This window comes from Kineosporia sp. NBRC 101677 (genome assembly GCF_030269265.1).
Taxonomy (GTDB): domain Bacteria; phylum Actinomycetota; class Actinomycetes; order Actinomycetales; family Kineosporiaceae; genus Kineosporia; species Kineosporia rhizophila.
On sequence record NZ_BSTA01000001.1, the window covers coordinates 519045 to 576036 of the forward strand.

Here is a 56992-nt window from a genome sequence, read left to right on the forward strand (position 1 = left end):
GCTTCCCTCGAGCGGGCCGGTGCGCACGAACTGCAGAGCTGCGAGGGCGGCGGCGAGGGCAATGAACTCCGCGAGGTGGATGGCGAACCTGCTCCACGAAGGCTGCTGCGTCATGCCCATGAGCCTATGAGCGCGACCGGCACCAAACACCCGTCGCCGGGATGATCGTGGGCGATGCGACTTAAGTCGGACAGCAGCGGATTACGCGGCGGGGCACGGGCGGTCAGGCGTGTTCTCGGCGGACTCCTGCGCAAGGATGCCTCTATGCAAGCCGTCCCTGCCACCGCGGCCGACCGTCCGGCCTGGCTGCGGCTCGCGGCCGAGGTCGAGTACCTCTTCGGCCCGTTGGTCGGGGATCCGGGATTCGAGGCTGCACTGTCCCGCAACATCGATCGGGGTTCAGCGTTGTGCGTGCGAACGTCGGAGGGACTGGCCGGCGGGCTGCTGCTGTCCGCCCACCATCCGCTGTACCGGATCGGCTGGCTGGCCGTGAGTCAGCAGCACCGCAAGCAGGGTGTGGGCGCGTTGCTGGTCAGGACCGCAATAGGCACCCTGACCCGGGCGCCGGGGGCGGTCGAGGTGACGACCTTCGGGCCGGAACATCAAGGTAAGGACGCTAGCGGCTTCTATGAGCGTCTGGGTTTCCAGGCGACGGGCTGGGTTTCGGACGACGGTATGCGCGAGTCGTACGGATTGCGGCTGACGTGAAGCAGCCGGCACTGCGGTGACCTATCGAAGTGCTCCCTGCGGGAGAAACGTCCGGGGCACCTAGAGATCAGGCGCCCCGGACGTCCTCTGTTGGTTGATCTGTCGTTATGGCGTGCGAAGGTTTTCCGGCCCGGAACTGCTCCGGATCGCCGGGCCGACCGCCATGGTGGCGATCAGCGCACCCAGCACTGCGGCCAGGGCCGCAGAGCCCAAAGCGACGGGAAGCGTGGCGACGATCCAGACAATGTTCTGCCCCTCGTTCCTCAGCAGCAGTACGTATGCCGCCCAGCCCAACACCGCACCGATCATCGTGGGCGGGACTGCGGCGAGCATCAGCTGACGGCGGACAATTTTCGAGACCATGTTCGGTGAGGCCGCCAGGGCAACGAAGACCGCTGTTGCTCGGGCATTTTCCAGTACCTGTTCAGTCGCTCCCACAACGAGGGACGAGGTGGCTACCACGGCTGCCAGAAGAGCAGCAATTGCTGCGCCACCGCTTCCGTACAGGTAGAAGCCGTAGTCCTCGCGGTTCACCTGGGTGATGACATTCGCCACCAGAACCGGCAGGACACCGAACGTGACACCGACCGCCAGCATCACGCCCACACCCCGCCCCGGTGTGCGCACGTCGGCCAGGAGGCGCCGCGCGGCCAATGAGGTGAGTAGCCCTTGCCTTCGCGAGGCAATACGCGCAGTCAGCAGGATGAGCCAAGGTCCGCCGGTGACCGAAAGCGTCATGACAGCGGCAAAGACGATCATCAGCATGTAGTCCTGGTATCCCAGCGGCCCGATGAAGCACGCCACGATGACAATCAGAGAGACGACCGGCACGAGGGCGTCGAAGCGGGCGAGGGGGCGTGGCCGCCGACGAGTCAGACCCAGCGGCGAGACAGTGGCCGGGCGTGCTGTCAGCTGGGCGATCAGCCCACCGGCCGAGCCCAGCACGAGTACGAGACCGAGCCAGCCCAATATCACGGGCAATCCTGGTTGAGGAAGCAGTTTCGCGTTGTTGGGCATCGCGGGCCCGAGCAGCAGCCAGAGCAGGATGTACCCCGGTCCGGCAGCCAGCGCCCCTACGACGGCGGCCCGTGTCCCCTCCATCAGGGCCAGCCGCCGTAGGTCGCCTCTGGTGGCCCCGGCCAGACTCAGTGCAGCGAGTCTGCGTTCGCGGGCCGCCGTGCCGGTGCGCAACGCCTGCAGTGCAAGGAGGATGAACGGGACGACCAGCAGCAGAGCGCCGAACGTGGTGCCGGCTCGTAAGTCGGGCTGAGTCACGTAGTCTGCAAGGCCCGGCTGATATGGAGTTTCCGAGGGGGCCTGAGGGACGCAGTTGGTGGGGTCGCACGACATCGCCGCGTTGGGGTTGCCGTCGATGCTGAGCAGAGCCAGTGCGGCGAGCAGAAACACTCCGCTGCCGGCAACGCCCGCAGACATCCGGAAGGCACGCCGGCGGTCGGCGGCAGCCTTCGGACGCGACAACTGCCAGAAGACCTGGTGCGGACGGGTCGCTGTGCCGACACTCATGCGAGCACCGCCTCGGAGACGATTCTGCCGTCGAGAAGGTGGATCTCGCGATCGGCCCGGGCCGCGATCGAGTTGTCGTGGGTGACCATGACCAGGGCGGCGCCGCCGTTCCGGGCCTCTCCCAGCATCAGGTCGAGCAGTTCCCGGCCCCCGGCCGAGTCCAGGCTTCCGGTCGGTTCGTCGGCCAGGATCAGCTGCGGGCCGGTGATCAGAGCCCGGGCAACGGCGACGCGCTGCGCCTGCCCGCCGGACATCTCGGGCGGCGCCACGTCGCCGAGCGCTTCGGCACCGCACCGCTCCAGCCAGCTCGCGGCCATTTTGCGCGCTTCCCGAGGGTCGTGCCCCTCCAGCAGCAGCGGTAGCGCCACATTGTCCAGACCTCTGAGTTCCGGTACCAGCTGGCCGAACTGCAGCACCAGGGAGAGCCGACTGCGGCGCAGGCGGGCCCGGTCGTCGTCGGTGGTCTCGGCCAGCGAGCGGCCCATCAGGTACGCCGTGCCCGCCTGAGGCCGGATCAGCCCCGCCGCAACATGCAGCAGGGTCGATTTGCCGCACCCGCTCGGGCCGGTGACGGCCACGAACTCACCCGCCTGCACGCTGAGGCTGATGCCCTGCACAGCCACCGTACGGTGGTAGGCGTGCTGGATGTTCTCCAGCACGAGAACCGGTTGCTCGGACATGTTCATGCTCCTTCGCCGGACTGCGCATCGTTCACGAAATTGCCTGAGCCGTCGGCCGGATCGGGGAGGACCGGTCCGAGCAGAGCATCGACCGGCGGCGCGGGAAAGCGCCGGATGCGTTCGCCCGTGACCTCGAGCCATCGCAGATCGGCATCCAGGTGCTGACGCCGGTGATCGCTGGTGACCGCCCGGCCGAGGCTTTCGACCTCACCTCCGGTCCCAGGCTCCAGGGCTCGCATGGCCCGCAGGTGCACCGCTCGCTGCCGGGCGACCAGACCGGCCGGATCGGTGTGGAGACGATAGGCCGCCAGCGTCTTCCGGATCAGCTCGTCGGCCGGTGCACCGCCCGGCACGTCCGGGTCGACCGGTTCGCTCAGCCATTCCTGAGCACGCGTGCGGCCGACCGACGTGAGTTCGTAGACGGTGCGTTCCGGCCCCTCGGCCGTCTCGGTCTGGGCGACCTGGATGAGATCGTCCCGCTGGAGCCGGGACAAAGTCGAGTAGACCTGCCCGAAGGCCATCGGCCGCAGACCTGAGAACCAGTCGTCATAGGCTCGTTTCAGGTCGTAGCCGTGCCGCGGGCCAAGAATAAGGAGCGCGAGAAGCGCATCACCGGTGGCCATGGAACGACTATACACTCGATACATACACCGCGTGAATACTGCCGCGTTCGTCCCGGTGATCCGATTCTGTCGGTGGCTTCCGCTACAACTTCTTCCACCCGGAGGGGCCGGGCCGCGGAAGGCAGGGGTTGTGAAGAAGCTCGTAACCGATCCGGCGCGGGTCAGCGTGGCGCCTCAGGTGCCACCGGTACATCCGCGCAAGCTGGCCAAGGTGCCGTTCCTCGAACTGTCCGACGGGCGTCTGCAGGGGGTCGTGTCCAGCGGGTCCGACATCGAGCGGGTCTACGTCTCGTCGATCTCGGCCGGTAAGCACGGGCTCGACTGCTCCACCAACAACAACCGGCCGTGCGGCGGTCTGGGCAGCAGTCCCTGCAAGCACATCCAGGCGCTGCTGGCCGAGGCGGAGAAGCAGTTCGGCACCGAACGCGTGGCCCGCTACCTCAGCATCGAGGTGGCCCAGGGTCAGGAGCTGGCGGCCGGCCTGCGCCCCACTCGAGTGAAAGGCCAGGCCGCCGAGGTGTTCAGCAGCTTCCTGCGGCACCTGGCCTACCTGGAGGTGCCGGTCACCACCGAGCCGCTGCCTGAGCTGCAGTGGTTCCCGGCCGGGCAGGCGCAGCCGTGATCCTCGCCGAAGCCCTGAGCAGCCCGACGGCCGGCCTGGCCGAGGCATTGGCCCTGGTCGACGGGTTCGACGAGGTGCTCGTGCACGGTCTCGGCCGTCCCGACGAGAGCCATCTGCAGTCGCTCGCCGATCTGGCCGCGGTGTTCGCCGACTCACCGCTGGCCACGCCGGTGGCCGAGGCCGTGGCCAAGATCGAGGCCGGCTCGATCACCGACGAGCACCTGGTGGCCCTGGCCGGGGCGCGGACGGCGCTCCTGGGTGCGGCCCACGATGCTCTGCTGGCCGGGCTCGACCAGGCGCTGAGCCGCCCTCGGGCAGACCTGCCCGAAACCGCGCCCGGCTCCGAGGTGCCGGCCGGGATCCGTTCCTGGCTGCGCGAACTGGCCATCACCGGGTGGCGCGGCGTGGATCACGAGGTCGCGGCCGCCGGCGCCCGTCTGGTACCCGGCCTGCTCGAAGATCCGCGCCACCGTCGCCCGGCCGTGCTGATCGACGGGCTGGCCGCTGAGCTGAGGGCCGCGGCGCCAGTGGCCACGCAGCCGCAGGTCCCGGCCCGGCGCTGGGCCGATCTGTGGGGCCGGGCGCTACTGATGTCGCAGTCGCAGGCATCGGCCCGGGAGGTCAGCGGCCGTTTCCTGATCCTGGGAGCCGACCTGCGGGAACACCCCACCGCGTTCCAGGTCCAGGTGTACGGGCTGCTCGAAGAGGGAGAAGAGATCCGACTGGTGCGCACCTCGGTCACTGCGGCCAAGGTCGACACCATCACCGGCGCTTCCGCCTGGCACCTGCTCGAGGGCTTCCCGGTGCTGCTCGACGCCCTGGCCAAGCATCGCTCGGTCGAACTCGCGGGCGTCCCGCTGACCGCCTTCGGAGACCTGATCTGGGACGAGTCGCGCGCCTCGGCCGGTGAGGTCACCGATCCGTTCGCAACGGCCCGGGTCCGGTTGGCCGGGGCCCTGGCCGCGCCGGTCGCCCCGCTCGAACGCCATCCGGCAGCCATTCTGGAACCGGTTCTGCTGGAGGGCTACACCGTCTCCGACGGTGAGATCGATCTGGGCGGTCTTTCCCTGCCGATCGATCCACTCCCTGCGGCCGGTCCCCTCACCGCGGCCATGGTCGGGGCATCCACCACCTGCATAGCTCTGCTCCGGCACGATGCCGGGCGGTGGTCGGTGCGGCCTCTTGCGGTGCAGGCAACGGTGCGCAAGAAGGCGGTCGAGGCGCACACCGGCGACTGGGCGCTCGGCCCCACCGAGCCGAAGGCGGCCAAGGCCGAGGCGGTGGCCGGAGCAGCGGTCGAGGTCCTGCGGGAGCGGGCGGGAAGGTTGCTACGCAAATGAGCGAACAAGCGTCCGTTCCGGCGAACGCCCTCTCCGACAGCGCGGCCGAGAACCGTCGTCAGGTGCTCTACTGGCGGCTCCTGGCCCGGCTCTTCGATCCGGACGAGCAGCCTGCGCTCGAGAGCGCGAGCGTGGCCGTGGTCGAAGACCTCGACCTTCCCTCTGTGCTGCTCGACCCGGGCACCTCGGTGGACAACCTGGTCCAGCGCTTTCCCCACCTGCAGGCCGAGTTCGACGGCCTGATGGCTGAGGGCACCGTGGCCGAGGGCGAGAAGGCCGACGAGGTCCGGCGGGCCGCCCTGGTCTCGAAGCTCCTGCTCAACGTGTTCGCCACCGGTCAGGGCAACGTCACCGCCGGTCAGCTCGCCCGCTGGCAGGCCGACGCCGGCTGGTTCGAACGGGCCTGCGGTTTCGGCCCGGGCGAGATGCGGAGCCAGGGGCAGGGCAGCGGTCTGGGGCCGATGCTGGCCGGTATCGAGGGCGATCTGGTCAACCGCATGCAGCTGCGCGAGGTGCTGGCCGACAACCACCTGGCCGGCCGGCTCACCCCCAGCATGTCGCTGATCGAGCAGCTGCTGAGAGACAAGAGCAATCTCGACGGGGTGGCCCTGGCCAACGCCAAGGCGCTGATCCGCCGGTTCGTCGAAGAGGTCACCGAGGTGCTGAAGACCCAGGTGGCGCAGGCGAGCGCCGGCACGGTCGACCGCACGGTGCCGCCCAAGCGGGTCTACCGCAACCTCGATCTCGACCGCACGATCTGGAAGAACCTGCCGAACTGGAGCCCGGAAGACGAAAAGCTCTACGTCGATCGGCTGTTCTACCGGCAGACCGCCAAGCGCGTCACCCCGGCCCGGCTGATCGTGGTGGTCGACCAGTCCGGTTCCATGGTCGACTCGATGGTCAACTGCACCATCCTGGCCTCGATCTTCGCCGGGTTGCCCAAGGTGGACGTGCACCTGATCGCCTACGACACCCGGGCGATCGACCTCACCCCCTGGGTGCACGACCCGTTCGAGGTGCTGCTGCGCACCAGTCTCGGGGGCGGCAACGACGGGCCGGTGGCCATGGCCATGGCCCGCCCGAAGATCGCCGACCCGCGCAACACGGTGATGGTCTGGATCTCGGACTTCTACGAGTTCGACCGTTCGCAGCCGCTGTTCGAGGGGATCGAGGCGGTGCACCGGTCCGGGGTGCGCTTCATCCCGGTCGGCTCGGTCAACAGCTCAGGTTCACAGAGCGTCAACCCCTGGTTCCGTCAGCGCCTGAAGGACCTGGGCACACCGGTGATCTCCGGTCGCATCGGCAAGCTCGTCACCGAGCTCAAGAACTTCATCGCCTGAAACCGCTGAGGAGAGAATCTTTCATGAGTGACCTGCTGCGCGCCCCGGCCGAGGCCAAGTACGCCGAGGAGCTGGACTGGCTGGAGTCCGTCGACACCGGCACCAGGCCGTTCTCCTGGCGGCTCAGCCCGAAGATGGTGCGCACCTTCGTCCTCGGTTCCGAGCGGGCCGACGGGCTGGAGCGCGAGATCTCCCAGAAGTGGTTCGGCGACCGCAGCATCGTCGAGCGGGCCATCGTCACCCTGGCCTCCGACCGCGGTCTGCTGCTGATCGGCGACCCGGGCACCGGCAAGAGCTGGCTGGCCGAACTGCTGGCGGCGGCGATCAGCCGCAACTCCACCCTGGTGGTGCAGGGCACCGCGGGCACCACCGAGGACCACATCAAGTACTCGTGGAACGTCTCGATGGTGATCGCCAAGGGGCAGTCGCGCGAGTCGATGATCCCCTCGCCGATCATGACCGCGATGGAGGGCGGGGTGATCGGCCGCTTCGAGGAGCTCACCCGTTCCACCAGCGACGTGCAGGACGCCCTGATCTCCATCCTGTCCGAGAAGTACGTCTCGATCCCGGAACTGGACGACGACAACATCGTCTTCGCCAAGCCCGGGTTCTCGGTGATCGCCACCGCCAACAGCCGCGACCGGGGGGTCAACGACCTGTCCTCGGCGCTGAAGCGGCGGTTCAACTTCGTCCGGATCCCGGTGGTGACCAACAAAAAGAGCGAGACCGAGATCGTCCGGTTCCGCACCGAAGAACTGCTGCGCCGCCACGCGATCGACCTCGAGGTGCCGCCCACCCTGTTCGACGTCCTGCTGCAGAGCTTCGCCGACCTGCGGGCGGCCGCGGCGGCGGCCAAGAGCGACGACGAGAAGCTGGAGTCCGCGCTCTCCACCGCCGAGCAGATCGGTGTGCTGGAAGACGCGGTGCTGCACAGCACGTTCTTCGGCGAGAAGCAGCTCACCGCGCAGACCCTGGCCGGGTCGCTGGTGGGCTCGCTGGCCCGCCGCAGCCCCGAGGACCTGGCCATCCTGAACACCTATCTGCACGGTGTGGTCGAGCCGCGCAGCAAGGCCGAGGGTGACGAGGGCGGGCAGTGGCAGGGCTTCCTCGAGGGTGGTCGCCAGGCGATCAGCGCACTGTCATGAGCAGTGTCCGGAGCCAGGTGCCTGGTCACACCTTCGAGGCCCTGCGGGGGCAACTGCTCGACGCCGCGGCCACCTTCGCAGAGGGTCCGGCCGCCCTGCCGGAGATCCTCCAGGGCCTGGTCGACGACGTCTATCACTCCCTGGCCGAGCCGCTGGAGATCTTCCCGGTCTGCCACCACTCGCCCGCCTCGGCGCTGGCGATGGGCCGGCGGCTGCGTCAGAAGCAGCCGAAGGTGATCTACCTCGAGCTCTGCGAAGACCTACAGCCGTTGCTGACCGAGCTGCGCAACTGCCGGCTGCCGGTGGCCCTGCAGGCGTTCGCCTCCGACCTGCAGGGCTTTCCGGCCGCCTGGGGTCCGCTCAACGTGATCGCGCCGATCACCGAGGCCTCGGCGGAGTACCAGGCGATCGCCTATGCCCTCGAGACGCCCGGCGTGGAACTGGTTCTCGTCGACCGGTCGGCCGACCACGTGTTCCAGTGGCTCCCTCAGGAATCGGCCGACCAGCCCGACCAGCCCGACCAGGCGGAAGAGAACCTGCACGGCGATGCGGTCGGCGTCGAGATCGGCGACCTGCGGCCCCGGTTCGCCGAGCTCGAGCAGTACCTGCTGCACCACGGCAAGGTGCGGCACTGGTCGGAGTGGTGGGACCAGTACGTCGAGCAGCCGCTGGCCGACGCCGACCACGACACCTACCGCCAGGTGATGACGCTGATCGGCAGCCTCTTCCGGCGGCTCACCCCGGAAGACAGCGAGCGGCTGGCCTCCGACGAGGAGCGCGAGCGGTACATGTGGACGAGGATCCGCGCCCACCTCGCCTCCTCGGGCCTGGACCGGTCCGAGGCCCTGTACGTGTGTGGGGCCTTTCACGCCGTCAGCCGGGTCGAGGAGGCCGGGTCGACCCCGGGCACACCCGATCTGCAGATCAGCCCGCGCAGCGGCACCGAGTGGCTGTACGGCCTGATCCCGTCGAGCCACTCGTCGATCGAGGCGCAGTTCGGGCTCGCCCCCGGATCGGTCTCGATCGCCTCGGCCACCTGGGAGAAGTCGCTCAGGCGTTCGGGTCTTGCCCCGTTCCGCCTGGAGGGGCAGAAGGGCACGCGCCGGCGCTCCACCAAGGCGCTGCCCGCACCCGCCCCGGCCACTCCGGTCACCGACAAGCTCAGCGAGTACCTGGCCACCGCTCCTCCCGGAGGTGGCCTGGACGAAGACGAACTGCGCGGCTGGTGCGTCGACATCGTCCGGCTCGCCCGACGCAACGGCTACCTGGCCAGCACGGCCGATGCCATCGCGGTCTACCAGACGTCGGTGCTCCTGGCCGGGATGCGAGGACGGCTGCGGCCCACCCCCTACGACTTCCAGGATGCGGCGATCACCTGCATCGAGAAGGACGTGGTGCCGGGCCGGCGCGACGTCCGGCACCTGTGCGAGATCCTGCTCGGCGGCGACAAGGTGGGTCAGGTCGGCTACGACGCACTGCCACCGCTGGCGAAAGACGTCCACGACCGGCTCGCCCCGCTCGGCATCGACCTACAGTCCCGCACGATCCGGCGGGCCCTGATCGACCTGGTCGCCCAGCCCGAGCTGGCCGGCTGCTCCCGCCTGCTCTGGCGCCTGCAGTACCTGCTGCCCGGCCGGGCCGTCCGCACCGTGATGGGCTCACGGCGACTGGGGGAGAAGTCTCGGCAAGAGAGCTGGGACCTCGACCTGGGCCGCCAGCAACGCACCCTGATCGAGCTCGGCTACGAGGGCGTCACCGTCGAGCAGGTTCTGGAGCAGCGTCTACGGCGCTCGGTGCACGATCCGAAAGCCACCGCGGCCGACGCCCTGGGCGCCGTGGAAGACTCGCTGCGCCTCCTAGAAAGCCCGCGCCTCACCGACGAACTGGGCCTGCGTGCGGTCGAGCTGCTGGCCGCCGAGCGCACGGTCGACGATGCCCCACTCGTCCTCAACCGCATCCGCCGGCTGATCGCCTACTTCGAGAGCCCCGCCCATCCCGGCGGCCGGCTACCCACCTGGTGCCAGCAGTTCGTCACCGCCGGCTACGCCCACTACTGCACCCTGCTGCCCACCTCGTTCGCCGACGAGGAGACCGGCGTGCGGCAGGTGGCAGCCATGCTGGGCTTCCTGTTCAGCATGGAGGGCCTGGCCCTGAGCCGCGGCTGCGAGCGCACTCAGCTGGAGCTCGCGGTGCAGCAGTCCGCACCCCAGACCCCGGCCAAGACTGCACTGTTCTGGGCCGCACGCCACCAACTGGGCCACCTGAGCATCGGCGACCTGCGCGAGAAGTGCGACGAGCTCCTGGCCAACCCCCTCGTCGTCCCCAGTTTCCCGCAGTACGTGAGCGGTTTCGTACACGCCATGGAACCCGTCCCCCGCCTGTCCCCCTTCGTCGTCGAGACCCTCTCGAAGGCCTTCGCCCGCCTGCCCGACCCGGTGCTCCTCCCCTGGCTGCCCAACCTGATCACCACCCTGAAACAGGAAGCTGCCGAACTCGTCCCGATCCTCACCCGCGAGGCAGGACGCACGTTCCCGGGCCAACTACCCACCCTGGACTCCTGGACTGCCCCGTGGAACCGAACACAGGCACCAGTCCGCACAGGCCCCCAGGCACCGGCCGCCCAGAATCACCACCCGCTGGCCAGAAAGCTTTTGGACGCCCACCCCACCACAGCACTTGGAGTCGCCGGCCTGTTGGGGCAAGAAGGCGCCTGGACAGAGTTCACCGTCGGTAAAACGGGAGCTTCGGGCAGCATTTCGGCTGATGCCCCGGCGGGAAAGCTTTTCCGGGAGTTCCCAGCGTCCATGAGAGCGGTGGCCGACCTGCTCAGGGGATGAGTGGAGTAGGAGGATCCGGCCGGCCGCCGGGCTCAGGGCCCCGACCTTGGCACCGCTCTCGGTCTGCGGCTCGGGCTTGGGCTCCGGCCTTGGCTCGGGTCTCGGCTCCGAGCTCCGGGCTCCGAGCTCCGGGCTCCGGGCTCCGGGCTCCGGGCTCCGGGCTCCGGGCTCCGGGGTCCGGGGTCCGGAGCAGGGCACGTGCAGCCGGCGTCCTCCGCACCCGGCCGATTACGACCCGAACGGGAACCGTCCTTGCTCGGCGAGGCACCACCCCTTGGTCTTCGCATTTCGCTAGAAAGACCCCGGAGGGGCAACCACACAGCCAAGGAGGGGCGGGCAAGTGGCAGACAGGAACGAGCACAGCGAACGCGGAACGGCTCAGTCGAAATCAGTAGCTGTAAGCGCGAACAAGCTCGGAGAAGAAAGACCAAGCACGCCGACGCTCGGCTCACCGCAGTTGCAACAGCCCACCAACTCTCCCCAGCCCACCCACTTCCTGCAGACCCCCGGACTGCCGCAGTCCACACACTCCTCGCAGCCCGCCGAGCTGCCGCAGTCCACACACTCCTCGCAACACACCAAGCTGCCGCAGCCCATCCACTCCCCGCAGCCCGCCGACCTGCCGCAGCCCACCCACTCCCCGCAGCACAGCGAGTTCCGTCAGAGCAATGAGTTTCCGCAGGGCGACTGGGCGGACCTCCCTGAGGTTGCCTTCCTCGAACTGGCCGACGGGAGGCTGCAGGGCGTGATCCCGAGTGAGACAACACCGTCACGGGTCTACGCCTCCTCCATCACCGCCGGGGACCACGGACTGAGCTGCCGGTCGAACGACGATCTGGCCTGCGGCGGGCTGGGCGAGCGCACCTCCTGTCGGCACATCGAGGCACTCTTGGCGCAGGCGGTGAAGGAGTTCGGTGCTCACCGGGTGGCCAGCTACCTCGGCATTGAGCCCGCGGCGGGGCAGGATCTGGGCAATGGGCTGCATCCGACGCCGGCCCCCAGTCATGCATCAGAGGTGTTCAGCAGCTTTCTGCAGCACATGGAATACCTGAAAGTGCCGGTGAGACAGGCGCCTCCCTCGTAGCGGCCGGTCGCCGCGGAGCAGCCGGGCTCATAAGAGGGTGCACAGGCGCCGTCAACTCGTAGATTGGGGGCCATGCACAGGAGCCGATTCTCCACGCTGCTCATCGACGTCCCCCGCGACGAGGTACCCGCCGCCGCGACCTTCTGGTCTTCGGCGCTCGGCGTCCCCGCCACCCCCGTGCCTGGCGAAGAGCAGTTCACCAGTCTCAAGGGGGCATTTCCGGGGCTGGTGACGGCAATTCAGGCGGTGGACGACGCCCCGCGCTTCCACATCGACATCGAGACGGACGACCTTGACGCAGAGACGGACCGGCTGCTGGGGCTGGGGGCGGTGGAGGTGGGACGGTGGCTGGACTGCCGCACGCTGCGGGCACCGGGTGGCCATCTGCTGTGCGTGATTCCGGTGCACAGCGATCCAGAAGAGTTCCGGCAGTCGGCCACCGTCTGGCAATAGGCACCGGGCCCAGGGGCCGAGCCCACTACCGGGTGGCTTGCCAACAGGTCAGCCAGCCGGGGTCAGAGGACGGCCAGCGAGAGGGCCAGTGGCTCAGACAGCAGGGTCGGCGATGGGTCGGCGGCGGGTCGGCCCGAGGACGGCCAGCGGCTCAGACAGCAGTTCGGCCATCTGCTGTGTGATCCGGTGTACAGCGATCCAGAAGAGTTCCGGCAGTCGGCCACCGTCTGGCAATAGGCAGCGGGGCATCGGGCCGAGCCCGCCGCCGGTGCAGCCAGCCCAAGTCGAGGGACGGCTGGCGAGTCAGCCAGTGGGACGGCCAACGGCTCAGCCATCGGTTGGCCAGCAGTTCAACCGGCAGCCAGCCGGGAAACGACAGCCGCTCGGCCAGCGCGACGGCTAGCGGCTCAGTTGGCGAGACGGCCAGCCGCTCGGCCAGCAGGACGGCTAGCGGCTCAGTTGGCGAGACGGCCAGCGGTTCAGGGGGTCCAGACGCCCGCTGCCTCTCCCCCGCCCGGCGCCCACACCACCGCGCCCTTTCCCACAGGCTCGAACTCCAGCCGCGCGCTCGGCCCACCCACGTCTCCAATAGCCCAGGCGCCCCGCCAGGCTAGGGAGGGCCAACTGCCCTCGACCATTGCGTGCTGGGTGCCGTCGGCCGCGGCCCAGAGGAAGTCGTCGCCTCTGAGCTCGTAGTGGCCGGTGGCCGTGAGCACGACCCGGGCCTGAGCGGTCTCGCCGGCCCGGCCTACGTCGGACACGGTGACCTGGGCCAGCGGGCTGCGGCCCTGGTAGACGGCCACCGTGTCTTCTTGCTGCAGGTACCAGACCCGGTCGGTCTTCACCTCGGTGGGCGAGGTGCCCGCCCCGACGCTCCACACCGCCGCGGGCTGGCCCACCCCCGGCAGGATCCAGGCCAGCTCACCGTCGGACACCTCGCTGTAGGTAAGCCGCAGTTCCTTGGCCCCCTCCACCGTGACCTGAGGCCCGGCGTCGGTGGGTGCCACGTCTTCGCCCTCTCCGGCCCAGAAGAACCCTGCGGGGCTGAGGGTGAACGGGCCGTTTGAATCGACCGTCACCTCGACCGTGCCGGAGCCCTCTCGGCCCACGGTGACCGCCTCCAGCCTGACCCGGGCGAGCGGATCGCCGTCGCGGTAGACCATCACCGAATCGCCGTGCTGCTCGTAGACCAGCTCGGCGGGGTCCGGGGCGGTGACCAGCTCCGGCTCTTCGTCGGTCCAGCCCGTCCAGCCCGTCCAGATCGAGCCGGTGACCAGCCCGGCCAGCACCAGCCCGGCGCCGGCCGCGGCAGCGGTGCCGGCGTTGCGCCGCCGAACCCGGCGCTCGCCGCCGCGCACGGCGGCGTCGAGGTCGAACTCGGGCATCGCGGGCCCGGCCTCGTCCAGCTGTCGGAGGCGCTCCGGGAGGCGCTCGTCCGGCTCACTCATCGGGCGCCACCTCCAGCCTCTTCCAGGGACAACCCCTCATCGGCGAAATCGTCGCCCAGGATGAGCCGCAGCCGGGCCACCCCGTCGGAACACTGCCGCTTCACCGTACCCGGCGTGGTGCCCATGATCCGGGCGACCTCGGCGACCGGCCGGTCCTCCACGTAGCGCAGCACCACCGCGGCTCGCTGGCGGGTGGTGAGCCCGGCGAGCGCCCGGGTCAGGTCCATCCCCAGGTCGGCACCCGGCGTGGAGTCGTAGCCACGCTCGGGCAGCAGCGCGACGCAGTGCTCACGCCGCCACGAGCGGCGCCCCTCGTTGAGCACGTGCCGCAGCAGAACGGCCCGCAAATAGGCTCCCGGATGGTCGATCTCGTGCACCCGGGGCCAGGCCACGTACATCCTCTCCAGCGTGCCCTGCACGTAGTCGTCGGCCCGGTGCACATCGCCGCAGACGTGCAGCGCGAAGCGCCGCAGCCGGGGCAGCTCTCTGAGCGCCATCAGCTGGAAGCGGTCTTTCAGGTCCTGCCTCATCGTCCCCCACACCTCGACGGCGGCCCCACCCCCGGTCCGGGCCGCCGGGCAGACAGCATTCCCTCTGCCCGGCGACCCGCGAAACGCGGCAGGTCAGCCGATGCCCCAGGCCCCCGCCACCAGGTGGGCGCGTGGCGACCAGACCAGCCCGCCGGCGGCCACGTCGTCGTACTTCACCGTGATGCTGCGGGTGGTCTTCGGCTCCAGCGAGACCTTCTTGCCGGCCACCGGCTTGTGCCGGTCACCGTCCTGGTCGCTCCAGACGAAGGCCGAGGGCCGCAGCGAGAACTTCTGCACCGCCTCGACATCGAGCCGCACGCTGCCCTTGCCCTTGGCGTGCACCGCGGACTGGGCGGTGACCCGGGCCACCACCTTGCCCGCCTTGTACACCGACACCACCGAGTCACGCTGGACGTAGCTCGGCGACAGCAGCTGGGCCGCCCCCTTCGCCGTGCTCCCCTCGACCTGCCAGACCCCGACCGTGTTCTCCCGCCGCGGGGCCCAGACCACGTTGCCGTCGCGCACCCCGTCGAACCGGATGCTCACCGTGCCGGTGCTGCCGCCGGGCACCCGGACCTTGCGCACCGGGTTGAACGCCTCGTGGTCGCCCTTGGCGTCGGCCCAGAGGAACTGACCGGCCCGGAAGGCGAAGGTCTTGTGCGCCTTCACCTTCAGCACCAGCTTGGCCTGGCCGCCGGGGTGGGCCGCCGACTGGGCCTCGACCTCGGCCAGCACCTGACCCCCGCGGTACACCGTGACCACCTGGCCCCGCTGCACGTAGGCCAGCTGCTCAGAAGTTTGAGGCAGACCCGCCGCCTCATAGGGCGCAGCAGCAGCCACTGCCGAAGCCCCCGGCGCCACCAGCACCGCCCCACCGGCCAGTGCCGCGCACATGGCCAGAGCCGACGCCCCCACCGTGGTGACCTTCTTCATCGGTTCATCTCCCCTCGACCCGACAGCGAATCCGCTGTCGCCCGAAAGAACACGCCCAAGGCCCCTCCCGGTTGAGGCGGAGGGCCAAAAACTTTCAAACCCTCGCCAACCGCCCATGACCGACGAGATCATGAATCCCATGCGTCTCAGCAGCACCGCCCAGTGGCACGAGTTCCTGCGCGGCTTCTGCTCCCGGACGCGCTACGCCCCCAGCCAGGCCAACGGCGACAGCGCGCCTCTGCCCCTCGGCCAGGGCCCGGCCTGGCACGGCCGCCGGCCCGCCACCCCGGCCGAGGTCCAGGCCGCCGAGCAACGGCTGGGCCGGCCCCTGCCGCCCAGCCTCAGAAGCTTCCTGACCTGCAGCAACGGCTGGAGCAACGCAGACTCGCTGCAGGGCCTGCTCTCCACCACGCAACTGCGCTGGGCCCGCTCGCCCGAGCACGACCTGGTCGACGCCTGGAGCAGCTTCGAGGAGATCATCGAGGTGATCGCCGACTGCCTGGTGGTGCTGGACGACAGCCGCGGGCAGTACGGCCTGATCGACGCGGCGCGGATCAGCCCCGACGGTGAGTGGACGGCCTACGCCTGGGCGGCCGGCAGCGACGACCGCCCCCGCCCGTTCCCCAGCTTCTCCGCCCTGGTCACGTCCCTGGCCGGCACCAAGGACCGGGCCACCGCCTGAAGGCGACCGGCCCGACCAAGGTGCCCAAGGACGTCTTCAAAATTCACCACCCGGCCGGCAGCGGACGGCCTTCCTCGTAACCGGCCGGCGACTGCATCCCGATCACGACCTTCTCGGCGAACTCCGGCACCGTGCGCGCCCCCACGTAGGTGAAGGCCGAACGCACGCCCGAGGTGATCTCGTCGAGCAGGTCCTCCACCCCGGGCCGGGCCGGGTCCAGATACATCCGCGAGCTCGAGATGCCCTCTTCGAACAGCCCCTTACGGGCCCGCTGGAACGGTGAGTCAGCCTTGGTCCGGGCGGCCACCGCCCGCGCCGAGGCCATCCCGAAGCTCTCCTTGTACTGCTTGCCCGACGGATCGGTGACCAGGTCGCCCGGGCTCTCGTGGGTGCCCGCGAACCACGAGCCGACCATGACCTGGCTGGCCCCGGCGGCCAGGGCGAGGGCCACGTCGCGCGGGTGCCGCACTCCCCCGTCGGCCCACACGTGCCCACCCAGTTCCCGGGCGGCAGCGGAGCATTCGAGCACGGCGGAGAACTGGGGCCGGCCCACCCCCGTCATCATCCGGGTGGTGCACATCGCGCCCGGGCCCACGCCGACCTTCACGATGTTCGCGCCCGCGGCGATCAGGTCGCGCGTGCCCTCGGCGGTGACCACGTTGCCCGCCACCACCGGTACCTGCGGGTCGACCGAGCGCACCGCGGCCAGCGCCTCGAGCATCTTCTCCTGATGGCCGTGGGCGGTGTCCACCACGAGCGTGTCCACCCCCGCATCGAGCAGCGACTTCGTCACCGCGGCGACGTCCCCGTTGATCCCCACCGCAGCGGCCACCCGCAGACGCCCGGAGGCATCCAGCGCCGGGGTGTAGACGGTCGAGCGCAGCGCCCCGGTGCGGGTCAGCGCCCCGACCAGGACCGAGTCGCGCACCACCGGGACGAACCGACGCCGGGTCTCGTGCAGCACCCCGTAGGCGCCCTCGAGGTCGGCCTCGGCCTCGCCCGCCTCGACCGTGACCACCCCCGGCGTCATCACGGCGCCGACCTGGGTGAACCGGTCGACGCCGGCGCAGTCGGCGGCCGTGACCACACCGAGCACGTGGCGCTGCTCGTCGAGCACCACGGCCGCCCCGTGCGAGCGCTTGGGCAGCAGGTTCAGCACGTCGGCCACGGTGTCGTGGGCGTGCACCTCGACCGGTGTCTCGAAGATCGGGTGCCGCTGCTTGACCCACTCGACCACCTCGGCGACCACGTCGAGCGGCAGGTCCTGCGGCAGCACCGCCAGGCCCCCGCGCCGGGCCACCGTCTCGGCCATCCGCCGCCCGGAGATCGCCGTCATGTTGGCCACCACCACCGGGATCGTGGTGCCGGTGCCGTCGGTGCTGGCCAGGTCGACGTCGAAGCGCGAGGCCACCCCGGAGCGGCCGGGGGCGATGAAGACGTCGTTGTAGGTCAGGTCACGTTGCGGCAGGTGGCCGTCGAGAAAACGCACGGAGGGCTCCAAGTGTTCGGACAACAATTCACAGTAACGAACGAGCACCGCCAACTGATCCGCACGCGTCCGTATGCCCCGCTCCGAACCGCCCACCGAGCGTGAGTCATCATGGCGGTGATGCCCGAGAACCAGGAACCTTCCTGCTGCGCGCCCGCCCGCGAACCACTCGCGCCGACGCCGCGGCCCCTGATCCCGCAGGCCCCGGAGCGCACCGGCACCCACACGATCGAGCAGTGCCTGGTTCCCCGGCAGACCTTCGCCATGGGCGACGCCCTCGGCGACGGCCGGCGGGCCGACGGCGAGACCCCGGTCCACCCGGTCACCGTCTCGGCCTTCAGCATCGACGCGACCACCGTGACCAACGCCGACTGGGCGGTCTTCACCGAGACCACCGGCTACCGGACGGAGGCCGAGGTGTTCGGCTTCTCGGCCGTCTTCCATCTGGCCTTCGCCGGCGACGAGGCCGACATCGTCGGCCAGCCCCCGGCGACGCCCTGGTGGCTGGGGGTCAAGGGGGCCGACTGGCGCCACCCGCACGGCCGTCACTCCGGGATCGACGACCTGCCCGACCACCCGGTCACCCACATCAGCTGGAACGATGCGTCGGCCTACTGCACCTGGGCGGGGCGCCGTCTGCCCACCGAGGCCGAGTGGGAGTGCGCCTCCCGGGGCGGTACGACCGGCCTGCGCTACCCCTGGGGCGACGAGGAACTCGTCGACGGCCGCTGGGCCTGCAACGTCTGGCAGGGCACCTTCCCGGGCGAGAACACGCTTGAGGACGGGTGGCTCACCACTGCTCCGGTCCGCACCTACCAGCCCAACGCCTACGGTCTCTGGCAGACGGTGGGGAACGTGTGGGAGTGGTGCTCGGACTGGGCGCACCCGGCGTACTACGCCTTCTGTGTCACCGGGGGTACCGCGACCGACCCCGGGGGACCTGAGGGCGGCGGTCAGAAATCCATGCGCGGCGGTTCGTTCCTGTGCCATCCCTCGTACTGCAACCGCTACCGCAACGCCGCCCGCTCGGCCAACACCCCCGACTCCTCAATGGCCAACACCGGTTTCCGGACGGTCGCTCTGAGCCAGCACCCGAACACCTAAGTCAAGGTCGACATGGCTTTACCCGGTGCTTGACCTCTCATTGAGATCGGCCCGGCCAGGATTTCGAGGAAAGCAGTGGACCCCCTGCCGATGTCCTGACCTTCGGCAGGGAGTCCTCCGAACTCCTCGGAGGCCCTGAAACCCGATGAAGAAGTCCCTGACCCGTAAGTCGCTGAAGAACGCTCGTCGTCGCCGCGTGTATCTCGTCACCGCCTCGCTCACGGCTCTGGTCCTGGCCGCCGGGGGCACCGCCATGGCCGTACAGGGAGGCAGCCGCGGCGAAACCACCACTGCGGCAGCCACACAAGACGAGGTAAGCACCGTCGCCTACGGCAAGCGCAGCGCCTACCCGGCGTCGGACGGGCCCCGTAAGCACTGGAAGAAGAAGTACAAGAAGAAGCGGCCCACGGCGACCAGCACGCCCTCGGAGACGGCCACCACCGAACCGACCGCGCCGGAAACCACGCAGCCGAGCGACAACCCGACCACGGCGCCCTCTGCGACCACCTCGCCCTCGTCCACCAGCACCGCCCCCTCGGGCGCCACGCCGGTCTTCGCGGGCAAGAAGAACACCGAAGACTGGGCGAGCAACGTCTCCTCGCTCTACCAGAAGTACGCGCGGGGTGGCAGTTCGGTCACCGGCGGGGTCGGCGACGCCGCAGCGAAAGACGGCAAGGCCCTCAACCTCACCATCCCGGCCGGCGCCGGCGCCTCCCCGGGCAACGCCGCCGAGGTGGCCTCCAAGGAGCAGTTCCTCTACGGCAGCTTCAGCAGCCGGGTGAAGACGGCCGACTGCTCGGCGCAGCCGAAGACCGGTGCGGTCACCGGCATCTTCACCTACGGCAACGACGGCACCGACCAGGACGGCGACGGTCTCACCGACAACAGCGAGATCGACGTCGAGGTGCTCTGCGCCCGGCCCGACGTGGTCAACCTGACCATCTACACCGACTACGAGGACAGCACCGCCAAGTCGCAGCGGGTCTCCCGGATCATCGACCTGGCCGCCGGCAAGGTCATCTCCACCTGCTACTACACCGACTTCTCGGGCAACTGCGTCGAGACGCTGAGCGGTGACGAGGCCAGCCCGGCCACCGTCCCGGCGATCAAGGGCTTCGACTCCTCGAAGAACTACTACGACTACAAGATCGACTGGACGAAGGACAACGTCCGGTTCACGATCACCGACGAGGCCGGCCAGGAGACCACGCTCTGGGACTACCAGGGCCCGGCCGAGCGCATCCCGAACCGGCCGGCCAGCTACCTGGTCAACTTCTGGCACACCAGCGACTGGGCCGCCCACGAGCGTCCCGGCACCACCCAGTCGCCGACCTCCCCGCTGACCGTGTCGGTCGACTCCAGCACGTCCACCGCGCTGAGCTGAACCGTCCGGCAACGTTCTGAGCAGAGCGCCGCGCAGGTCCCATCCACCCGCGCGGCGCTCTGCCGTTCTTGGGGTGGATCAGAACAGGGCGTAGGCGCGGTCGCACGACGCCTCGACGGCGTACAGCTCATTCAGGGCGCTGTCGAAGGAGTCGTTCAGGAAGTAGCTGAACGCCGCCTGCACCCCGCCCAGGCACGACTTCAGGTCGTCGATCTGGTCGTTCTGCAGGTTGAGCCGGTCGTTGGCGTCTTCCAGACTGCCCTGCGTCTCATCGAGTTTCGCGGTCTCGTCGGCCAGGTCGCCCTTGGTACTGACCAGCTTGGCCTGGTTCGCGGCCAGGTCAGCCCGCACCCCGGTGAGCTGCTCCTGGGCCGAGGCCAGGGTGCGCTCGGTGCGGTGCAGATCGGCGCGGGTCTGCAGGTGCACGGTGACGGCCACACCGATCAGGACCACGGCGAGCAGGCCGCCCAGAGCCTTCAGCGCGGTGCCGGTGTCGGCCGAGAGGTGCGGCGCGTTCGGCAGTCGGTCGGCCAGACCGTCGCGTAGTCGTTCGAGCAGACCAGAGGACGTTTGTGGCGAGCGGGCGGGTGGCACCGGTTCGGCGCGCATCACCGGAAGATTTTGGACGACGGGCGCGGCCGTCTGCAGGGGGATCGGCGTCGTGAGCCGGTTGGGGCGGCTGACCCGGAAGTCGGTGCCGCAGCTCTCGCAGAACAGCCAGGTCGTGGCCACCGGTCCGGCGCAGGTGGGGCAGGACCAGACGGTGTGTCCGTCCGAGAGCGCTGCATTCGGCTGGGTTTCGGGCATGAGGTATCGATCCTAGGTCGAGGCTCGTTCTGGGGAAGGCTGATTCAGCAGACGCTCAGCACGCTGCACAACGTGGCAGCGGGAATGGCGATGCCCAGCCCTTCTGCGCCGTCGGCCACGTACTTGGCCACGGAGACACCGATCACCTGACCATTCAGGTTGATCACCGGGCCGCCGCTGTTCCCCGGGCTGATGGGCGCGGAGAACTGCATCTCCTTGGTGCCGTCGGCGGTGCGGAAGGCCGAGACGATGCCGGAGGTCACGGTGCCGCCCAGCCCCAGCGGGGAACCGAGCACCAGCACCGGATCGCCCACGGCGGGCTTCTTCTCGGCGATCGGCAGGGCCGGCAGCTTCTCCCCGACCGAGAGCACGGCCAGGTCGGCCGCCTGCTCGACCTGTTCGATCGTGCCGGTGTACTCGGCGTCGTCGCGGATCACGGTGACCGTGCGCCCGCCGGCCCGCCAGGTCTCCTTGACCACGTGGTAGTTCGTGATCAGCTCGGACCCGGCCTCGTCCGAGGAGACCACCCAGGCCGAGCCGGTTCCGGTCCCGGTGTCCACGGTGAACACCGACGGCTGGGCCCCGGCGGCCACCTTGGCCGGGTCGGGCTGGCCGTCGACCTTGCTCTGCAGCGAGGCGATCTGGTTGGTCAGAGTGGCCGTGCTGCCGCTGAGCGAGTCCAGCTTGCGCTGCAGTTCGGCGTTCGAGGCGGCGCTGAGGCGAAGCGCTTCCTCGGTGCTGTTCTGGTCGCCCAGGTTCTTCACCCCGAGACCGACGCCGGTGGCGAGCAGGACGGCGGCAATCACGACCGCTGTGACGCGAAGTCCGCGGTGCCCCCGTCCATTGTTTTCGGCCACCACCACCGGAGCCGAAACCCCGACCGCAACCGGAGCAACTGGAACAGCCGGGGCCACTCGACCGCAGCCGTTACACACCGGGCCGCTCCGCGGCTGCCCGCAGCCCGTACAGAACCCCGCCTGCTGGCGGGGAACGATGAGAGCGTCGGGCTGCATGTGTCGTCTCCAGAGGTCGGCGGCACACCCGGCAACTCTCCAGGCGCGACCGCCCCAGTCGGTCACCCCAACGTCGATATGGCTGCCGTAGGCGACCTTTCATCCCACCGAAGCAACGTGCTTACTGTCAGTGCCGTCTTTCAGCCGAGCAAACGACCAACGGGCCGGACGGGTGACCCCCGTCCGGCCCACGCGCTCACTGTTTCAGCAGGCGCCGTTGTCCACCCAGACGTTCTGGGCGTTCGCACCCGGCTTGTCGCCGTACGTCCACCACTTCGCCGTCCACGAACGCTGGTTGTAGGTAACCTTCGCGCCGCCGTTGTAGGCGGTCGTAGCGCTCCATGCTGCGACCCCGTTACACCCCGTGGTGGGCGGGTTCGTAGTGGTCGGAGGCGTAGTCGGCGGAGTAGTGGTCGGCGGGTTGGTGGTGGTCGGCGGCGTAGTGGGCGGGTTGGTGCCGCCACCCGGCAGGCTGGGCAGGTGCCCGCCCACGGTGTTGGCCCAGTTGTAACCGTTCGACGCGTCCCAGTTGATCGACCACGTCATGGCACCCCGCAGCGTGGGGTAGGTCGAAGCCGGCTTGTAGGAGCCGCAGTTCGTGCCCCTGGTGAGACAGTCGAGGGCGTTGTTGACCACGCTCGGGTTGACGTAACCGCTGCCCGCCGCGCTGGCGGTGGCCGGCAGGCCCAGGCCCACCTGGTCGGCCCGCAGGTGACCGTCGAGCAGGATGTCGGCCAGGGCGGTCTGGAAGTCGACCGTGCCCGAGCTGTAGACCTTCCCGTCCCGGCCGATCATGCTGCCGGAGTTGTAGTACTGCGTGTTGACCACTGTGATCAGGTCTTTCACCTGGTCGATCAACTGCAGGTAGGAGCCGCCGGGCTGGACGTAGATGGTCTCCGGGGCCATGGTCAGCACGAAGCCCGAACCGGCCCTACCGGCCAGGGAGCGCAGCGCCGCCGTCATCTGGGTCAGGTTCGGCGCGTTCTCCAGGTCGATGTCGACGCCGTCGAAACCGTATTCCTGCATCAGGGCGTAGGTGGTGTCGGCGAAGGCGGTGGCCGCGGCCGCGTTCGGCAGCGAGATCGTGCCGTTCTGCCCACCGACCGAGATGATCACCTTCTGGCCGCGGCTTTTCAGGGTGGCCACGTCGGCCTTGAACTGCGCGTCGGTGTAACCACCGAGCGCCGAGGCCAGCCCGCTGTCGAGGGTGAAGTCGATCGCCCCGGCCCGGCTCGGCACCGCATCGGCGAAGGACACCGCCACGATGCCGTAACTGCGCGGAACATCAGCCAGCTTCAGCGGTTTCGCCCCGTTGACGAAGTTCTGCCAGTAGCCGGTGAGGAGATGGGTGGGCAGGGTGGGCGCGGCGCTGGCCGGGCCCGATCCGAGCACCGTGGTCAGGGCGAGGGTCGCCACCGCCACCAGGAGGGAGAAGGTCCCGATCAGGCTTCGGGGCGAGAACCGCTCCGAGACAATGGATGCGCTGCGTGCTGAGAGATGTCGGCTCATCAGTTTGCTCCGGCTCGTTCAGGGGAGGTCCGGCTGCGTCAGGGACAGCCGGCATCAAGCCATAATTAGTAAGTTTCCCTCACTAATTAGTACCTCAAAGGTAGCAGCGGGCCGAATGTCGCGGAAGTGCTCCGAACGGCATTTACCTGCATTTAGGCGGGGCGAAAATCGCTTGGTCGCCGAACGGTCAGCGCCTACCCTGGCGGTATGTGTCCAGGCACCGTGCTCATGAGGTTGAGGTCCGCCGCCTGACGGCGGCCGGTCCTCAAGCCTCTCCACGGCTTCTCCCGCCGCCGTTCCGGTCATCCGCCGGGCGGCTACTCAGGCGCGCCCGGCTCCGAAACGAGCTGCGGAGAAATCTGTGCCCACCACTGCGCACCTGCGTGCCGAGAACCTCTTCCTGACCCTGGGCGGACGCCCGGTACTGAACGACGTGTCGGTCACCGTGTCGGCCGGTTCCCGTCTGGCCGTCGTCGGCGAGAACGGCCGCGGAAAGACCACGCTGCTGCACGTTCTGGCCGGCACCCTGGCCCCGGACTCCGGAACCGTTCGCCGCAACGGGTCTTTCGCCCTGCTGGAACAGGCCATGGCCGTACACGACGGTCAGACCGTCGGCACGCTGGTCGACCAGGCCCTGGCGGCCCCGCTGGCGGCACTGCACGCCTTCGAGGTCGCGACCGAAGAACTCGCGAACGGCACCGACGCGGCCGAGGACAGCTACGCGGCGGCGCTGGAGGCGGCCACCCGGCTGGACGCCTGGGACGCCCAACGTCGGGTGGACGTGGCGCTCGAGACGCTCGACGCATGCCGGGACCGAGACCGGGAGCTGGCCACGCTCTCCGTCGGCCAGCGGTACCGGGTGCGCCTGGCCTGCCTGCTGGGGGCCCCGGACGATCTGCTCCTGCTCGACGAGCCGACCAACCACCTGGACGCCGACGGGCTGGCCTTCCTCACCAGCCGGCTGAAGCAGCACCCAGGGGGTCTGGCCGTGGTCAGCCACGACCGCGCTCTGCTCCGCGACCTGGCCACCGACGTCCTCGACCTCGATCCCAGCCGCGACGGACGTCCTCGCTCCTACACCGGTGGTTACCTCGGCTGGCAGGACGGCCGCCGGGCCGAACGCGCCGCCTGGACGGCCGATCACGCCGCCCAGGTGGCCGAACGGCAACGTCTGGAGCAGGCGGCGGCGCAGGCCCGCGACCGGCTGAGCACCGGCTGGCGTCCGGACAAGGGCACCGGCAAACACCAACGCCAGTCGCACGCGCCGGGCGTGGTGCAGGCCTTCAAACGCCAGCAGGAAGCGTTGGAGGCCCACCGGATCACCGTGCCCGAACCTCCGGCCGAACTGCACTGGCCCGAACTGAAGGTGCGCAAGGGCCTGCCCCTGCTCTCCGGTTCGGACATCACCGTGGTGGACCGGCTCCGGGCACCGGTCTCAGTGCAGCTCACCGGCGGCGACCGGCTGCTGGTGACCGGGCCCAACGGCGCCGGTAAGTCCACCCTTCTCGCCGTTCTCGCCGGCCGACTGGCTCCCTCCACCGGCCTGGTGAAGACGGCGAAGGGGGTCACGGTCGCGATCGTCGGCCAGGAGGTGCAGCCGTGGACCGGAGAGACCACGGCTCAGCAGGTCTACGACGCGGTGCCCGGTGACAAGCCCTCGCTCGGCTCGACCGGTCTGCTCGACGCCGAGGCCCGCCGGACCCCGGCCGGGCGCCTCTCGCAGGGCCAGCAGCGACGGCTGGACCTGGCCCTGCACCTGGCGCGCCGGCCGGACCTGATCGTCTTCGACGAGCCGACCAACCACCTGTCGGCGACGCTCGTGGACGAACTCACCGAGGCCCTGTCGCAGACGCCGGCCGCGGTGGTGGTGGCCACCCACGACCGGCAGCTGCTGGCCGACCTGGCCGACTGGCCCCGGCTCGTCCTCTAGGGCATGCGCACGACCACCTTGCCCTGCTCGGGGGTGGGGTTCAGGGCCCGGCGGAAGGCGGTCTCGATCTCGACGGCGTGCAGCACGTCGGTGACGTAACCGGTCTGCAGTTCCGGATGCTCGGCGAGGTAGGCGTCGGCCTCGGCGAGCATCCGGCGCCGCTGCAGCGTGATCCCGGTGCGCAGGGTCAGGTTCTTGCGTTGCGCCTGGCGCAGGTTCACCGTCTGGGCGGCCTCGTCGACGATGCCGAAGTAGTAGATCTGCCCAGCGGAGGCGGTCACCCGGATCGCGTCGTTCAGGGTTCCGGCCTGGTGCCCGATGCACTCGACGACCACCTGCGGCTGCAGCACCGCATCGCGCGCCCAGCGGTCGACCGACGACCAGACCACCTCGTCGGCCCCGAACCGCAGGCCCATCGCCGAACGGTTCACCCGGTCCACCCCGATGATCCGCCGGGCGCCGCGCGAACGCAGCACGTGGGTGAACAGCAGACCGATCGGGCCGAGGCCGAGCACGGCCACGTCCTGGCCGGACAGGTCGCCCAGGGTCCCGACCGCGTAGAGCACGCAGGCGAGAGGCTGGAGCAGGACGGCGGTCTCGGGGCTCAGCCCGCTGCGGTAGGCCGCCACCTCGTCGCCGTCGGTGGTGACGAACTCGGCCACCCCGTCGGCGCGGGCGGCCCAGCCCACCACCTGGTCGCCGACCGCGTGAGCAGGGTGCGCGGTGGCCACCACCTCACCGGTGACCTCGTGCAACGGGAAGCCGGGCTCCCCGAACATGCTCTCCTTCAGAGTGCCCTCGGGCGTGGTGGCGCCCAGGAAGAAGTCCAGGTCACTGCCGCAGATGCCGCCGGCGGTGACCCGCAGGACCACCTGCCCCCGGCTCGGTGCCGCCGGTTCGGGCACCGAGCACCGTTCGAACCGTCCCGGACCCGCCAGCCGATAAGCCCACATGCCGCTCACCCTCCGCCCGTCAACCACATCGTTGCCGAGTCAGGCTAAGCGCCGGGAACGATCCGGGGCAGTGCTGCGGGCCGGACATTTACCCCTGAGGCTGCTCGGCCAGCCACTGCGCGTAGGTCTGCCGGCCGTGAACGGCACCCGGCCCGGTGACCAGGGTGCCATTGCGCATGGCCTTCCCGGAGGCGCCGGGAACCGGCACCGGAAGCACGAAACCGGTTCTGCCGGTGTGCTTCAGATAGGCGCGGACCATGTCCACCATCTTCTCCTCCTGCGGGCCCCCGAGGTCGGGCACCCGCCCGGCTGCGGGCTTCAGCGCCAGGTCGAGCAGGTGCCCGGCCACCTCGCGGGCGGCGACCGGCTCGTTGCGCATCACCGGGATCAGGTGCAGCGGCCCCACCCCGATCACGCCCAGGATCTGGGTGGCGAACTCGTGGAACTGGGTGGCCCGCAGGATCGTCCAGGGCACCTCACCGGCCTGAACCAGTTTCTCCTGCAGCAGCTTCCCGGTGTAGTAGGCGCTGGGCGAGGTGTCGATGCCGACGATCGAGAGCACCAGGTGGTGCCGGACCCCGGCCACCTGCTCGGCGGCCAGCAGATTGCGGGTGACCGCACCGAAGAAGGCCTGTGCCTCGGCCGCCTTCTGGGTCATCTTCGAGGTGACGTCGACGACCACGTCCACCCCGGTCAGGTCCAGCCCTTCGCCGCTGACCAGGTCGACCCCGGCCGAGCGGGTGAGCAGGACCAGCTCGTGCCCGCGCTCGGTGACGGCGTCGGCCACGTGCCGGCCCACCGTGCCGGTGCCCCCGGCGACCGCGATCCTCATCGCTGCGCCTCCTGCCAGGCCGCCAGGGTGACCTCGGACAGCACGGCCTCGCCGACCGGGACGAGCGTGGTCGGCTGCAGCTGCACACCGGCGTAACCGGCACTCTCGTCGGTCACCACCTCGATCTCCGGCACGGCCAGCCGGATGTACTCGTCCAGGCCGAATCGCTGCGGACCGGCGATGTCGACGTGCCCCTGCCGCGGCTGCCCGACCGCCACCTCGGCCACGATCCGGGCCACCTCGGAGGCGGCGATCGGCTGGATGTAGGCGGTGGACAGGTGGGCCTTGCCGTCCTCGCCGGTGGACATGCCGGCGATGCCTTGGGCGAACTCGAAGAACTGGGTGGCCCGGACGATCGTGTAGGGCACCGCCCCGGCCTCGATCAGCTGCTCCTGCGCCACCTTGGCCTGCAGGTAGCCGCTGTCGCTGTCCGGCACGGTGTCGACACCGACGATCGAGAGCGCCACCAGGTGTTTGACCCCGGCCGCCTCGGCGGCCTTGAGCAGGGTGACGGTCGAGGTGGTGAAGAACGCGCGGGCCTGGGAGAAGTCGGCCGTGTTGGTCACGTCGACGACCACCTCGGCGCCGGCCAGGGCCGCCTCGACCCCCTCGCCGGTCAGCGTGTTCACCCCGGTGGAGGGCGAGGCCGCGAGCACCTCGTGCCCCTGCGCACCGAGGATGCCGACCACCTGGGAACCGACCAGACCGCTACCGCCGAGCACGACGACCTTCATGACCCATCACCTTTCACCGGCTAACTCGGATCGTTTGTGTCCGAGTACCTCAACCTTACTCGGACACATTCGGTCCGAGTCAACTACGATGTGCGGATGAAGATGTCCGACGGCGTCGAGTGGGCGGTGCACTGCTGCGTGGTGCTCACCGCCGCCGAGCGTCCGGTGCCGGCCGCCCGGCTGGCCGAGTTCCACGACGTGTCCGGCAGTTACCTGGCCAAGCAGCTGCAGGCGCTGTCCCGGGCCACGATCATCAAGTCGGTGCAGGGCAAGGACGGCGGTTACGTGCTGGGCCGGCCCCCCGGCCAGATCACCGTGCTCGACATCGTCCGCGCCGTCGACGGCTCCCGGCCCGCCTTCGTCTGCACCGAGATCCGGCAACGGGGCCCGCTGGCCACCCCGCCCGAGCAGTGCCTGGAGCCGTGCGGCATCGCCCGCACGATGGCCGCGGCCGAGAAGGCCTGGCGCGAGTCACTGCGCGCCGTCACCGTGCTCGACCTGGCCGGCGAGGTGGCCGCCAAGTTCAGCCCCGCCCACGCCGGGCGCCTGACCGGCTGGCTCAGCGGGCGGCCGGGCGAGCAGGGCGGACCGGGCGTCGTTACCAATTCGTGAGCTAGCCTCGGCGGGTCAAGCGAACCGATCGAGGGAGATGCTCGTGACCTTGGGCAAGCGAATCGCCGTGGCCACCGTGGCCGGTGCCTTCATCATCGGCCTCACCGGCCCGGCCGAGGCCGCCGTACCCAAGTGCCAGGGCAAGCGAGCCACCATGGTCGGCACCGACAGCGCCGACACCCTGATCGGCACCGAGGGGGTCGACGTCATCGTCGGCCGGGCCGGCAACGACTTCGTCGAGGGCCGGGGCGGCGACGACCTGATCTGCGCCGGCTCCGGCAACGACGTGGTCGCCGGCGGTACCGGTGACGACCGCGTCCAGGCGGACAGCGGGGTCGACCTGGTCAGCGGCAACTCCGGCGACGACCGGCTGTGGGCCGGATCGGGCGTGGACACCGTGGTGGGCGGCGCCGGCAACGACCGGATCTACGGCAACTCCGGCTCCGACGACCTCTCCGGAGGCACCGGGAACGACACCATCTCGGGCGGCGACGGGGTGGACGACCTGCTCGGCAACGCCGGGAACGACACCCTCCAGGGCGGTCCGGGTGCGGACTACCTGGCCGGAGGCGCGGGCCGGGACAAGCTCGACGGCGGTGCCGGGGCGAACTCCGAGCACCAGGGTGACGGGCCGCGCTGACATCGTTGGCAGGGCGGTGCGGAAACTGTGGATCAGGTCACAGCGCATAACACCGCGGCTTTTGTGACCGATCAGTAGCGTCACACTGCCGTGGGTTCGGCCCACGGTGTGACAGCTGATCGACGTGACAGCTGCAGCCCGGGCCCGGAGCCGGACCCGGACGAATTCAGGGAGCAGCAGTTTGTTGAACGTGCGCAAGCGTTTCGCGGTCCTCGGCCTGTCCGCCACCGTTCTCGGCGGCCTGGTGCTGGGTGCTGCCGGCCCCGCGCAGGCGGCCACGCTGAAGTGCGGCGGCAAGACCGCGACGGTGATCGGCACCAACGGTGACGACTCGCTGGTCGGCACCGGCGGCGTCGACGTCTTCGTCGCCCGGGGCGGAGTGGACTACATCGAGGGCCGCGGCGGCAACGACATCATCTGCGCGGGCAACGGCGACGACCTGATCGCGGGCAACGCCGGTAACGACAAGATCTACGGCGAGGGCGGGGTCGACCAGATCCTGGCCGACTCGGGCAACGACTCGATCTGGGGCGGCAGCGGCGACGACGTCATCCTCGGCGGCAAGGGCAACGACAAGATCTACGGCGACGCCGGCCTGGACATCGTCACCGGTGACGCGGGCGTCGACACCATCCGCGGCGGCACGGGGAACGACATCCTCACCGGCGGTGCGGGCAACGACAAGATCTACGGCGACGCCGGCAGCGACGTGATCGGCGGCGAGGGCGGCAAGGACAAGCTCGTCGGCGGCAGCGGCCGCAACTACATCTACCAGGGCAACCTGCCCAACTGATCCACCCGCGACACTAAGGACGCCCGGCTGCCTGAGCAGCCGGGCGTTCCTGGTCTCAGGCCGTGGCGTGGGCCGAGACGGTTCCCCAGCTCCAGCCGGAGATGTGATCGATCCGGCCCCGCCAGAGCACCGGCTCGGTCGGCGGAGTCGGCACGAACGACTCCCCCATCACGTAGCGGGCGTTACGCAGGTGCAGGTACTCGTACTCCTCGGGCTGCGGGTCCTCGCGCAGCGGCTCGATCACCTCGGTGACCGCCTCGTGAAAACCCTTGTCCAGGTAGCGGCGCAGCGACGTCGCGATCGACTCACCGCCGTCCAGGGTCTGGCCCAGCAGCCGCAACCACTCGTCCTGCCCCACCAGCACTCCGGTGACCAGGGCGCCGTCCACCGACACGGTGATCCCGAGGTCGAACGAGGCCTGCTCGGCGATGCTGGCGAACAGCCGCAGGATCGGGTCGCCCGAGACCGGCGGCGCCGCCTCCAGCATCATCGTCCCGATCGCCATCGTGTCGTCCGTCATACCGCTGTGTTCGGCAGCGAACCGCCGGACCTCAAGCCACAAGGGCCTTTTCCGCCGGGGCGGGGACGGTGGTGGAGGCGCAGGGCTGGCTGGGGTCGAGGGCCACGTCGACGATCTGGTCGAGTTTGGCCCGGACGGTGGCCAGATCGGCCATCTGCCGGTCGATCCGGTCCCGCTCGGCCAGCAGCAGGGCCCGGGTTCCGTCGGTGGCCACGCCGGTGACCGTGCAGGGCAGCAGTTCCTGGATGGTCCGGCTGGAGAGCCCGGCGGCGAACAGCAACTGGATCAGGTTCACCCGCTCGACCGCGGCCTCGGCGTAGTGCCGCTGCCCGCTCGGACTGCGCTCGGAATGCAGCAGGCCCTGCTCCTCGTAGTACCGCAGCGAACGCACACTGACCCCGGACCGGGCCGCCACTTCTCCGATACGCATACCCGAACCTAACATGGACGTCAGGTTCGGGGGGCCGAGGTCAGGCGGTGACGAGAGCCGGCTGCTCGAGCTTGCCGGTCTTCTTCGCCCAGAGCTCGAAGGCCACGGTGGCGAACGGCGGGATCGAGGCGGCCAGCGCGATCAGCGTGGTGAGCACCGACCAGCGCTGGATGCGTGAGACCACCAGGGTCAGCACGACGTAGACCATGAACACCCCGCCGTGGATCGGCCCGAAGATCTGCACCCCGGCCTCGGTCGTCTCGGGCACGTACTTGACGAACATGCCGATCAGCAGGCCGAGCCAGCTGACCGCCTCGGCGAAGGCGACGACGCGGAAGGCAGTGACCACGCGGGAACTCATGACCGGGAATTCTGGCAGACCGGGCGATGTGACCATGCTCGCGCCGCCCGCGGGGAACCCCCGGATGGGCCGTTCAGGTGTCGCCCAGAGCGTGTCACGGTGAGCGATCCTACGATCACAGCATGTCAGTCACCGTGATTCTGGCCCGGCACAACGGCCACGGCCGCACCTCCAGCGCCGACTTCTACAACGACGCGCAGAACATCGAGATCACCGACGCCGGGGCCCTCACCGTCGGCTGCGGCTGGCACGAGAACCGGGTCGTGGTGGGCGTCTACCCGGCCGGTGGCTGGCTGACCGCCTACGTGGACGCCGACCGCGAGTGGCGTGACTCCGACCCGCCCCGGGCCGCCTGACTGACAGCGGGCAGCGCGAAGGCCCCTCATCCGCCGCGCGGATGAGGGGCCTCGTCCGCGTGGTCAGGACTTGCGGTTGTACATCCGCAGCGCGATCGGCGAGAAGATCGCGGTGACCACGACCGAGGCGCCGAGCACGAAGAGGATGTCGCCGGAGTCGGGGTTGTCGTTCATCAGGCCCCGGGCCGCCTCGACCAGCAGGGTGACCGGGTTGACGTCGACGAAGGCCTGCAGCCAGCCCGGCATCGTCTCCGGCGGGGCGAACACCGAACTGACGAAGGTGAGCGGGAACAGGACCATCATCGAGATGCCCATCACCGCGTTGGGGGTGCGCACCTTCAGCCCCAGGATCAGCCAGATCCAGCTGAGCGAGAAGCAGAACACCAGCAGCAGCCCCACCGCCCCGACCAGGCCGAGGAGGCCGCCCGGGGGCCGGTAACCGATCAGCACCCCCACCAGCAGCACGATGGTGGAGGCCATCAGGTAGCGCAGGGTGTCGCCGAGCAGGGCCCCGACCAGCAGGGACGGACGCCAGACGGGCAGCGAGCGGATCCGGTCGAAGACGCCCTTCTCGATGTCCTGGTTGATCGTCATCGCCGTGTAGATGGTGATGAAGATGATGCTCTGGACCAGGATGCCGGGCAGCGCGTACTGCAGGTACTCCTTCGGCGAGCCGGAGACCGCGCCGCCGAACACGTAGGTGAACATCAGCGTGAACATGATCGGGAACATGGTCACGTCGAAGAGCTGCTCGGGCACGTGCTTGATCTTCAGCAGGGCCCGCCAGCCGAAGGTCAGCGAGGAGCTGACCGCCCCGGCCCGGGGCGGTCGCTCGGACGAGCCCAGCGCGGCCACGATCTTCGCGTCCATCGTGGTGGGGACGGGCCGGACTGCCTCACCGGTGCTCATACCGGCACCTCCTGCGTCTCTTCGGCCGGCTTGCCGGTCAGGGCCAGGAACACCTCGTCGAGACTGGGCTGGCCGAGCGAGTACTCACTGATCACCAGGCCGTGGTCGCCGACCCGCTGCAGGGCCCCGGCCACCGCGGTGGGGTCGGAGACGCGCAGCGAGATCGAGGCCGGGTCGGACTCCAGCACCGGCTCGGCGCCGAGCGACTCCCCCAGCAGCCGGGCCACCGCGTCGCGGTCGGCCGGATCGGCCACCCGGACCCGGACCGCCCCGGACCCGACCGAGGCCTTGAGCTGACCGCTCGTGCCCTCGGCGATCACCCGGCCGTGGTCGATCACCGCGATCCGGTCGGCCAGCTGGTCGGCCTCCTCCAGGTACTGGGTGGTGAGCAGGATCGTGGTGCCCGCCCCGACCAGGGCCCGGACGATCTCCCAGACCTGGTTGCGGCTGCGCGGGTCGAGACCCGTGGTCGGCTCGTCGAGGAACATCAGGTCGGGCCGCACGACGATGCTGCCGGCGATGTCGATGCGCCGGCGCATACCTCCGGAGTAGGCCTTGACCTGTTTGCTGGCCGCGTCGCTGAGGTCGAACGCGGCCAGCAGCTCGCTCGCCCGGGCCCTCGCCGCCGAGCGCCCGTAGCCGTACAGCCGGCTCAGCAGAATCAGGTTCTCCAGGCCGGTCAGGTCCTCGTCGAGCGAGGCGAACTGACCGGTCATGGCCACCCGGGCGCGGACCTCGGCGGCCTCGCGCACCACGTCGTGGCCGAGCACGGTGGCGGTGCCGCCGTCCGGGTTCAGCAGTGTGGCCAGCATCCGGATGGTGGTGGTCTTGCCGGCCCCGTTGGGACCGAGCACCCCGTACACACCTCCGGTGGGGATCTGCAGATCCACCCCGTCGACGGCGCGCATGTCTCCGAAAACCTTCACCAGACCGGCTGTTTCGATAGCCAGGTCGGTCATCGCACCCCTCCCGAATCGATCGGCACCAACGCGGCACCCACGCGGGTGCGTCAGTAAGGACCGGCCTCGCAGCCGTTTCTCATCGGTGTCCAGCCTGATTCCTGAACCCGTCTCGAGGTCAAGGGGCAGAGTAGACCGGACGGGTGTCCCGGCGCCTGCGAATTCTCCACCAGGCGTAGCGTGAACTCACCGCCAGTAAGGGAGGACGATGATGTCACTAGGCCCGCCCGACCATCTGAACTGGGACGACATCGGCCCGGACGACGCCGCGATGCCGACCCGCCCGAGCGAACGGGGCGCGTGGCGCAGCCACGAGCACGACACCTCCGACGACGAGGTGGACGCCGGCGTCACCCGGCTCAACCTGTCCTGAACGGATCCGCCCCGGGCGCGCCCTCTCCGATTCAGGACGAGGGTGCGCACCCGGGCGAACAGGCCCGGTCGCGCGGTCGACGGCGCCGGTTCAGGAACCGGTTCCGGTTCAGGGCGGGCCTGCTGCCAAAGCGCCACCGTCTCGTCCGCGTCGAGCACGCCGACCGCGATCAACGGCCCGTCCATCGGGCGGCGGTACTGATCGAGCAACCGTGCGTTGAAGTCGGCGACCGTCTCGCGCAGCACCTGCTCCGAGCCGATGGTGGGCAGGGCCTGCAGCAACGCCGCCCGCTCTTTGCGCAGGATCAGCAGGGGCGGCAGCAGAGCCTGCAGGTCACCGCCGGAACGCTCGACCCAGTCGCGGGCCCACTGCTCGGCCGAGAACGGGCGGTCCAGACTGCGCAGCGGCTTGCCGTGGCCGTCGAGGTTGTCGAAGGCGCCGCGCTCGCGGGCCTCGCGCAACTGACGCTCGACCCAGTCCTCGTGCCGCATGTGGGCGGGCTTCTTCTCGGTCATGAGGCTCCCCTCGGCATCCCTGAGGTTCAACGCTGTCCGCCCCGGGGTGTTCCCGGCCCGGACGGCTTTTCCACAGCCCGCCCGGGCCCGGCGGCACCACAACTACAATCGCCCGGGTGACTGCTACCGAGGCGACGACAGACCCGGCTCTCGAGGTGCTGCACCGGGTGTTCGGTTACGACTCGTTCCGCGGCAGCCAGCGCGAGATCGTCGACCAGGTGGTCGGCGGCGGCGATGCACTGGTGCTGATGCCCACCGGCGGCGGCAAGTCACTGTGCTACCAGATCCCCGCCCTGGTGCGGCCCGGCGTCGGCGTCGTCATCTCACCGCTGATCGCCCTCATGCAGGACCAGGTCGACGCCCTGCAGGCGCTCGGGGTGCGGGCCGGCTTCCTCAACTCCAGCCAGGACTACGAGACCCGGCGCGAGGTCGAGAAGGCTTTCCTGGCCGACGAACTCGACCTGCTCTACCTGGCTCCCGAGGCGCTCGGCGGCGGCACCTCGGCCACCTGGCGGCTGCTCGAGCGGGGCAACATCGCCCTGTTCGCGATCGACGAGGCGCACTGCGTGGCCCAGTGGGGGCACGACTTCCGGCCCGACTACCTGGCCCTGTCGATGCTGCACGAGCGCTGGCCCGACGTGCCCCGGATCGCGCTCACCGCCACCGCCACCTCGCGCACCCACGACGAGATCGCCCAGCGGCTGAACCTGCGCCAGGCCCGGCATTTCGTGGCCAGCTTCGACCGGCCCAACATCCAGTACCGGATCGTGCCGAAGAACTCCCCCACCAAGCAGCTGCTCGATCTGCTGCGCACCGAGCACAACGGCGACGCGGGCATCGTCTACTGCCTGTCCCGGGCCTCGGTGGAGAAGACGGCCGAGACGCTGAGTGCGGCCGGCATCCCCGCCCTGCCCTACCACGCCGGCCTCGACCAGCGGGTGCGGGCCACCAATCAGTCGCGGTTCCTGCGCGAGGACGGCCTGGTGATGGTGGCCACGATCGCCTTCGGCATGGGGATCGACAAGCCCGACGTGCGGTTCGTGGCCCACCTCGACCTGCCCAAGTCGATCGAGGGCTACTACCAGGAGACCGGCCGGGCCGGACGCGACGGTCTGCCCTCCACCGCGTGGATGGCCTACGGCATGAACGACGTGGTGCAGCAGCGCCGCATGATCGACGGGTCGGAGGGCGACCTGGCCCACCGCCGCATGCTGTCCACCCATCTCGACGCGATGCTGGCGCTGTGCGAGACGGTCGACTGCCGGCGCACCCGGTTGCTCAACTACTTCGGCGAGCAGGCCGAACCGTGCGGCAACTGCGACACCTGCCTGAACCCACCGCAGACCTGGGACGGCACCGTGCCGGCGCAGAAGCTGCTGTCCACGGTGTACCGGCTGCAGAGCGAGCGGAACCAGAAGTTCGGCGCCGGGCAGTCGATCGACATCCTGCTGGGCAGGAAGACCGAGAAGGTGGCCAAGTTCCGGCACGACCAGCTCAGCGTGTTCGGCATCGGCACCGAGCTGAGCGAGTCGCAGTGGCGCGGGGTGGTGCGGCAGTTGCTGGCCAACAACCTGCTCGCGGTCGAGGGCGAGTACAGCACTCTCACGCTCACCGAGGGCAGCGCCGGGGTACTGCGCCGCGAGCGCGAGGTGATGATGCGCCGCGAGCCGGAGAAGGCGGCCCGTTCGTCCGGTGGCTCGTCCGGGGGCTCGTCGAAGAAGCCCGTGGTGGAACTGCCGCCCGAGGCCGCGCCGGTGTTCGAGCGGCTGCGGGCCTGGCGCGCGGGGGTGGCCAAGGAGCAGGGGCTGCCCGCCTACGTGATCTTCCACGACAAGACGTTGCGGCAGATCGCCACCCAGCGCCCCGCCACCCTGAGCGCGCTGGGCACGGTCGACGGGGTGGGCCAGGCCAAGCTGGAACGCTACGGGGAGCAGGTGCTGGAGGCGCTGGCTTCGGAGTAGAGCGCGAACAACAGACGTCGGTGCCCGCCGGCCGCAGTCGGGTCGCGGCCCGAGGTGGCGGGCGATTGCGGACGGGGGTGGCCGGCGATGGGCGGTCGGGTCGCCGGAACAGGGTGGCCGGTCAACTTATGGACGTCGGTGGCCGGGGACCACGGTCGGGGTTCGCCGGGGCCGGTTGGGCGGGTGGGCGGGAGTAGCGAACGCCACGCTGGTGCCGATGATCACGGAACTCGGGCCCGGGACAGGGGGCCCGGGTGTCCCAGGACCTCCGGCCCCTCGATAACGTCCTGTCCAGACATCTGCTCGCCAGGCCGGAGGGCGAGGGGGCCATCCACACGGCAGGCTGAACCGCGAGCAGTGCGCCGCCCGTAATTTGGAGTGCTCGATGACCCGCACCCTGTTGATGGTCCCCACCGGACACGGCTCCGGACTCACCACCACGTGTCTCGGCGTGGTCGCGGCGTTGCAGCAGCGCGGGGTGGACGTCGGCTTCTACAAGCCGCTGGCCCAGTTCCGCGAGCGCGGCGACGTGGCCGACACCTCGACCGCGCTGATCCGGCTGATCTCCACCCTGGAACCGCCGGAGCCGATCCCGGCCAAGCAGGCCGAGCAGCTGCTCAGCGAGAACAGCCTCGACGTGCTGATGCAGCAGGCGGTCGAGGCGGCCGAGCCGCTCCTGGCCGAGCACGACGTGGTGGTCGTGGAGGGCCTGGCCAGCGGCGCCGGCGGGGTCTACTCCGGCCGGGTGAACCTGGCCCTGGCCAAGGCCTTCGACGCGGACGTGGTGCTGGTCAGCGGGGCCGACGTGGACGGTGACGTGTCCCGGACGGCCGGCTCGATGTCGATCACCGCGCAGACCTACCGCGGGGGTGAGCACGACCGGGTGATCGGCGCGATCGTCAACCGGGTCACCGGTTCCACGCCGCAGCAGAAGGCCGAACTGCACCACGCGCTGGCCGACGTGGGGCTGCGGCTGGCCGGGGCGGTGCCGGCCAAGGAGGAGCTGACCTGGCCGCGCACCAGCGACCTGGTCTCCGGGCTGAACGTGAAGGTGCTCAGCCCGGGCGAGTCCGGGCGCCGGGTGAAGGACATCATCATCGCTGCGCAGTCGGTGCCGGGCATGCTGCCGCTGCTGCGCGAGGGCCGCCTGGTGGTGGTCCCGGGTGACCGGCACGACGTGATCCTCGCGGTCTGCCTGGCCGCGATGAACGGGGTGCGGCTGGCCGGCCTGCTGCTGACCGTGGGCATCGAGCCGGACCCGCGGGTGTGGGAGCTGTGCAAGCCCGCCGCCGCGACCGGTCTGCCGATCCTGGTGACCGACGGCTACAGCTACGAGACCGCGCTCACGCTGAACTCTTTCGACCCGGAGATCCCCTCCGACGACCGCGAGCGGGCCCGGATGGCGGCCGCCACGGTGGCCGCGTCGCTCGACCCGGGCTGGATGGCCGACCTGCCGCAGGCCACCCACCTGACCCGGGTCAGCCCGCCGGCGTTCCGGCACCGGCTGACCATGCGGGCGCGGGCGGTGAAGAAGCGGATCGTCCTGCCCGAGGGCAGCGAGCCGCGCACGTTGCGCGCGGCCGTGATGTGCCAGCAGCGCGGTATCGCCCAGTGCGTCCTGCTGGCTCCCGAGGAGGAGGTGCGCAAGCAGGCCGAGGGCCTTGGGCTGAAACTGCCCGATGGGCTGGAGATCATCGACCCGACGCACGTGGACCAGCGGTACGTGGACAAGATGGTCGAGGCCCGCAAGCACAAGGGGATGACCCCGGAGCGGGCCCAGGACGAGCTGACCGACCCGATCACGCTCGGCACCATGATGCTGCGGCTGGACGAGGTGGACGGTCTGGTGGCCGGCGCCGTGCACACCACCGCCGCCACCGTGCGCCCGGCCCTGCAACTGCTGGGCACCGCCCCGGGGGCCGAACTGGTCTCGTCGGTGTTCTTCATGTGCCTGCCCGACGAGGTGGTCATCTACGGCGACTGCGCCGTCAACCCCAACCCCACACCGTCGCAGCTGGCCGACATCGCGATCCAGAGTGCGCGCTCGGCCGAGGCTTTCGGGATCGAGCCGCGGGTGGCGATGATCAGCTTCAGCACCGGCAGCTCGGGCTCGGGCACCGACGTGGCGGCCGTCACCGAGGCCACCCGGATCGTGCACGAGCGCGCCCCGGAACTGCTGGCCGACGGCCCACTGCAGTACGACGCGGCCGCCATCTCCTCGGTCGCCCGCAGCAAGGCCCCGGACAGCCCGGTGGCCGGCCGGGCCACGGTCTTCGTGTTCCCCGACCTGAACACCGGGAACACCACCTACAAGGCGGTTCAGCGCAGCGCCGACGTGATCAGCATCGGCCCGATGCTGCAGGGGCTGGCCAAGCCGGTGAACGACCTGTCCCGGGGCGCCCTGGTCGACGACATCGTGTACACGATCGCCCTCACCGCGATCCAGGCCGCCCAGCGCGACTCCTGAGGCCGAGGCCGACCGGAAGGTCGCTGGGGCAGCGACCTTCCGGAACCCGGTCTAGAGCGAGGGCACGCCCACGGCCCGGCCGATGATCTGGCCCTCGTGCAGCAGCCGGTAGGCCTCGGGCACCTGGTCCAGGCTGAAAGTACGCGTCTGGATGTGGATCTGGCCGCGCTGGGCCATGGTCACGAGCTGCCCCAGCTCGGCCCGGCCACCCCAGAGCGAGGTGGAGACGGTGGTGTTGTACGGCACCGACAGGAAGCCGATCTTCACCCCGCCACCTCCGGCGCCGACGATCACCACGTGCGACTCGACGCCGGCGCAGGCCACGGCCAGTTCACTGGTCTTGTCGAGGCCGACGAAGTCGAACACCACATGGGCACCCCGGCCGCCGGTCAGCTTCTTGACCGCCTCGGCCGCCTCCGGCCCGGACGGCAGAACCTCGTGCGCGCCGCACTCCTTGGCCAGGTCGAGCTTCTCCTGGGTCACGTCCATCGCGATGATCCGGGTGCCGGTGAGCTCGCGCAGCAGCTGGACCGCCACGTGCCCGAGCCCGCCCACGCCGATCACCACCGTGGTGCTGCCGCCCCTGAGCTTGGGCAGCACCGAGAGGATGGCCTGGTACGGGGTCAGGGCGGCATCGGTGAGCGAGGCGGCCCGCACCGGGTCGAGGTCACCGATCGGCACCAGACGGCGCGGGGTGTCCACGATCATGTACTCGGCCATCGCACCGTCGGAGCCCAGGCCCGGTGAGTGGGGGCACCTCCCGGCCCTTCAGGGCTGGGGGACACGCCCCGCAGGCAGAGCATTTCCTTTCCGGCAGCGCACATCTCGCACACTCCGCAGCCCCAGCACCCGTGCACGATCACCGGGGCACCGACCTCGATGCCGGTGGCCCCCTCGCCGAGTTCCTCGACGATGCCGGCCGGCTCGTGCCCCAGCGTCATGGGCAGTTCGTAACCCAGGGCGTTCGGCGCGGACATGACGACCTCGTCGGAGTGACAGAGGCCGGCCGCCGTGACCTTCAGCAGGACCTGACCGGGACCGGGCTGCGGTTTGGGAACCTCGACGACCTCGGGGCCCTGGCCGATCTTCCGGTACTGGACGGCTTTCATTGGTTTACCTCTTCCCATGACATCGACAGCGACGCGCTGTCCAGCACGCCAGTCCTTAAACGACAACTGTCGGATCGGGCAGAGGGCCCATAAGCGGCGAACCGCAGCCGTCAGTGCTGTGAGATGCGCCCGCCCTCGACGCAGCGTGAGCAAGATGCTCGATCAGTGACAGTCGGTGAGCCAAACGCAGGGAAGGATCGCGATTACCTTCCGTAACACCCGCGGTCTGTGGCGAACTTGGTGTCACACAGAGCGACCGAAACGGCCTCCTCGACGACGAGAAGCCGCTCGGCCGACACCCATCGTCACGCAATGGGGTTCCATGTCCAGACCGCGCACCATCCTGTCCCATGGCCGGCGTCCGTCCCAGACGCCTCGCCGTAACGGCTCCTCCGAAGGCAACCGCCGTGTCCCCGGCCTCGCCCCGAAGCGCCGCCTGAAGCACACCGCCCTGGTGGCCTCGGCCCTGTCCCTCCCGCTGCTCCTGAGCGGCTGCTCGATGGAGTGGGCCTCGATGAGCCCGTCCGTCTCGATGGCGAAGACCGACGTCAAGAGCGTCGCCGCGGTGACGAAGCCGTCGCCCACGGCCACCCCGAGCGCCTCGAGCACTCCGGCGGCCACCGCGAGCACCGACCCCTTCGCCGACGGCGAACTGGCCGAGGGCTCGCTGAAGCACAGCAAGCCGGTCGGTGACCACGCCCTGGTCATCATCTACTGGACCGACGGGACCAGCACGGATGTGTACCTGTCGGCCGAACTGGAAGGCGCCGACCGCGAGCACGCGGTCAAGGTGACCCGCTTCGCCGCCACCCTGAGCAGTGACGGAACCGAGACGCCGCTCGCCGACGACCAGGGCGAGTTCGTGCTCACCCCGCCGTTCTCCTACACCTCCGCGCTGGCCCTGCCCGCGGGCACCGCGGAGACCGGCACCACCCTCGACATCCGCTTCGACCTCCTGGTCGAGACCGCGCCCGGCTCGGGCGCCTTCTACCGTCAGACCGTGCTCGACACCGTCGCGCTGAACGCCGGTTCCACCCGTTCAAGCAGCGAGGTCGTCAGTGAAGGAGCAGCCCAGTGAGCAGCAACGAGATCCTCATCGCCCGTGAGCCCGGCGAGGTCCACGTGGTCACCGACGTGCCCGCCGGCCGCACCCCGCAGGCCGTCGACCACCGGCCCTTCCACCAGCGGATGATCGACGCCGGTCAGCAGGCCGCCGCCCGCGCCCTGAACCTGCCGGCCCAGCCCGGGCCGGTCACCGGCGGGCGGGTCGGCGACCTCGAGGTGATCCGGCACGCCCGGATCGCCTGCGTGATCCCGGCCTACAACGAGCAGGACAGCATCGCCGACGTGCTGGAGTCGCTGCTGGCCCAGACCCGGCTGCCGGACGTGATCCACGTGGTGGTGAACAACACCGACGACGACACCGTGGAGATCGCCACCCGCTACGTGGGCAAGCACCGCCGCACGGTCAAGGGCACCACCTACGAGACCAGCATCCACGTGCACGACATGGGCGTGAACCCGGACAAGAAGGTCGGCGCGCTGAACTTCGGCTTCCGTCTGGCCCGCGGCTACGACTACCTGCTGGGCGTCGACGGCGACACCACGGCCGACCGTCGCGCGGTGGAGTGGCTGGAGAAGGAGATCGTCGACGACCCGCGGATCGGCGGCATCTCGGCCATCTACTCGATCGACAAGGCCAAGATCGAGGGCGGCATGGCCAAGTTCCTGGTGGCCGGCCAGCGCGCCCAGTTCGCCGGCTTCAACATGGACAACCTGCTGCGCGGCCGGAACATGGCGGTGCTCGGCGGCCAGTTCAGCATCTTCTCGATGCACGCCCTGCAGACCGTGATGATCCGCGACCACCAGCACACCCCCTGGGTGCGCGACTCCGAGGTCGAGGACTCCAAGCTCAGCCTGCAGATCCGCGACGCCGGCTTCAGCACCAAGATCAGCGCCCGGGCCCGGGCCTACGTCGGCGCGATGACCGACCTGCGGGCGCTGCACGGCCAGCAGGTGAAGTGGAACTACGGCGCCATCGACCTGATGTGGCCGGGCCAGCGCGGTGACACCAAGGGCCAGCCGCTGCACCCGAACCTGCGGCTGCGCTGGTTCGAGAACGTCTCGATGCTCTCGAACATCTTCAGCCGGATGAGCTTCCTGCTGCTGCTGGCCGCGGCGCTGTCGATCGACGCCTTCGTGTTCAACCCGGTCTGGCTGATCCCGCCGGTGATCGCCCTGGTGCTGAACCTGCGCCTGGCCCTGGCCATGCACGACAAGTCGGCCTCGGACATCGCCTACGCGTTCCTGCTGCCGTCGGAGATCTACATGTGGATCCGGATCGGCCACTTCCTCTCGGCCTGGACCCAGTTCTTCGCCCGGGTGGAGAAGGACAACTGGGCGGCCCAGGCGGCGGCCGAGAAGGGTCGCGGCGCGGCCTACATCTTCCCGCTGGTGGTCTTCGCGGCGGTGTTCGGCCTGCTGATCCTGGCCTGGAGCCAGCAGTCGATCGGGGTGCAGGCGGCGATCCTGTCGCTGGGCTGGCCGGTGCTCTACATCTTCACCGTGGTGCAGACGCTGTTCATGGCCCGCAAGGTGTTCCGCCGGCAGCGGGGTTTCACGGTCTGAGCCCCCGGCCGAGCGGACCCCGGTCCTGACCACCCACGGGTGGGACGGGACATCCCGCCCGCGCAGGTTGCAGGACCGGGCAGTCGGCGGCGGCCGGTGCCGGAGACGTCAGGGTGCGTGACCCTGCCGTCTCGGCACCGGCCGCCGCTGCCGTTTGCCAAGGCCCGGGTCCGGCAACCGCGGTGCCCCCGGGTACCTGGAGCAGGCCTCGGTGCACCCGAAAGACATCTGCAGTCAATATTTCTCACTTACCCCTGAAACCATGATCATCATATCCTCAGGTCCGACCGTTTTCCGGATCCTCGGGGGATTCATGGAATCGAGTGAGTCGCTTCACCCAGCCGTACCCTCAAGACCTACCGAGCAGTGTCGATCCGGTTCGTGTGGCCCTCGACGTGATGAACACCGCCGAATGACCCGTCCGAGCTTCCGCCGGTTCGCCGGCGGCCTGATCGCCTGCTGCACCGCCGTGTCCGGGCTCGCCCTCGGCACCGCCGTCTCCGCCTCCGCCGGAGCTTCGTCCGCGCACGCTCCGCAGGTCACCGGCGTCCAGAAGGCCGCCCGCTGCGTGAGCACCCCGTTCCGCAGCCAGCCGGCCAAGACCCTCTGGTACCGCATCCCCTCGGTGGTGCGCACCAACGCGGGCACGCTGCTGGCCTTCGCCGAGGCCCGGGACAACAGCGACGCCAGCGACATGGGCGACTACGACATCGCCCTGGCCCGCTCCACCGACGGTGGCTGCTCCTGGAGCGAGCCCCGGGTGATCGCCAGCGACGCCGCCAACCGGGTGGCCAGCCCCTCGGCCATGGTCGACCGGGAGACCGGCAAGATCCTGCTGTTCTCCAACATCACCGAGCGCCCGAACTCCGGCGGCCGGGGCAAGGGCCTGTACCTGCAGACCAGCACCGACGACGGCAAGTCGTTCTCCCCGCTGCTGGCCAACCAGATCCGGCCGAACGACGACATCCGGGGCGGCATGCCCGGCCCGGGTCACGGCATCCAGCTGACCCGCACCAACAAGGGCCGCCTGGTCGTCCCGGTGGTCTACCGCACCAAGGAGGGCGTCTACGGCGCCTACGGCATCTACAGCGACGACCACGGCAAGTCCTGGCAGGTCGGCTACCACCAGCTGGACCACAGCCGTAAGCAGAACTGGATCGAGGGCACGGTCGCCGAGACGGACAACGGCGACGTGTTCATCAGCTACCGGGCCGGCCGCCACGGCACTCCGGCCGGGCAGGCCCGGGTCTGGGGGATCTCCAAGGACGGTGGCCGGTCGCTGGCCGGCAAGGGGCTGACCCGGTCCAAGCTGCCGGTGGTCTCGGTGCAGGGCAGCGCGCTGGTCCCCACCGGCCGCTACGACGACGTTCTGCTCTACTCCTCCCCGGCCGAGCGGGACCGCAACCTCCGGCGGGACATGTCGATCTTCGTGAGCGACACCGGTGGCCGCACCTGGGACAGCCGCTACCAGATGAAGCTGCACAGCACCCCGGCCGCGTACTCGGACCTGGTGCAGCTCGGCAGCAACCTCGGCATCCTCTACGAGACCGGGGTGGTGGGCTGGAAGGAAGAGATCGTCTTCGAGACCGTCCCGATCTCCCAGGTGCTCAACCCCACCAAGGTCGGCTCGCGGATGAGCTTCTACCGCAACCCCCGGCCGGTGCCCGCCTCGCAGAACGCCAAGGCCCAGGTACGGATCAAGGTTCCGGGCACGGCTCGGCCCCAGGGCCGGGTGACCCTGACCGCGACCGCCGACAACGGCCGTAAGAGCAGCGCTTCGGTCGACCTGACCTACTCCAACCGGGGATCGCGCTGGGTGGTGCTGCCCAAGCTGGACACTGGCACCTACCGGCTCACGCTCACCTACTCGGGCACCGTGCGGATCAAGGGCACCACGGTCTCGGCCGGCACCCTCCGAGTGACCCGGTGAGTTCAACGACAAATCCGGTGAACCGGCGGCAACCGCCATACTCGGTGCGTGCTGCACACCGGTAACCGGCCGAACGGCCGCAGAGCCCGGCTCCTGCCCATGATGGCAGCCGGGCTCTGCGCTGTATTGGCGTCCTGTTCGTCCGGAACCACAACACCAGTGGACGATGTGAGCGAGACAGGCGCACCGGCGTCCTCAAGCAGTTCAGAGGCAACCACCCCGGCAGCCGCACCCACCCCCGCGACCGAGCGTTTCAGTCTGGTGGCGACCGGGGACGTCCTGTTGCACGAATCGCTGTGGGATCAGGCGACGAAGGACGCCCGGCGCACCGGGTCGGGGTCGATGGACTTCGGTCCGATGCTGGCTGGGGTGAAACCGTACGTCGACGCGGCCGATGTCGCGCTGTGCCATCTGGAGACCCCGCTGGCCCCCGAGGGCGGCCCGTACTCGGCCTACCCAATGTTCTCCGGACCGCCCGAGATCGCCGACGGCCTGGCCGCCACCGGATACGACGTGTGCAGCACGGCCAGCAACCACACGTTCGACAAGGGCGCCGACGGGGTGGACCGCACGCTCGACGGCCTCGACGAGGCGGGGATCGAGCACGCCGGTTCGGCCCGCACCGAGAAGGAGTCGCGGCGGATCACCCGGCTCGACGTGAACGGGGTCAGCGTCGCCTTCCTCTCGTACACCTACGGTTTCAACGGCATGGACTGGCCCGACGGGCAGACCTGGCGGTCCAACCTGATCTCGCCGGAGCGGATCCTGCGCGATGCCACCCGCGCCCGTAAACAGGGGGCCGACGTGGTGGTGGCGGCGATGCATTGGGGCACGGAATACGATCAGTCGCCCTCCTCGCAGCAGACTTCGCTGGCCCCCGAACTGGCCCGCTCGGGCAAGCTCGACCTGATCATCAGCCACCACGCGCACGTGGTCGAGCCGGTGACCCGGATCGGCAAGACCTGGGTGGTCTACGGCCTCGGCAACCTGATCGCCGACCACTCCACCCCCGGCGACCCCAACGCTGAGGGGTTGCTCACCCGCTTCACCTTCGAACGCCCGGCCGGCGCCCGCCGGTTCACCGTGCAGCAGGCCGAGTACGTGCCGTTGCTGATGACCAAGCAGCCGCCCTATCGGGTGCTCGACGTGCGTAAGGCGCTGCGCACGAAGAAGTACGGCTCGACCGACCGCGCCCGGCTGCTCGAGGCGCTGCGCCGCACCACCTCGGTCGTGGAAAGCCTGAAGGGGGCGAAGAAGGGGCTCACCCCGGCCGCGATCCCCTAGGGCCTGTCCTGCGCCTCCATCAGGTCCGAAGTGCGGGATTCGGCCCGGCCCGGTTGACTTCCCCCCATGTGGCTGGTGCTCGCTCTGGGCGGTGCGGTCGTCGTCCTCACCGGCTGGCTACCGGCCGACACGGCCTACGACGTGGCAGTGGAACGTGCCGTACCGGTCATGGTCTTCCTGGTCGCGATCACGGTGCTGGCCGACCTGGCCGAGAAGGCCGGGGTCTTCGACGCGGCCGCGCGGGTCTGTGCCCGGCTGGCCCGCGGCTCCACCGTGCGGCTGTTCCTGCTCGTGGCCGGGCTCGGCACCCTGACCACGATCGGGATGAGCCTGGACACCACGGCCGTGCTGCTCACCCCGGTGGTCCTGACCATCACCGACAAGCTGGGCCTGCGGCCGCTGCCGTTCGCCCTGCTCGTGGTCTGGCTGGCCAACACTTCCAGCCTGCTGCTGCCGGTCTCGAACCTGACCAACCTCCTGGCCGTGGACCGGCTCGGCGTGCACCCGGGCGAGTTCCTGGCCCGGATGGCCCTGCCGGAACTGGCCTGTGTCCTGGTCACCGTGCTCTACCTGGGGCTGATCCACCACCGTGACCTGCGGGGTGGTTTCGACCCGCCCGAGACCGTGCCCCCGCCGGACATCTGGACCTTCCGGATCTGCGCCGCGGCCTGCCTGGCCCTGGCCCCGGGCGTGATCATCGGCATCGAACCGTGGATCGTGGCCGTGCCCTGTGCCGCCGCTGCGGTGGCGGTGTTCGCCGTCCGTTCGCCGCACAGCCTGGGTCTGGACCTGCTCCCCTGGCGGATCGTGCTGCTCACCGAGGGCTTGTTCCTGGTGGTCACCGCGGTGACGGTGCACGGCGGCCGGGAGCTGATCGAGAACCTGGCCGGTGACTCCACCCTGGCCACGGTGTTCACCGCCGGGGCGGCGGCCAACTTGGTCAACAACCTGCCTGCCTACCTGGCCGTGGAGTCCGCGGTGCCGCAGGGCGCGACCACGCAACTGCTGGCCGCTCTGATCGGCACGAACGCCGGTCCGCTGATCCTGGTCTGGGGCTCACTCGCCACCCTGTTGTGGAGGGAACGCTGCCGGGCTCGCGGGGTGCAGATCAGTGCCCTGCGGTTCGCCCTGGTCGGACTGGGCGGGGTGCCTCTGGTGCTGCTCGCCGGCTGGGCGGCCCTGCTCGTCACCGCCTGAGCGCGCTGGAATTCGGGTGACCGGGTCCGCGCCGGAGGACTAATCTCCGCTGCGTGCGGATCAGACGCGAGACCGAGGCCGACCGGGCCGCCGCCGACGAGGTGAACGTACGGGCGTTCAGCTCGGAGGGCCCCACCATCGGCCGACTGCTGAGCGCGCTGAGGGCCATGCCGCCCTCGGAGTGCGACCTGGCGCTGGTGGCGGAGGAGGACGGCGTGATCGTCGGCTCCACCCTGTGCACCCGCAGCCTGCTCGACGCCCCGCGCCGCCTGGTCGACGTGGCGGTGCTGAGCCCGCTGGCGGTCGCGCCGGAGCACCACGGTCAGGGCATCGGCTCGGCCCTCGTGCGGGCCGCGATCGAGGAGCTCTCCCGGACCTCGGTGCCCCTGCTCTTCCTCGAGGGCGATCCGGCCTTCTACTCCCGGCTGGGCTTCGTCGCCGGTGGCCCGCTCGGTTTCCGTAAGCCTTCGCTGCGCACTCCCGACGAGGCGTTCCAGGTGGTGAAGCTGCCGGCCTACGCGGACTGGATGACCGGAACCCTGGTCTACGCCCGCGAGTTCTGGGACAACGACTGCGTCGGTCTGCGCGATCCGCAGGCATGACCCGGTACGAGGTGCTCGACCGGCTGCGGCGGGCCGGTTGCGTCTGGCCCGAGGACGAGGCCGACCTGCTCATCGAAAGCGCTTCCGACGAGCAGGATCTGACGCTCAAGACCGAGCGGCGGGCCGAGGGTGAACCGCTCGAGCTCGTCGTCGGCTGGGCCCGGTTCCGCGGCCTGCGGATCCGCGTCCGGGAAGGCGTCTTCGTTCCTCGCCACCGCACCGAGTTCCTGGCCCAGCAGGCCATTTCGGCCCAGCCCGACACAGTGGTCGAGCTGTGCTGCGGCGCCGGGGCGATCAGCGCCTCGATCCTGAACGAGGTGCCCGGGCCGGTCGAGCTACATGCGGCCGACATCGACCCGGCGGCAGTCGATCTGGCCCGGTCGAACCTTCCTGCTGATGCGAACGTGCATCTCTACACCGGCGACCTCTTCTCCCCCCTGCCCGGCCGACTACGTCGAACTGTGGACGTCGTTGTCGCCAATGTTCCCTACGTTCCCACCGAGGAGCTCGCCTTCCTCCCTTCAGAGTCCCGCCGCCACGAACCGGAAACGGCGGTGAACGGCGGGCCCGACGGCCTGACCGTGTTCACCCGACTGGTCGCCGGGGCCCGGGAATGGCTGGCGCCCGGCGGTCGGGTGATGGCCGAGGTGAGCCGGCGCCAGGTGCCGTTCGCCGAATCACTGATGGCCCGTCATGGGCTGAGACCAGAAACACACATCGACGAAAACCTCGACGCCACAGTAGTGTCGGGCGTCACTACCCCCTGATCCGGGGTGCCGCCAATCGGGGCGTCCACAAATTGCGTCAGGCAACGACCAGGTTTATACCTGAGGTTGCCCGAACCGGATTCCAACCCATGGAAGCCAGGGCCAGCACAAGGGGGTTCCTGGTGGACTCGGACGTCCTCCGCCTCGATGCGTCAGCCATCGACTACGTCATCCTGGCGTCCTACTTCGCCGTCGTCCTGGGCATCGGCGTCCTCGCCCGACGCCAGGTGTCGAGCAGCATCGACTTCTTCCTGTCCGGCCGCTCGCTGCCGGCCTGGGTGACCGGTCTGGCGTTCGTCTCCGCGAACCTGGGCGCGATCGAGATCATGGGCATGTCGGCCAACGGCGCCCAGTACGGCATGCCGACCATGCACTACTTCTGGATCGGCGCCGTCCCCGCGATGCTGTTCTTGGCCGTCGTGATGATGCCGTTCTACTACGGCTCGAAAGTCCGTTCGGTGCCGGAGTTCATGCTCCGCCGGTTCGGCCCCGCGGCCCACCTGGTCAACGCCGTGAGCTTCGCCCTGGCCCAGGTCCTGATCGCCGGCGTGAACCTGTACCTGCTCGGCACGATCGTGAATGTGCTTCTGGGCTGGCCGTTGTGGGTCTCGCTGATCGTCGCCGCGGCGATCGTGCTGGTCTACACCACCCTCGGCGGGCTCTCCGCGGCGATCTACAACGAGGTGCTGCAGTTCTTCGTGATCGTCGCCGCCCTGCTCCCGCTCACCCTGGCCGGCCTGCACAAGGTCGGCGGCTGGGAGGGCCTGAAGGAGAAGGTGGCCGCCAGTCCCGGTGGCGCCGAGCAGCTCTCGGCCTGGCCCGGCAACGAACTGTCCGGTTTCTCCAACAACTTCCTGTCGGTCGTCGGCATCATCTTCGGCCTCGGCTTCGTGCTCTCCTTCGGTTACTGGACCACGAACTTCGTCGAGGTCCAGCGGGCGATGGCCTCCAAGAGCATGTCCGCCGCCCGCCGCACCCCGGTGATCGGCGCCTTCCCCAAGCTGTTCATCCCGTTCATCGTGGTGATCCCCGGCATGATCGCCGCGGTCTCGGTGCAGGAGATGATCCAGTACAAGGGCGACGGCAGCGGCGACGTCACCTACAACGACGCCCTGCTGCTGCTGATGCGCGACCTGCTGCCGAACGGTCTCCTGGGCCTGGCGATCACCGGTCTGCTGGCCGCCTTCATGGCCGGTATGGCCGCCAACATCAGCGCTTTCAACACGGTCTTCAGCTACGACATCTGGCAGACCTACGTGGTGAAGGACCGCCCCGACGGCTACTACCTGCGGGTCGGCCGCTGGGTCACGGTGGCCGCGACGGTGGCCGCGATCTTCACCGCGCTGATCGCCTCGGGCTACTCGAACCTGATGGACTACCTGCAGCAGCTGTTCTCGTTCTTCAACGCCCCGCTGTTCGCCACCTTCATCCTCGGGATGTTCTGGAAGCGGATGACCCCCACCGCCGGCTGGGTCGGCCTGGTGGTCGGAACCAGTTCCGCCGTCTTCGTCTTCATCCTGTCCGAGACCGAGGTGATCAGCCTGCAGGGCCAGGGCGCGAGCTTCCTGGCGGCCGGCGTCGCCTTCGTCGCCGACATCGTGGTGAGTGTGCTGGTGACCATGGTGACCGCACCGAAACCCGAGTCGGAGCTACGGGGTCTGGTCTACTCGCTGACCCCGAAGGCCGACCTGAGCGAGAACCGCTCCGGTGACGAGGCCGTCTGGTACCGCTCCACCCCGATGCTCGTCGGCGTGGCCGCCGCGATCACCGTGGCCCTGAACATCATCTTCTTCTGAGAGGGGTTGCCACGATGGCTGAAGCAACGAAGACCACCACGGCGGGTGCTTTCGACATCCGCAACATCATCGGCGGCCTGATCGGGTTCTACGGAGTGATCCTGCTGGTGATGGGGCTGTGGTTCACCGACGACGCCGACATCGCGCGCACCGACGGGGCGAACTGGAACCTGCGGGTGGGGATCGGCCTGCTGGTCTTCGCCGTGATCATGCTGGCCTGGGTGTTCCTGCGCCCGCTGCGGGTCCCGGTGGACGACGACCAGCAGTAACGTGACTCCGTTCATCCCGCAACGACCGCTGGAGTAGAGCAATGGCCACGCGCGCCCTTCCGGAAAGCCACCAGGACCTGCTCGAACGCGCCAACTTCGCCCATCTGGCCACGATCCGCCCGGACGGGTCGCCGCAGAGCAGCGTGATGTGGTTCGCCTGGGACGGTGAGACGCTGAAGCTCACGCACACCAAGAACCGGCAGAAGTTCGCCAACCTCCAGCACGAGCCGCGGGTGTCGTTCTCGGTGCTCGACCCGGAGAACCCGTACCGGTTCCTGGAGGTGCGGGCCCGGCTGGAGTCGGTCGAGGACGACGACGCGGAAGCCTCGTTCTACCGGTCGCTGCAGGTGCGCTACGGCAGCGTCTACCCGATCCCGGACGCGGACGTGCGGGTGATTCTCACCTTCCGGCCCGAGCAGTACATCGCCGTGGTCGGCGGCCAGGTCGTCAACTGACCTCTCGGGCAACGGAAAAGACCGGCGACCTTCGGGTCGCCGGTCTTTTCCGTTGCGGGGGTCTACTGCGGCAGGAAGGTGCTGTCGATCAGGGCGGTGTTGGCCACCGTCGGGCGGGTCGGCTTGGCAGTGGAGCCGAACGGCGCCCAGTTCGCGCTGTGCCAGACGTTCTGCATGAACAGCGAGGGGCTCTGCGGGATGCGGTCGGACGGGCCGCGGTAGTCCCAGAGCACGACCTTCCGGTTCTGGTTGTCGAAGGTGTAGAAGACGACCCGGTCGGCGCTCCAGTCGAACTTGTAGGTGCGGAACTGTTTCGAGGCGTCGAACCCGGGGATCGGGGTGGTGCGGGCCGGCAGGTTCTCACCGGGCAGCGGCTTCTCGCAGCCCTTGCCGTAGGCGGTGATGTAGCAGTTGTAGAGCACCTCGCCGGTGCGCACGTTCACCACCCGGGAGATCGAGCGCAGGTTGTTCGAGGTCTCGCTGTAGTCGGTCCAGATCGTCATCCAGACCACGTCCGGCTGCGAGCAGAGGATCTCGAAGTCGATCTCGTTGTTGTCGGTCACGCCGTTGCCGTTGGTGTCGGCGTGGTCGCGGGAGTAGGTGAAGGCCGCGGTGATCACGCCGGGCGCGTTCTTCTGGCCGGTGCAGTCGGCGGTCTTCATCCGGCTGCCGAAGGTGCCGTACTTGTAGGCCTTGGTGGTCTCGAAGCCCACCCCGCCCATCGGGCCGGCCTCGGGATCGGCCGGGAGGGTCAGCCTGAGCGCCTTGCCGTCGACGGTGCCGGGCACCCGGGTGGCGGTCTGCAGGGTGGTGTAGTCGGTGTTCGGGCGGATCAGGCTGGGCGCGGTGTTGTTCCAGGCCATGGTGCGGGTGACGCTCGTGGCGGCCATGGCCGGCTGGGAGACGAGCACCGACACCAGTGCGGTGGAGACCAGGGCGAGAGCCGCCCCACCGATCCTACGAACGCGTCCGGCGCCGAACACTTGCCCTCCTGGCTGTCTATGTGGACTGTGCAGTAGACCCAGGTACACAGTTCGTCAGCAGGAGTAGACATCCAAGTAGATGGTCGCCCGCCCGGCGTAGATGACGCCCGCGGTGCACTCGAACAGGCGATCGAGGCCGCCCCGGGCTTCAGACCACGCTCGGACAGCTCAGAGGCCGGGCTGAGAACAGCACGGATCTTGAACTTCGCCGGGGCGGGGCGGGCTACTGGTAGAAGCGGCGCTCCGAGCGGCGCCACTCGGCCGGGAAGCCCTCACCCGGCACCTCGGTGGCCTGTTCCTCGGGCAGGGTGGTGACGACGCCGGTGAGCCGGTCCACCCGCAGAGGCACCCCGGGCAGCGGCGGCGCCAGCTTGATCGCGTGACGGATCGCGTCGAGCAGCTCCATCGGCATGTTCGCCACCGCCCGCTGGAAGGCCGCCTCCAGGTCGGGCCGGTCCTCGTCGTCGGCGATCATCGCCCAGTTGGCCAGCGCCCGGGTGAATCCGGGAACGCCGGACAGCAGGTCGCGGGCGGCCCGGTCGGGGGTGACGGCGTAGACGTTGTCGATGCGGCTCGTCCGTGAGGCCCGCGAGGACGTGGCGATCACCCCGGGCACCGGGGCCGGCGCCGACGGGAAGGCCCGGGCGTTGAGGTCGCGCATGAGCACCAGCCCGTCGAGGAACTCGGCCACCGCCCCGCCCGACCCTCGCAGCGCGGTCACCTGGAGCAACGTGCGCGACTCGGTATGGGCAGCGCCGTCCCCGACCAGGGACTCCAGCAACAGCTGACGTGCACCCTCGTCCTCGGGGGAGGCGGCCAGGTCGAGCGCTGCCTGGCAGACGGCCTCATCGGCCAGCCTGGTCTCCAGGTCGAGGTGCGGCAGTTCGTTGCGGTAGGTGTAGGTGCTCAGCTGGTGTGGCTGCGCACGGCGGGGAGGGGACTTGCGCGCGGTCAGCTCCGGCAGATCCGGCGCCCCGCTCAGCAGCACCCGCTCACGCTGACCGGGGATCGACCGCGGCGTGATCGGCGCCTCGGGCCTCGGCGCGGTCTTGGCGGCCTCTTCTGCACGGCCGTCCCCGCTCTCAGCCTCGCCGTCCGTCCTGCCTGACCTGTCGCCGTCTGTCCCTGCGTCTACCCCGGTGCCCTTGGGCTGCCGGTCCTTGGGCGGTGGATTCCCGGCCTGCGCACTGCCAACCTGCCAGCTGCCAGCCTTCGGACCCTCGGCCTGCGGGCTCTCGGTCTGCGGACTCTCGGTCTGCGGACTCTCGGTCTGCGGACTCGGGGCCTGCGAGCCCTCGACCTGCCGACTCGCGGTCTGCGGACTCGGGGCCTGCGAGCCCTCGACCGGCCGACTCGGGGCCTGCGGGCGATCGACCTGCGACGCTCCCGGCCTCAGGGTTCCGGCCTGCTCGTCCTGAGCCTGCTCGTTCTGAATCTGGTGGTTCCGGGCCGGTTCGGCCCCGGTCTGCGGGCTGTTCGCCGGCGCCCCCTGGGAGGGACCTTCTTCGGCTAGCACGTTCTCGGCCCGCGGGTCCTCGGCCTGAGGTTCCTGCGCCCGCTGGTGCTGAACCAGGGTCTCTTCGGACTGCGGTTCCCGGCTCCGAGCATCCTCGGCCCGCAGATCCTCGGTCCACGTTTTCTTGGCCAGCGAGTCCTCGGCCCGCACGCCCTCGGCCCGCACGCCCTCGGCCCGCACGCCCTCGGCCCGCACGCCCTCGGCCCGCACGCCCTCGGCCCGCACGCCCGTGACGTGCGAGTCCCTGGCCTGCGAGTCCTTGGGCAAGGGATGCGAACCCGTGGACTGGCCGGCCGCCGACTCGGCCATGTCCGCTGCAGCTGCAATCTCGGCCGCTGTCTCGGTGGACTCGTCCGGCCCCTCCTGCTGCTCCCCCACCGGCGAGGCCGCCCGACCCTCGTCGGTCTCTACGGACGGCTGAACCACCGCGCCCTCGTCGTCCGGGCCGACTTCGTCGTGAAGGCCGAAGAAGGTGAACGGCTTCTCGCCCCACCCGGACCCGCCCTGTGCAGGAGCGGCGGGGGGAGGTTCAACCATCGTCTGTTCTGTCGCAGCCTTGTCTGCCGCACTTTCCGGGGTGCCCCACTCCGGCGCCCGCCCACGGGCCTTGTCCGTGACCACCGGTTGCTCGCCGGTAAGCCCTCGCTGCCAGCGTGCCTGCGGCTCGGGCGGAGGTTCCGGCTGCGCCTTGGGCTGCGACGCCACCCCGGCCTGCGAAGCCGACTCCAGTCTGGAGGATCCCGTCCCCTCGGCCTCAGGCTGCTGTGCGTCCGTCCCCGCCGCATCTGCTGCTTCGGGTTTCACCGCGGCCGGTGTTTCCGGAGCGGCCGCTACCGGCTTCGGCTCCTCGGGCTCTTCGTTCGCCGAGGCCTCCGAGGCCCGGTCGTGCGAGCGGGTCAACATCACCTCGCGCAGGCTCGGACGCCGCTCGCGTACCGCCCGGGCGTCTTCCGCCGCCGTGCGCGGCTTCGCCTCGTCCGGCTCCTCGTCTCGAGAACTGGCCGCTGCCCCCGCCACGGCCCCTGCCGCAAGACCAGCCGCAGCCGCCCCGAGCACCGTGGCGCCGGTGTGGCCGCGTTCGGTGTCTGGCTCATCCGCGGGCTCCGGGCTCACGGACGCCGCCGGACCCGCCTCATCCACCCTGGATTCCGTTTCGGCGTCGGCCTTTTCCGACCTGACCTGCTCTTCACCGCTGTCACCGCCAGGCAGGAAACGCCCCACCTTGCGCGCGCGATCCTTCACCCGGCGCCGAGACTGCGACAGGAGCTGCGAAAGCCGAGGAACCGGAAGGTCGTTCGATGCCTCTTCAGCGCCGTCCTGGTACGGATTCTTCGACGGGTCGTAGGGCTCCTGCGGCCGGCGCGGCGCGGAATCGCCCGACCTACGACGCAGAGCACTGACGGGGGCCGGGACCGGGCCAGGCTGAGAACCACCGGACTTCTCGGCGGCCCGCTCATCTTCCCGGTCCAGTTCGTCGTCTGCGCTCGTGTCCCCTGCGGTGGCGGGAGAAACCGGAACAACAGAGGACGTCGTGGGGGCAGCATGCTTGGGGCGCGCGGGGGTGGGGAGCATGGAGGGGTCGGCATCAGAAGCGACAGGACGCACCTGGCTGGTTTCTGAGGCGGTAACGCCGGCATCTACCGACGAACCCTGCTCGCGAGCCGCCTCGCTCGATGCCTCCGAGGGCGAGGCAGCCGAACTTGGCGGTGCCACCGGGCCGCCCAGGCGTGACGCACCAGTGGAGGGCGGCGTACTCCCGGCCGGGCTCGGCGAGGCACTCAGCCGGGACGAACCGGCTTGACCCGACTGCTCGACCGGACCAGATGAGCCCGCCGAACCAGATGGGCTCCCAGGTCCAGGCGCGTCGTCGGGGCGTGATGAAGCGTAAGCTCCGGCGAGGCGGGATGCACCAGTTGAACCGGGCGCGCCAGTCGAGCCAGGCGCACCAATCGAACCGGGCAGGCCAACCGGACGGGACGAGTCGGCCGGAACGGACGAGTCCGCCGGAACGGACGAGTCCGCCGCACCAGGCGAGTTGGCCGCATCAGACGAGCCCGCCGGACCGGACGAGATGGCCGCACCAGACGAGCCCACCGCGCCCGACCAGTTGGCCGCACCAGACGAGCCCACCGCACTGGACGAGTTGGTCGGACCGGACGAGTTAGCCGCACCGGATGAGCCCGTCGCACCAGACGAGGCCGCCGGACCGGACGAGATGGCCGCATCAGATGAGCCCACCGCACTGGACGAGTTGGCCGGACCGGACGAGTTGGCCGCACCGGATGAGCCCACCGCGCCAGACGAGTTGGCCGGACCGGACGAGTTGGCCGCACCGAATGAGCCCGCCGGACCAGACGCGTCCGCCGCACCAAGCGAGTTGGCCGCACCGGATGAGCCCGCCGCACCGGATGAGCCCGCCGCACCGGACGAGCCAACGGCACCGGACGAGTCCACGGCATCAGACGAGCCCGCCGGTCCACCAAGGCGGAACGCACCTGTAGAACCGTGCGTGCCGTCTGAGCTGGACGCATCATCCGCCTGGGAGACACCGGCCGGACTGGCCGCCCCCGCCGCGTTGGCTGCACCGACTGCACCGGCTCCGGCAGCTGCGCCGGCCGTACCAAGCGGACTACCTGATTCAGAGGGGCCAGAAGAACGGGTCGGGCTGACCTCGCGGTCTGCTCCGGTCGCGTCGGCACCACCCAAGTCCGACGCCCCCGGCTCCTCGGCCTTCGGCTTGCCGGAACGCCCCAGCAATCGGGAGGCCCGACTACGCAACGGCTCGGAAGCCTGGGCCGCACCGGACTCCCCGGCACGACGCCGAGGCAGAGGACGCTCGTCCTGCTCATCGGACGCCGGGCCACGTTTGTCAGTAGTAGCGGCGCCTTCACGGGACACCACGGAGGCACCCGACGCCAGGGCCGGGCCCGCCTCCGGAGAACCCTGCTCTTCCGAAGGACCGCTCGGCCTGAGTGGGCTGGAGCCGGTGCGCCGAGACCGGGCGTCGGCCGGAGGGCCAGTCAGCGCCGAGGCGCCGGACTCCCGAACTGCCACTTCACCGGAACCGGAACCGCCGGAACCGTCGGACTCGCCGGCCTCAGGCTTCGCCTTCTCGATCTGCGGGCGCTGTTCGACCTCATCCTCAGCAGAGCGCCGGGGCCAGAGCTTGGCCCCCAGGGCAGCTGCGCCAGCAGCCCATCCCGCGCGCGTTCCGCCAGGCACCTCGGTCTCGTGGTGAGAGTTCGGCTGCGGCACCCGCGAGGCCCCGGTGGACTCGCGGGCCACGATCTCGCCGGGCACCACGTCGACCGGTCGTTCTGCGTCGGTGTCGCCGGCCGGGACAGGCCGGGCCGGAGCCCAGTCGCCCTTGTGCCGCCAGGAATTGCCCGGGCCCCGGCGCAGACGCGGCGTGGCTTCTTTCTCGGCCTCCTCGGCCTCGCCCGCCTCCGGCTGCAGCGTGACCCGCACCGGCAGCAGACCGGACAGCGAGCCCTCGTCGGCGCGGCGCACGAGCTTCTCGTCGCGGCCGAAGGCCACCCGCGAGGCCGGGCTGGTGCGCAGGCCCCGCATGCTGCCCCGGAAGAAGGGGAGCATCCAGCGCCAGATCAGCAGCACCGTGAGGATGACGAAGAACGTGAGGCCGACCTGCACGACCAGGAGCAGCGCCTGGCCGATCGCGCCGAACAGCCCACCCAGCGCGTCACTCAGCGCCTGAATGGCCTGGATCACGAGCGCGACCAGGATCAGCAGGCCCACCGCGTAGCCGACCAGGTTCATCGGGCCCTCCCGGCCTGCTCGACAGAGCGCACCAAGCTCACATGGATGACTGGGGCCCCATCTTCACATGCACCATTGG

The 56992-nt window shown here is 69.8% G+C and carries 50 protein-coding genes and 1 pseudogene (1 of these 51 running past the window's edge); 28 read left to right on the forward strand and 23 right to left on the reverse strand.

Annotation, left to right across the window (positions count from 1 at the left end; genetic code table 11):
* On the reverse strand, window positions 1–114 hold the start of the coding sequence (locus tag QSK18_RS02360; RefSeq protein ID WP_285616440.1) for a hypothetical protein. 153 nt of this gene lie to the left of the window's left edge; only the first 114 of its 267 coding nucleotides appear in the window; it begins with the start codon at window positions 112–114; its stop codon lies off the left edge, out of view.
* Between the two features lie 150 nt (window positions 115–264).
* Between QSK18_RS02360 and QSK18_RS02365 the strand changes: the two genes are divergently transcribed.
* Complete coding sequence (locus QSK18_RS02365) at window positions 265–708, forward strand: GNAT family N-acetyltransferase (protein ID WP_232808234.1); 444 nt, start codon at window positions 265–267, stop codon at window positions 706–708.
* A 105-nt stretch (window positions 709–813) separates the two neighbouring features.
* Here QSK18_RS02365 and QSK18_RS02370 read toward each other — a convergent pair whose 3' ends face one another.
* Genes QSK18_RS02370 through QSK18_RS02380 form a run of 3 tightly spaced genes read right to left on the reverse strand, consistent with a single transcriptional unit; the run spans window position 814 to window position 3535 of the window.
* Entirely contained in the window at window positions 814–2232 is a 1419-nt protein-coding gene (locus QSK18_RS02370; RefSeq protein ID WP_285616441.1) for an FtsX-like permease family protein, read from the reverse strand.
* Complete coding sequence (locus QSK18_RS02375) at window positions 2229–2912, reverse strand: ABC transporter ATP-binding protein (protein ID WP_285616442.1); 684 nt, start codon at window positions 2910–2912, stop codon at window positions 2229–2231. The genes QSK18_RS02370 and QSK18_RS02375 overlap by 4 nt, the downstream gene beginning before the upstream one ends.
* A gap of 2 nt (window positions 2913–2914) precedes the next feature.
* Window positions 2915–3535 carry a PadR family transcriptional regulator gene (locus QSK18_RS02380; RefSeq protein ID WP_285616443.1) on the reverse strand — a complete coding sequence of 207 codons (621 nt, stop codon included), beginning with the start codon at window positions 3533–3535 and terminating at the stop codon, window positions 2915–2917.
* A gap of 130 nt (window positions 3536–3665) precedes the next feature.
* On the opposite strand from QSK18_RS02380, the gene QSK18_RS02385 reads away from it, so the two are divergent.
* From QSK18_RS02385 to QSK18_RS02415, 7 genes are all read left to right on the forward strand, one after another.
* Window positions 3666–4157, forward strand: coding sequence for a hypothetical protein (locus QSK18_RS02385; protein ID WP_285616444.1), 492 nt, complete (start codon window positions 3666–3668; stop codon window positions 4155–4157).
* Complete coding sequence (locus QSK18_RS02390) at window positions 4157–5497, forward strand: hypothetical protein (RefSeq protein WP_352396457.1); 1341 nt, start codon at window positions 4157–4159, stop codon at window positions 5495–5497. The genes QSK18_RS02385 and QSK18_RS02390 overlap by 1 nt, the downstream gene beginning before the upstream one ends.
* Window positions 5494–6837 carry a VWA domain-containing protein gene (locus QSK18_RS02395; protein WP_232808240.1) on the forward strand — a complete coding sequence of 448 codons (1344 nt, stop codon included), beginning with the start codon at window positions 5494–5496 and terminating at the stop codon, window positions 6835–6837. The genes QSK18_RS02390 and QSK18_RS02395 overlap by 4 nt, the downstream gene beginning before the upstream one ends.
* Window positions 6838–6860: 23 nt before the next feature.
* Entirely contained in the window at window positions 6861–7982 is a 1122-nt protein-coding gene (locus QSK18_RS02400; protein ID WP_232808241.1) for an ATP-binding protein, read from the forward strand.
* Window positions 7979–10819, forward strand: a complete 2841-nt coding sequence (locus tag QSK18_RS02405) for a DUF5682 family protein (RefSeq protein ID WP_285616446.1) — start codon at window positions 7979–7981, stop codon at window positions 10817–10819. Before QSK18_RS02400 ends, QSK18_RS02405 begins: the two co-directional genes overlap by 4 nt.
* Window positions 10820–11159: 340 nt before the next feature.
* Entirely contained in the window at window positions 11160–11903 is a 744-nt protein-coding gene (locus QSK18_RS02410; protein ID WP_232808243.1) for a hypothetical protein, read from the forward strand.
* 72 nt (window positions 11904–11975) lie between these two features.
* Window positions 11976–12356: a VOC family protein gene (locus QSK18_RS02415; RefSeq protein WP_232808244.1), complete on the forward strand. Its 381-nt coding sequence runs from the start codon at window positions 11976–11978 to the stop codon at window positions 12354–12356.
* 479 nt (window positions 12357–12835) lie between these two features.
* Here QSK18_RS02415 and QSK18_RS02420 read toward each other — a convergent pair whose 3' ends face one another.
* The 3 genes from QSK18_RS02420 to QSK18_RS02430 all read right to left on the reverse strand — a co-directional run bounded on the left by QSK18_RS02420 (window position 12836) and on the right by QSK18_RS02430 (window position 15267).
* A complete protein-coding gene (locus QSK18_RS02420; protein WP_232808245.1) occupies window positions 12836–13804 on the reverse strand; it encodes a hypothetical protein in 969 nt (322 codons plus the stop codon).
* Entirely contained in the window at window positions 13801–14334 is a 534-nt protein-coding gene (locus tag QSK18_RS02425; RefSeq protein ID WP_232808246.1) for a SigE family RNA polymerase sigma factor, read from the reverse strand. Before QSK18_RS02425 ends, QSK18_RS02420 begins: the two co-directional genes overlap by 4 nt.
* Window positions 14335–14427: 93 nt before the next feature.
* Window positions 14428–15267, reverse strand: a complete 840-nt coding sequence (locus tag QSK18_RS02430) for a hypothetical protein (RefSeq protein WP_285616447.1) — start codon at window positions 15265–15267, stop codon at window positions 14428–14430.
* A gap of 139 nt (window positions 15268–15406) precedes the next feature.
* On the opposite strand from QSK18_RS02430, the gene QSK18_RS02435 reads away from it, so the two are divergent.
* Window positions 15407–15949 carry an SMI1/KNR4 family protein gene (locus QSK18_RS02435; protein ID WP_285616448.1) on the forward strand — a complete coding sequence of 181 codons (543 nt, stop codon included), beginning with the start codon at window positions 15407–15409 and terminating at the stop codon, window positions 15947–15949.
* Between the two features lie 43 nt (window positions 15950–15992).
* On the opposite strand, the gene QSK18_RS02440 is transcribed toward QSK18_RS02435, so the two are convergent.
* Window positions 15993–17438, reverse strand: coding sequence for a GuaB1 family IMP dehydrogenase-related protein (locus QSK18_RS02440; RefSeq protein ID WP_232808249.1), 1446 nt, complete (start codon window positions 17436–17438; stop codon window positions 15993–15995).
* Window positions 17439–17558: 120 nt separating this feature from the next.
* On the opposite strand from QSK18_RS02440, the gene QSK18_RS02445 reads away from it, so the two are divergent.
* Complete coding sequence (locus tag QSK18_RS02445) at window positions 17559–18542, forward strand: formylglycine-generating enzyme family protein (RefSeq protein ID WP_285616449.1); 984 nt, start codon at window positions 17559–17561, stop codon at window positions 18540–18542.
* Between the two features lie 145 nt (window positions 18543–18687).
* On the forward strand, window positions 18688–19926 hold the full coding sequence (locus QSK18_RS02450; protein ID WP_285616450.1) for a glycoside hydrolase family 16 protein: 1239 nt from the start codon (window positions 18688–18690) through the stop codon (window positions 19924–19926).
* A gap of 78 nt (window positions 19927–20004) precedes the next feature.
* On the opposite strand, the gene QSK18_RS02455 is transcribed toward QSK18_RS02450, so the two are convergent.
* The 3 genes from QSK18_RS02455 to QSK18_RS02465 all read right to left on the reverse strand — a co-directional run bounded on the left by QSK18_RS02455 (window position 20005) and on the right by QSK18_RS02465 (window position 23255).
* Entirely contained in the window at window positions 20005–20733 is a 729-nt protein-coding gene (locus QSK18_RS02455; RefSeq protein ID WP_285616451.1) for a coiled-coil domain-containing protein, read from the reverse strand.
* A 44-nt stretch (window positions 20734–20777) separates the two neighbouring features.
* Window positions 20778–21539: a S1C family serine protease gene (locus tag QSK18_RS02460; protein ID WP_285616452.1), complete on the reverse strand. Its 762-nt coding sequence runs from the start codon at window positions 21537–21539 to the stop codon at window positions 20778–20780.
* A 411-nt stretch (window positions 21540–21950) separates the two neighbouring features.
* Window positions 21951–23255 (reverse strand): glycosyl hydrolase family 18 protein, encoded by a 1305-nt coding sequence (locus QSK18_RS02465; RefSeq protein ID WP_285616453.1) that lies wholly within the window; start codon window positions 23253–23255, stop codon window positions 21951–21953.
* A 361-nt stretch (window positions 23256–23616) separates the two neighbouring features.
* On the opposite strand from QSK18_RS02465, the gene QSK18_RS02470 reads away from it, so the two are divergent.
* Window positions 23617–25185, forward strand: coding sequence for an ABC-F family ATP-binding cassette domain-containing protein (locus QSK18_RS02470; protein ID WP_285616454.1), 1569 nt, complete (start codon window positions 23617–23619; stop codon window positions 25183–25185).
* Here the strand turns inward: QSK18_RS02470 and QSK18_RS02475 are convergent.
* From QSK18_RS02475 to QSK18_RS02485, 3 genes are all read right to left on the reverse strand, one after another.
* Window positions 25182–26090: a zinc-binding dehydrogenase gene (locus QSK18_RS02475; protein ID WP_232808255.1), complete on the reverse strand. Its 909-nt coding sequence runs from the start codon at window positions 26088–26090 to the stop codon at window positions 25182–25184. The two genes, QSK18_RS02470 and QSK18_RS02475, sit on opposite strands and share 4 nt — an antisense overlap.
* 136 nt (window positions 26091–26226) lie before the next feature.
* A complete protein-coding gene (locus QSK18_RS02480) occupies window positions 26227–26970 on the reverse strand; it encodes an SDR family oxidoreductase (protein ID WP_232808256.1) in 744 nt (247 codons plus the stop codon).
* Complete coding sequence (locus tag QSK18_RS02485; protein ID WP_285616455.1) at window positions 26967–27704, reverse strand: SDR family oxidoreductase; 738 nt, start codon at window positions 27702–27704, stop codon at window positions 26967–26969. The genes QSK18_RS02480 and QSK18_RS02485 overlap by 4 nt, the downstream gene beginning before the upstream one ends.
* Before the next feature lie 96 nt (window positions 27705–27800).
* Here QSK18_RS02485 and QSK18_RS02490 point away from each other — a divergent pair, with 96 nt between their 5' ends.
* From QSK18_RS02490 to QSK18_RS02500, 3 genes are all read left to right on the forward strand, one after another.
* Window positions 27801–28316 carry an RrF2 family transcriptional regulator gene (locus QSK18_RS02490; RefSeq protein ID WP_232808258.1) on the forward strand — a complete coding sequence of 172 codons (516 nt, stop codon included), beginning with the start codon at window positions 27801–27803 and terminating at the stop codon, window positions 28314–28316.
* 43 nt (window positions 28317–28359) lie between these two features.
* Window positions 28360–28956, forward strand: a complete 597-nt coding sequence (locus QSK18_RS02495) for a calcium-binding protein (RefSeq protein ID WP_285616456.1) — start codon at window positions 28360–28362, stop codon at window positions 28954–28956.
* Between the two features lie 190 nt (window positions 28957–29146).
* Complete coding sequence (locus tag QSK18_RS02500) at window positions 29147–29749, forward strand: calcium-binding protein (RefSeq protein WP_285616457.1); 603 nt, start codon at window positions 29147–29149, stop codon at window positions 29747–29749.
* 55 nt (window positions 29750–29804) lie between these two features.
* On the opposite strand, the gene gvpU is transcribed toward QSK18_RS02500, so the two are convergent.
* Genes gvpU through QSK18_RS02515 form a run of 3 tightly spaced genes read right to left on the reverse strand, consistent with a single transcriptional unit; the run spans window position 29805 to window position 31060 of the window.
* Window positions 29805–30269: a gas vesicle accessory protein GvpU gene (gvpU, locus tag QSK18_RS02505; RefSeq protein WP_232808261.1), complete on the reverse strand. Its 465-nt coding sequence runs from the start codon at window positions 30267–30269 to the stop codon at window positions 29805–29807.
* A gap of 31 nt (window positions 30270–30300) precedes the next feature.
* On the reverse strand, window positions 30301–30699 hold the full coding sequence (locus tag QSK18_RS02510) for a MerR family transcriptional regulator (protein WP_285616458.1): 399 nt from the start codon (window positions 30697–30699) through the stop codon (window positions 30301–30303).
* A 40-nt stretch (window positions 30700–30739) separates the two neighbouring features.
* Window positions 30740–31060, reverse strand: coding sequence for a DUF3817 domain-containing protein (locus tag QSK18_RS02515; RefSeq protein WP_232808263.1), 321 nt, complete (start codon window positions 31058–31060; stop codon window positions 30740–30742).
* 122 nt (window positions 31061–31182) lie between these two features.
* Here QSK18_RS02515 and QSK18_RS02520 point away from each other — a divergent pair, with 122 nt between their 5' ends.
* Window positions 31183–31416 (forward strand): hypothetical protein, encoded by a 234-nt coding sequence (locus QSK18_RS02520; protein ID WP_232808264.1) that lies wholly within the window; start codon window positions 31183–31185, stop codon window positions 31414–31416.
* A 63-nt stretch (window positions 31417–31479) separates the two neighbouring features.
* Here the strand turns inward: QSK18_RS02520 and QSK18_RS02525 are convergent, their stop codons facing one another.
* From QSK18_RS02525 to QSK18_RS02535, 3 genes are all read right to left on the reverse strand, one after another.
* Window positions 31480–32286 carry an ABC transporter permease gene (locus tag QSK18_RS02525; RefSeq protein WP_352396458.1) on the reverse strand — a complete coding sequence of 269 codons (807 nt, stop codon included), beginning with the start codon at window positions 32284–32286 and terminating at the stop codon, window positions 31480–31482.
* Between the two features lie 35 nt (window positions 32287–32321).
* Complete coding sequence (locus QSK18_RS02530; protein ID WP_232808266.1) at window positions 32322–33284, reverse strand: ATP-binding cassette domain-containing protein; 963 nt, start codon at window positions 33282–33284, stop codon at window positions 32322–32324.
* Between the two features lie 186 nt (window positions 33285–33470).
* On the reverse strand, window positions 33471–34172 hold the full coding sequence (locus QSK18_RS02535; protein WP_285616460.1) for a DnaJ family domain-containing protein: 702 nt from the start codon (window positions 34170–34172) through the stop codon (window positions 33471–33473).
* A 116-nt stretch (window positions 34173–34288) separates the two neighbouring features.
* Here QSK18_RS02535 and recQ point away from each other — a divergent pair, with 116 nt between their 5' ends.
* Together recQ and pta are read left to right on the forward strand one after the other, a co-directional pair.
* Window positions 34289–36133, forward strand: a complete 1845-nt coding sequence (gene recQ / locus QSK18_RS02540) for a DNA helicase RecQ (RefSeq protein ID WP_232808269.1) — start codon at window positions 34289–34291, stop codon at window positions 36131–36133.
* A 385-nt stretch (window positions 36134–36518) separates the two neighbouring features.
* Window positions 36519–38600, forward strand: a complete 2082-nt coding sequence (gene pta / locus QSK18_RS02545; protein WP_232808270.1) for a phosphate acetyltransferase — start codon at window positions 36519–36521, stop codon at window positions 38598–38600.
* Between the two features lie 51 nt (window positions 38601–38651).
* Here pta and QSK18_RS35830 read toward each other — a convergent pair.
* Window positions 38652–39709, reverse strand: a pseudogene (locus tag QSK18_RS35830) (NAD(P)-dependent alcohol dehydrogenase).
* Window positions 39710–40031: 322 nt separating this feature from the next.
* On the opposite strand from QSK18_RS35830, the gene QSK18_RS02560 reads away from it, so the two are divergent.
* From QSK18_RS02560 to QSK18_RS02605, 10 genes are all read left to right on the forward strand, one after another.
* The gene (locus QSK18_RS02560; protein ID WP_285616463.1) at window positions 40032–40787 is read left to right on the forward strand and encodes a hypothetical protein; all 756 of its coding nucleotides are present in this window, start codon (window positions 40032–40034) and stop codon (window positions 40785–40787) included.
* Window positions 40784–42337, forward strand: coding sequence for a glycosyltransferase family 2 protein (locus tag QSK18_RS02565; RefSeq protein ID WP_232808274.1), 1554 nt, complete (start codon window positions 40784–40786; stop codon window positions 42335–42337). The genes QSK18_RS02560 and QSK18_RS02565 overlap by 4 nt, the downstream gene beginning before the upstream one ends.
* A gap of 412 nt (window positions 42338–42749) precedes the next feature.
* A complete protein-coding gene (locus QSK18_RS02570; protein WP_285616464.1) occupies window positions 42750–44267 on the forward strand; it encodes a sialidase family protein in 1518 nt (505 codons plus the stop codon).
* 102 nt (window positions 44268–44369) lie between these two features.
* Window positions 44370–45551: a CapA family protein gene (locus tag QSK18_RS02575; RefSeq protein WP_269809442.1), complete on the forward strand. Its 1182-nt coding sequence runs from the start codon at window positions 44370–44372 to the stop codon at window positions 45549–45551.
* A 66-nt stretch (window positions 45552–45617) separates the two neighbouring features.
* On the forward strand, window positions 45618–46748 hold the full coding sequence (locus QSK18_RS02580; RefSeq protein ID WP_232808277.1) for an SLC13 family permease: 1131 nt from the start codon (window positions 45618–45620) through the stop codon (window positions 46746–46748).
* Window positions 46749–46801: 53 nt separating this feature from the next.
* Window positions 46802–47350 carry a GNAT family N-acetyltransferase gene (locus QSK18_RS02585; protein WP_232808278.1) on the forward strand — a complete coding sequence of 183 codons (549 nt, stop codon included), beginning with the start codon at window positions 46802–46804 and terminating at the stop codon, window positions 47348–47350.
* Window positions 47347–48117, forward strand: a complete 771-nt coding sequence (locus tag QSK18_RS02590) for a putative protein N(5)-glutamine methyltransferase (protein WP_232808279.1) — start codon at window positions 47347–47349, stop codon at window positions 48115–48117. The genes QSK18_RS02585 and QSK18_RS02590 overlap by 4 nt, the downstream gene beginning before the upstream one ends.
* An 89-nt stretch (window positions 48118–48206) precedes the next feature.
* Entirely contained in the window at window positions 48207–49913 is a 1707-nt protein-coding gene (locus QSK18_RS02595) for a sodium:solute symporter family protein (protein WP_352396431.1), read from the forward strand.
* 14 nt (window positions 49914–49927) lie between these two features.
* Window positions 49928–50182 (forward strand): hypothetical protein, encoded by a 255-nt coding sequence (locus QSK18_RS02600; RefSeq protein WP_232808281.1) that lies wholly within the window; start codon window positions 49928–49930, stop codon window positions 50180–50182.
* 41 nt (window positions 50183–50223) lie between these two features.
* Window positions 50224–50637 (forward strand): PPOX class F420-dependent oxidoreductase, encoded by a 414-nt coding sequence (locus QSK18_RS02605; RefSeq protein WP_232808282.1) that lies wholly within the window; start codon window positions 50224–50226, stop codon window positions 50635–50637.
* A gap of 62 nt (window positions 50638–50699) precedes the next feature.
* Here the strand turns inward: QSK18_RS02605 and QSK18_RS02610 are convergent, their stop codons facing one another.
* Window positions 50700–51620, reverse strand: coding sequence for a glycoside hydrolase family 16 protein (locus tag QSK18_RS02610; RefSeq protein ID WP_232808283.1), 921 nt, complete (start codon window positions 51618–51620; stop codon window positions 50700–50702).
* A gap of 223 nt (window positions 51621–51843) precedes the next feature.
* Window positions 51844–56913 carry a hypothetical protein gene (locus tag QSK18_RS02615; RefSeq protein WP_285616465.1) on the reverse strand — a complete coding sequence of 1690 codons (5070 nt, stop codon included), beginning with the start codon at window positions 56911–56913 and terminating at the stop codon, window positions 51844–51846.
* Between the last annotated feature and the right edge of the window lie 79 nt (window positions 56914–56992).

Bases quoted from the DNA above. Each gene is read 5' to 3' on its own strand.
- QSK18_RS02365 (WP_232808234.1), top strand. From the start codon at position 265: ATGCAAGCCGTCCCTGCCACCGCGGCCGACCGTCCGGCCTGGCTGCGG.
- QSK18_RS02370 (WP_285616441.1), bottom strand. From the start codon at position 2,232: ATGAGTGTCGGCACAGCGACCCGTCCGCACCAGGTCTTCTGGCAGTTG.
- QSK18_RS02375 (WP_285616442.1), bottom strand. From the start codon at position 2,912: ATGTCCGAGCAACCGGTTCTCGTGCTGGAGAACATCCAGCACGCCTAC.
- QSK18_RS02380 (WP_285616443.1), bottom strand. From the start codon at position 3,535: ATGGCCACCGGTGATGCGCTTCTCGCGCTCCTTATTCTTGGCCCGCGG.
- QSK18_RS02395 (WP_232808240.1), top strand. From the start codon at position 5,494: ATGAGCGAACAAGCGTCCGTTCCGGCGAACGCCCTCTCCGACAGCGCG.
- QSK18_RS02400 (WP_232808241.1), top strand. From the start codon at position 6,861: ATGAGTGACCTGCTGCGCGCCCCGGCCGAGGCCAAGTACGCCGAGGAG.
- QSK18_RS02405 (WP_285616446.1), top strand. From the start codon at position 7,979: ATGAGCAGTGTCCGGAGCCAGGTGCCTGGTCACACCTTCGAGGCCCTG.
- QSK18_RS02415 (WP_232808244.1), top strand. From the start codon at position 11,976: ATGCACAGGAGCCGATTCTCCACGCTGCTCATCGACGTCCCCCGCGAC.
- QSK18_RS02420 (WP_232808245.1), bottom strand. From the start codon at position 13,804: ATGAGTGAGCCGGACGAGCGCCTCCCGGAGCGCCTCCGACAGCTGGAC.
- QSK18_RS02425 (WP_232808246.1), bottom strand. From the start codon at position 14,334: ATGAGGCAGGACCTGAAAGACCGCTTCCAGCTGATGGCGCTCAGAGAG.
- QSK18_RS02430 (WP_285616447.1), bottom strand. From the start codon at position 15,267: ATGAAGAAGGTCACCACGGTGGGGGCGTCGGCTCTGGCCATGTGCGCG.
- QSK18_RS02435 (WP_285616448.1), top strand. From the start codon at position 15,407: ATGCGTCTCAGCAGCACCGCCCAGTGGCACGAGTTCCTGCGCGGCTTC.
- QSK18_RS02445 (WP_285616449.1), top strand. From the start codon at position 17,559: ATGCCCGAGAACCAGGAACCTTCCTGCTGCGCGCCCGCCCGCGAACCA.
- QSK18_RS02450 (WP_285616450.1), top strand. From the start codon at position 18,688: ATGAAGAAGTCCCTGACCCGTAAGTCGCTGAAGAACGCTCGTCGTCGC.
- QSK18_RS02455 (WP_285616451.1), bottom strand. From the start codon at position 20,733: ATGCCCGAAACCCAGCCGAATGCAGCGCTCTCGGACGGACACACCGTC.
- QSK18_RS02465 (WP_285616453.1), bottom strand. From the start codon at position 23,255: ATGAGCCGACATCTCTCAGCACGCAGCGCATCCATTGTCTCGGAGCGG.
- QSK18_RS02480 (WP_232808256.1), bottom strand. From the start codon at position 26,970: ATGAGGATCGCGGTCGCCGGGGGCACCGGCACGGTGGGCCGGCACGTG.
- QSK18_RS02485 (WP_285616455.1), bottom strand. From the start codon at position 27,704: ATGAAGGTCGTCGTGCTCGGCGGTAGCGGTCTGGTCGGTTCCCAGGTG.
- QSK18_RS02490 (WP_232808258.1), top strand. From the start codon at position 27,801: ATGAAGATGTCCGACGGCGTCGAGTGGGCGGTGCACTGCTGCGTGGTG.
- gvpU (WP_232808261.1), bottom strand. From the start codon at position 30,269: ATGACGGACGACACGATGGCGATCGGGACGATGATGCTGGAGGCGGCG.
- QSK18_RS02510 (WP_285616458.1), bottom strand. From the start codon at position 30,699: ATGCGTATCGGAGAAGTGGCGGCCCGGTCCGGGGTCAGTGTGCGTTCG.
- QSK18_RS02515 (WP_232808263.1), bottom strand. From the start codon at position 31,060: ATGAGTTCCCGCGTGGTCACTGCCTTCCGCGTCGTCGCCTTCGCCGAG.
- QSK18_RS02520 (WP_232808264.1), top strand. From the start codon at position 31,183: ATGTCAGTCACCGTGATTCTGGCCCGGCACAACGGCCACGGCCGCACC.
- QSK18_RS02525 (WP_352396458.1), bottom strand. From the start codon at position 32,286: ATGGACGCGAAGATCGTGGCCGCGCTGGGCTCGTCCGAGCGACCGCCC.
- QSK18_RS02530 (WP_232808266.1), bottom strand. From the start codon at position 33,284: ATGACCGACCTGGCTATCGAAACAGCCGGTCTGGTGAAGGTTTTCGGA.
- QSK18_RS02535 (WP_285616460.1), bottom strand. From the start codon at position 34,172: ATGACCGAGAAGAAGCCCGCCCACATGCGGCACGAGGACTGGGTCGAG.
- pta (WP_232808270.1), top strand. From the start codon at position 36,519: ATGACCCGCACCCTGTTGATGGTCCCCACCGGACACGGCTCCGGACTC.
- QSK18_RS02560 (WP_285616463.1), top strand. From the start codon at position 40,032: ATGTCCAGACCGCGCACCATCCTGTCCCATGGCCGGCGTCCGTCCCAG.
- QSK18_RS02570 (WP_285616464.1), top strand. From the start codon at position 42,750: ATGACCCGTCCGAGCTTCCGCCGGTTCGCCGGCGGCCTGATCGCCTGC.
- QSK18_RS02575 (WP_269809442.1), top strand. From the start codon at position 44,370: ATGGCAGCCGGGCTCTGCGCTGTATTGGCGTCCTGTTCGTCCGGAACC.
- QSK18_RS02580 (WP_232808277.1), top strand. From the start codon at position 45,618: ATGTGGCTGGTGCTCGCTCTGGGCGGTGCGGTCGTCGTCCTCACCGGC.
- QSK18_RS02590 (WP_232808279.1), top strand. From the start codon at position 47,347: ATGACCCGGTACGAGGTGCTCGACCGGCTGCGGCGGGCCGGTTGCGTC.
- QSK18_RS02595 (WP_352396431.1), top strand. From the start codon at position 48,207: ATGGAAGCCAGGGCCAGCACAAGGGGGTTCCTGGTGGACTCGGACGTC.
- QSK18_RS02600 (WP_232808281.1), top strand. From the start codon at position 49,928: ATGGCTGAAGCAACGAAGACCACCACGGCGGGTGCTTTCGACATCCGC.
- QSK18_RS02605 (WP_232808282.1), top strand. From the start codon at position 50,224: ATGGCCACGCGCGCCCTTCCGGAAAGCCACCAGGACCTGCTCGAACGC.
- QSK18_RS02615 (WP_285616465.1), bottom strand. From the start codon at position 56,913: ATGAACCTGGTCGGCTACGCGGTGGGCCTGCTGATCCTGGTCGCGCTC.